The sequence below is a fragment of the Nostoc sp. genome, assembly GCF_036919575.1.
In the GTDB taxonomy this organism is placed as follows: domain Bacteria; phylum Cyanobacteriota; class Cyanobacteriia; order Cyanobacteriales; family Nostocaceae; genus Nostoc.
In genome coordinates this window covers 57,672-108,181 of sequence record NZ_JBALBY010000002.1, presented here as the reverse complement: position 1 = coordinate 108,181, position 50,510 = coordinate 57,672, and the positions used below count along the sequence as shown (strand labels likewise).

General features: G+C 42.3%; 45 protein-coding genes and 1 pseudogene (1 of these 46 only partly in view). 26 read left to right on the top strand and 20 right to left on the bottom strand.

Going from position 1 to position 50,510, the window contains the following annotated elements; all coding sequences use genetic code 11:
* Positions 1–421: hypothetical protein (locus tag V7K27_RS01020; protein ID WP_334943458.1), on the top strand; the 421-nt coding region annotated here is incomplete at its 5' end.
* Positions 422–497: 76 nt separating this feature from the next.
* Here V7K27_RS01020 and groL read toward each other — a convergent pair.
* A complete protein-coding gene (groL, locus tag V7K27_RS01015) occupies positions 498–2,165 on the bottom strand; it encodes a chaperonin GroEL (protein ID WP_334943456.1) in 1,668 nt (555 codons plus the stop codon).
* A gap of 158 nt (positions 2,166–2,323) precedes the next feature.
* Here groL and V7K27_RS01010 point away from each other — a divergent pair, with 158 nt between their 5' ends.
* The gene (locus V7K27_RS01010; RefSeq protein ID WP_334943454.1) at positions 2,324–3,406 is read left to right on the top strand and encodes an MraY family glycosyltransferase; all 1,083 of its coding nucleotides are present in this window, start codon (positions 2,324–2,326) and stop codon (positions 3,404–3,406) included.
* Positions 3,407–3,548: 142 nt separating this feature from the next.
* On the opposite strand, the gene fabG is transcribed toward V7K27_RS01010, so the two are convergent.
* The 3 genes from fabG to V7K27_RS00995 form a co-directional block, all read right to left on the bottom strand.
* Positions 3,549–4,295, bottom strand: coding sequence for a 3-oxoacyl-[acyl-carrier-protein] reductase (gene fabG / locus V7K27_RS01005; protein WP_334943452.1), 747 nt, complete (start codon positions 4,293–4,295; stop codon positions 3,549–3,551).
* A gap of 34 nt (positions 4,296–4,329) precedes the next feature.
* The gene (locus tag V7K27_RS01000; RefSeq protein WP_334943450.1) at positions 4,330–4,650 is read right to left on the bottom strand and encodes a hypothetical protein; all 321 of its coding nucleotides are present in this window, start codon (positions 4,648–4,650) and stop codon (positions 4,330–4,332) included.
* Positions 4,651–4,857: 207 nt separating this feature from the next.
* A complete protein-coding gene (locus V7K27_RS00995) occupies positions 4,858–5,397 on the bottom strand; it encodes a hypothetical protein (protein ID WP_334943448.1) in 540 nt (179 codons plus the stop codon).
* A 223-nt stretch (positions 5,398–5,620) separates the two neighbouring features.
* On the opposite strand from V7K27_RS00995, the gene V7K27_RS00990 reads away from it, so the two are divergent.
* From V7K27_RS00990 to V7K27_RS00975, 4 genes are all read left to right on the top strand, one after another.
* Complete coding sequence (locus V7K27_RS00990; protein WP_334943446.1) at positions 5,621–6,868, top strand: urease accessory protein UreH domain-containing protein; 1,248 nt, start codon at positions 5,621–5,623, stop codon at positions 6,866–6,868.
* Positions 6,869–6,935: 67 nt separating this feature from the next.
* A complete protein-coding gene (locus V7K27_RS00985) occupies positions 6,936–7,520 on the top strand; it encodes a hypothetical protein (RefSeq protein WP_334943444.1) in 585 nt (194 codons plus the stop codon).
* 267 nt (positions 7,521–7,787) lie between these two features.
* Positions 7,788–8,000, top strand: a complete 213-nt coding sequence (locus V7K27_RS00980; protein ID WP_334943442.1) for a hypothetical protein — start codon at positions 7,788–7,790, stop codon at positions 7,998–8,000.
* A complete protein-coding gene (locus V7K27_RS00975) occupies positions 7,997–8,260 on the top strand; it encodes a type II toxin-antitoxin system RelE family toxin (RefSeq protein WP_334943440.1) in 264 nt (87 codons plus the stop codon). The genes V7K27_RS00980 and V7K27_RS00975 overlap by 4 nt, the downstream gene beginning before the upstream one ends.
* Positions 8,261–8,427: 167 nt before the next feature.
* Here the strand turns inward: V7K27_RS00975 and galE are convergent, their stop codons facing one another.
* A complete protein-coding gene (gene galE, locus V7K27_RS00970) occupies positions 8,428–9,432 on the bottom strand; it encodes a UDP-glucose 4-epimerase GalE (protein ID WP_334943438.1) in 1,005 nt (334 codons plus the stop codon).
* A 462-nt stretch (positions 9,433–9,894) separates the two neighbouring features.
* On the opposite strand from galE, the gene V7K27_RS00965 reads away from it, so the two are divergent.
* A complete protein-coding gene (locus V7K27_RS00965; protein ID WP_334943436.1) occupies positions 9,895–10,548 on the top strand; it encodes a hypothetical protein in 654 nt (217 codons plus the stop codon).
* A gap of 328 nt (positions 10,549–10,876) precedes the next feature.
* Complete coding sequence (locus V7K27_RS00960; RefSeq protein WP_334943434.1) at positions 10,877–12,628, top strand: ABC transporter ATP-binding protein; 1,752 nt, start codon at positions 10,877–10,879, stop codon at positions 12,626–12,628.
* A gap of 126 nt (positions 12,629–12,754) precedes the next feature.
* Here V7K27_RS00960 and V7K27_RS00955 read toward each other — a convergent pair whose 3' ends face one another.
* Entirely contained in the window at positions 12,755–14,557 is a 1,803-nt protein-coding gene (locus tag V7K27_RS00955; RefSeq protein ID WP_334943432.1) for an endonuclease, read from the bottom strand.
* A gap of 684 nt (positions 14,558–15,241) precedes the next feature.
* Here V7K27_RS00955 and V7K27_RS00950 point away from each other — a divergent pair.
* The 9 genes from V7K27_RS00950 (at position 15,242) to V7K27_RS00910 (ending at position 26,404) form a co-directional block, all read left to right on the top strand.
* The gene (locus tag V7K27_RS00950) at positions 15,242–15,940 is read left to right on the top strand and encodes a HupE/UreJ family protein (protein WP_334943431.1); all 699 of its coding nucleotides are present in this window, start codon (positions 15,242–15,244) and stop codon (positions 15,938–15,940) included.
* A gap of 481 nt (positions 15,941–16,421) precedes the next feature.
* Positions 16,422–16,808, top strand: coding sequence for a DUF2358 domain-containing protein (locus V7K27_RS00945; RefSeq protein ID WP_334943429.1), 387 nt, complete (start codon positions 16,422–16,424; stop codon positions 16,806–16,808).
* 717 nt (positions 16,809–17,525) lie between these two features.
* Entirely contained in the window at positions 17,526–17,717 is a 192-nt protein-coding gene (locus V7K27_RS00940; protein ID WP_334943427.1) for a hypothetical protein, read from the top strand.
* A 104-nt stretch (positions 17,718–17,821) separates the two neighbouring features.
* The gene (locus V7K27_RS00935; RefSeq protein ID WP_334943425.1) at positions 17,822–18,070 is read left to right on the top strand and encodes a DUF1816 domain-containing protein; all 249 of its coding nucleotides are present in this window, start codon (positions 17,822–17,824) and stop codon (positions 18,068–18,070) included.
* Between the two features lie 490 nt (positions 18,071–18,560).
* Positions 18,561–20,873, top strand: coding sequence for an NACHT domain-containing protein (locus tag V7K27_RS00930; RefSeq protein ID WP_334943423.1), 2,313 nt, complete (start codon positions 18,561–18,563; stop codon positions 20,871–20,873).
* A 409-nt stretch (positions 20,874–21,282) separates the two neighbouring features.
* Complete coding sequence (locus V7K27_RS00925; RefSeq protein ID WP_334943421.1) at positions 21,283–21,738, top strand: response regulator; 456 nt, start codon at positions 21,283–21,285, stop codon at positions 21,736–21,738.
* Between the two features lie 749 nt (positions 21,739–22,487).
* On the top strand, positions 22,488–23,129 hold the full coding sequence (locus V7K27_RS00920) for a Uma2 family endonuclease (RefSeq protein WP_334943419.1): 642 nt from the start codon (positions 22,488–22,490) through the stop codon (positions 23,127–23,129).
* Positions 23,130–23,567: 438 nt separating this feature from the next.
* On the top strand, positions 23,568–25,031 hold the full coding sequence (locus V7K27_RS00915) for an efflux RND transporter periplasmic adaptor subunit (RefSeq protein WP_334943417.1): 1,464 nt from the start codon (positions 23,568–23,570) through the stop codon (positions 25,029–25,031).
* A 155-nt stretch (positions 25,032–25,186) separates the two neighbouring features.
* On the top strand, positions 25,187–26,404 hold the full coding sequence (locus tag V7K27_RS00910) for an ABC transporter permease (protein ID WP_334943415.1): 1,218 nt from the start codon (positions 25,187–25,189) through the stop codon (positions 26,402–26,404).
* Positions 26,405–26,540: 136 nt separating this feature from the next.
* Here the strand turns inward: V7K27_RS00910 and V7K27_RS00905 are convergent, their stop codons facing one another.
* From V7K27_RS00905 to V7K27_RS00895, 3 genes and pseudogenes are all read right to left on the bottom strand, one after another.
* Positions 26,541–27,392: a DUF4351 domain-containing protein gene (locus V7K27_RS00905; protein WP_334943413.1), complete on the bottom strand. Its 852-nt coding sequence runs from the start codon at positions 27,390–27,392 to the stop codon at positions 26,541–26,543.
* A 155-nt stretch (positions 27,393–27,547) separates the two neighbouring features.
* Positions 27,548–27,844 (bottom strand): annotated as a pseudogene (locus tag V7K27_RS00900) (hypothetical protein).
* 132 nt (positions 27,845–27,976) lie between these two features.
* Entirely contained in the window at positions 27,977–28,258 is a 282-nt protein-coding gene (locus V7K27_RS00895; protein ID WP_334943411.1) for a hypothetical protein, read from the bottom strand.
* A gap of 371 nt (positions 28,259–28,629) precedes the next feature.
* Here V7K27_RS00895 and V7K27_RS00890 point away from each other — a divergent pair, with 371 nt between their 5' ends.
* Positions 28,630–29,391 carry an ABC transporter ATP-binding protein gene (locus V7K27_RS00890; RefSeq protein ID WP_334943409.1) on the top strand — a complete coding sequence of 254 codons (762 nt, stop codon included), beginning with the start codon at positions 28,630–28,632 and terminating at the stop codon, positions 29,389–29,391.
* A gap of 330 nt (positions 29,392–29,721) precedes the next feature.
* Here the strand turns inward: V7K27_RS00890 and V7K27_RS00885 are convergent, their stop codons facing one another.
* The gene (locus V7K27_RS00885; RefSeq protein WP_334943408.1) at positions 29,722–30,252 is read right to left on the bottom strand and encodes an orange carotenoid protein N-terminal domain-containing protein; all 531 of its coding nucleotides are present in this window, start codon (positions 30,250–30,252) and stop codon (positions 29,722–29,724) included.
* A 219-nt stretch (positions 30,253–30,471) separates the two neighbouring features.
* Here V7K27_RS00885 and V7K27_RS00880 point away from each other — a divergent pair, with 219 nt between their 5' ends.
* The gene (locus V7K27_RS00880; protein ID WP_334943406.1) at positions 30,472–30,846 is read left to right on the top strand and encodes a hypothetical protein; all 375 of its coding nucleotides are present in this window, start codon (positions 30,472–30,474) and stop codon (positions 30,844–30,846) included.
* A gap of 279 nt (positions 30,847–31,125) precedes the next feature.
* On the opposite strand, the gene V7K27_RS00875 is transcribed toward V7K27_RS00880, so the two are convergent.
* Together V7K27_RS00875 and queG are read right to left on the bottom strand one after the other, a co-directional pair.
* On the bottom strand, positions 31,126–31,761 hold the full coding sequence (locus V7K27_RS00875; protein ID WP_334943404.1) for an HAD-IA family hydrolase: 636 nt from the start codon (positions 31,759–31,761) through the stop codon (positions 31,126–31,128).
* Positions 31,736–32,710: a tRNA epoxyqueuosine(34) reductase QueG gene (gene queG, locus V7K27_RS00870; RefSeq protein WP_334943402.1), complete on the bottom strand. Its 975-nt coding sequence runs from the start codon at positions 32,708–32,710 to the stop codon at positions 31,736–31,738. Before queG ends, V7K27_RS00875 begins: the two co-directional genes overlap by 26 nt.
* Before the next feature lie 864 nt (positions 32,711–33,574).
* Between queG and V7K27_RS00865 the strand changes: the two genes are divergently transcribed.
* Complete coding sequence (locus tag V7K27_RS00865; RefSeq protein ID WP_334943400.1) at positions 33,575–34,015, top strand: ketosteroid isomerase family protein; 441 nt, start codon at positions 33,575–33,577, stop codon at positions 34,013–34,015.
* Positions 34,016–34,452: 437 nt separating this feature from the next.
* On the opposite strand, the gene V7K27_RS00860 is transcribed toward V7K27_RS00865, so the two are convergent.
* The 3 genes from V7K27_RS00860 to V7K27_RS00850 form a co-directional block, all read right to left on the bottom strand.
* Positions 34,453–34,878 carry an ATP-binding protein gene (locus tag V7K27_RS00860; RefSeq protein ID WP_334943398.1) on the bottom strand — a complete coding sequence of 142 codons (426 nt, stop codon included), beginning with the start codon at positions 34,876–34,878 and terminating at the stop codon, positions 34,453–34,455.
* 3 nt (positions 34,879–34,881) lie between these two features.
* The gene (locus V7K27_RS00855) at positions 34,882–36,555 is read right to left on the bottom strand and encodes a SpoIIE family protein phosphatase (protein WP_334943397.1); all 1,674 of its coding nucleotides are present in this window, start codon (positions 36,553–36,555) and stop codon (positions 34,882–34,884) included.
* 167 nt (positions 36,556–36,722) lie between these two features.
* The gene (locus V7K27_RS00850) at positions 36,723–37,442 is read right to left on the bottom strand and encodes a response regulator transcription factor (protein WP_334943395.1); all 720 of its coding nucleotides are present in this window, start codon (positions 37,440–37,442) and stop codon (positions 36,723–36,725) included.
* Positions 37,443–37,819: 377 nt separating this feature from the next.
* On the opposite strand from V7K27_RS00850, the gene V7K27_RS00845 reads away from it, so the two are divergent.
* Positions 37,820–38,575 (top strand): WecB/TagA/CpsF family glycosyltransferase, encoded by a 756-nt coding sequence (locus tag V7K27_RS00845; protein ID WP_334943393.1) that lies wholly within the window; start codon positions 37,820–37,822, stop codon positions 38,573–38,575.
* 416 nt (positions 38,576–38,991) lie between these two features.
* Positions 38,992–39,732 carry a cell division ATP-binding protein FtsE gene (ftsE, locus tag V7K27_RS00840; RefSeq protein WP_334943391.1) on the top strand — a complete coding sequence of 247 codons (741 nt, stop codon included), beginning with the start codon at positions 38,992–38,994 and terminating at the stop codon, positions 39,730–39,732.
* A gap of 396 nt (positions 39,733–40,128) precedes the next feature.
* On the opposite strand, the gene V7K27_RS00835 is transcribed toward ftsE, so the two are convergent.
* The 3 genes from V7K27_RS00835 to V7K27_RS00825 form a co-directional block, all read right to left on the bottom strand.
* Positions 40,129–41,241 (bottom strand): acyltransferase family protein, encoded by a 1,113-nt coding sequence (locus V7K27_RS00835; RefSeq protein ID WP_334943389.1) that lies wholly within the window; start codon positions 41,239–41,241, stop codon positions 40,129–40,131.
* A 748-nt stretch (positions 41,242–41,989) separates the two neighbouring features.
* The gene (locus tag V7K27_RS00830) at positions 41,990–42,763 is read right to left on the bottom strand and encodes an armadillo-type fold-containing protein (protein ID WP_334943387.1); all 774 of its coding nucleotides are present in this window, start codon (positions 42,761–42,763) and stop codon (positions 41,990–41,992) included.
* A gap of 315 nt (positions 42,764–43,078) precedes the next feature.
* A complete protein-coding gene (locus V7K27_RS00825; RefSeq protein ID WP_334943385.1) occupies positions 43,079–43,663 on the bottom strand; it encodes a hypothetical protein in 585 nt (194 codons plus the stop codon).
* 670 nt (positions 43,664–44,333) lie between these two features.
* Between V7K27_RS00825 and V7K27_RS00820 the strand changes: the two genes are divergently transcribed.
* Complete coding sequence (locus V7K27_RS00820) at positions 44,334–45,230, top strand: alpha/beta fold hydrolase (RefSeq protein WP_334943383.1); 897 nt, start codon at positions 44,334–44,336, stop codon at positions 45,228–45,230.
* A gap of 329 nt (positions 45,231–45,559) precedes the next feature.
* On the opposite strand, the gene V7K27_RS00815 is transcribed toward V7K27_RS00820, so the two are convergent.
* Positions 45,560–46,147: a Uma2 family endonuclease gene (locus V7K27_RS00815; RefSeq protein WP_334943381.1), complete on the bottom strand. Its 588-nt coding sequence runs from the start codon at positions 46,145–46,147 to the stop codon at positions 45,560–45,562.
* Between the two features lie 359 nt (positions 46,148–46,506).
* On the opposite strand from V7K27_RS00815, the gene V7K27_RS00810 reads away from it, so the two are divergent.
* Positions 46,507–47,790: a protein kinase domain-containing protein gene (locus tag V7K27_RS00810; protein WP_334943379.1), complete on the top strand. Its 1,284-nt coding sequence runs from the start codon at positions 46,507–46,509 to the stop codon at positions 47,788–47,790.
* Positions 47,791–48,086: 296 nt separating this feature from the next.
* Here V7K27_RS00810 and V7K27_RS00805 read toward each other — a convergent pair whose 3' ends face one another.
* A complete protein-coding gene (locus V7K27_RS00805) occupies positions 48,087–48,305 on the bottom strand; it encodes a DUF4327 family protein (RefSeq protein ID WP_181930103.1) in 219 nt (72 codons plus the stop codon).
* Between the two features lie 990 nt (positions 48,306–49,295).
* Between V7K27_RS00805 and V7K27_RS00800 the strand changes: the two genes are divergently transcribed.
* Positions 49,296–49,685, top strand: a complete 390-nt coding sequence (locus V7K27_RS00800) for a tetratricopeptide repeat protein (RefSeq protein ID WP_334943377.1) — start codon at positions 49,296–49,298, stop codon at positions 49,683–49,685.
* 160 nt (positions 49,686–49,845) lie between these two features.
* Positions 49,846–50,510, top strand: the 5' portion of a protein-coding gene (locus tag V7K27_RS00795; RefSeq protein WP_334943375.1) for an SDR family oxidoreductase. It continues 247 nt past the right edge of the window; 665 of the gene's 912 nt are visible here — the first part of the coding sequence; it begins with the start codon at positions 49,846–49,848; its stop codon lies off the right edge, out of view.

Sequence of the window (50,510 nt, the reverse complement as noted above, 5' to 3'; positions counted from 1 at the left end):
AGCGGAAGTTGCTACAGACTGCGCGAAACACCGAAACGTCAAGGCGGAAGTTCTTACTCTTAAAGCGGAAGTTGCTACAGACTGCGCGAAACACCAAAACGTCAAGGCGGAAGCTGCTACAGACTGCGCGAAACACCGAAACGTCAAGGCAGAAGCTGCTACAGACTGCGCGAAACACCGAAACGTCAAGGCAGAAGTTCTTACTGTTAAGGCGGAAGTTGCTACAGACTGCGCGAAACACGGAAACGTTAAGGCGGAAGCTCTTACAGGGAAAGCAGAAGCTGCTACAGACTGCGCGAAACACCGAAACGTTAACCCTGGAGCAATATTTTTTGATGGATGCTCAATATGGGTGAGGTTAAATTTATCTATCTTAATGACGAATTACGAATTACGAATTTGTATAACATATCGGCTCTAAATCAGCAATCCGATAAAAAGCAGTTTGCCTTGGCGAGACAAACTGCTTAAAAAATATTGATCTGGGTGAGCAGAAGTTAGAACATGCCGCCCATGCCGCCCATGCCGCCCATGCCGCCCATACCACCCATACCGCCCATATCAGGGGCAGGAGCAGCAGATTTCTTCTCCGGCTTTTCAACAATGATCGCTTCGGTGGTTAAGACCAAACCAGCAATGGAACCAGCGTTTTGCAAAGCTGAACGCACGACTTTGGCAGGGTCGATAATGCCAGCAGCGATCAAGTCTTCAAATTCCCCGGTAGCAGCGTTGTAGCCAATATTGAAGTCGCTATCCCGGACTTTAGAGACGATCACAGAACCTTCAGCACCAGCGTTGTCTGCTATTTGGCGCAAGGGGGCTTCTAGCGCTCGTCCGACTATATCAGCTCCAATTTTTTCTTCTTCGTTTTCTAGGCTGTTTTTAATCGCTTCTACTGTCTTAGCTAAGTGAATTAGGGTCGTTCCACCACCAGGAACAATACCTTCTTCCACGGCGGCTTTAGTAGCGTTGAGCGCGTCTTCAATTCGCAGTTTGCGGTCTTTGAGTTCGGTTTCGGTTGCCGCACCCACTTTAATCACTGCCACACCGCCAGCGAGCTTGGCGATGCGTTCTTGCAGTTTTTCTCGATCGTAGTCAGAATCTGTTTCTTCCAACTGCCTGCGAATTTGAGCAATCCGTTTTTGTACCTCTGGCTTGGTGGTACTGCCAGCTACAATTATGGTGTTTTCTTTGTCAATGGTGATTTTGCGGGCAGTTCCCAGCGCTTCTAGAGCAGCGGTATCCAAGCTTAAGCCGATTTCTTCAGAAATCAACTGTCCGTCGGTGAGAATCGCAATATCTTCTAACAAAGCTTTGCGGCGATCGCCAAACCCAGGCGCTTTAATCGCAGCCACGGACAGTACACCCCGCGCTTTGTTCACCACCAGAGTTGCCAAAGCATCACCTTCGACATCTTCAGCAATGATTAGCAAGGGCTGACCAGAACGGGCGACTTTTTCTAAAATCGGTACTAAATCCTGGATGCTGCTGATTTTTTTATCTGTCACTAGGATACGGGCGTTTTCAAATTCCACGATTTGCCGTTCGTTGTTGGTGACAAAATAGGGGGAAATGTAACCTCTGTCAATCTGCATCCCCTCAACTACTTCTAGCTCGGTGGTTAGGGATTTGGATTCTTCAACGGTAATGACACCATCTTTGGTGACTTTTTCCATTGCTAAGGCTAACATTTGGCCAACTTCTTCATCATTGCCAGCTGAAACAGTGGCAACTTGAGCGATCGCACTTCCTTCTACTGGCTTGGCTACCCTGGCAATTTCTTTCACCAGTGCCTCAATAGTTTTGTCGATGCCGCGCTTCAAACTAACTGGGTTACTACCCGCCGCGACGTTCTTCAAACCTTCCCGAATCAGGGCTTGTGCTAAAACTGTGGCGGTGGTAGTGCCATCCCCAGCAACATCTTTAGTTTTTGAGGCTACTTCCTGAATGAGTCTTGCACCAGTATTTTCCAAAGGATCTTCTAATTCAATTTCCTTGGCAACAGTGATACCATCGTTGACAATTTGAGGTGCGCCAAATTTTTTCTCTAAAAGAACATTCCGACCTTTGGGACCCAAGGTGATTTTTACGGCATCGGCAAGGGCGTTAACACCCCTTTCTAGAGCTCGCCGCGATTCCTCGTTAAATGCAATAATTTTCGCCATGTTTTATTTCTCCAGCGCTTCCATTAGACAATTTAGCACTCACACGTCAAGAGTGCTAATTTCCCAAGCAGCTCAATTTATAAATGGTAAATAAAAAAATTGATTAATATACAGGTGATGCTCATATTAGATACTGGCAGTAATGCTTGAATTGGGAGATGAATTTAGAGAACTCCCTTAAGTCCCTTGGTATTGCCGACCCTGGCGGCACCGGCTGGTTGGCGGTAGTATTTACATTCCTCTTGGCTTGGGTTGTAACTTGGCGTTTAATTCCGACAGTACGCAAATTCGCCTTGCAGGTAGGTTGGGCTGATCAACCCAACGCCCGACGACTCAACCGAGAACCTTTACCCAATGCAGGGGGGCTAGCTATCTACGCGGGTGTAATTGCCGCGCTGGTATTAGCTAGCCTTTTGCGACCGATCGAACTCCAAAACGTATTGGCTCAAGTTCTAACTATTCTGTTGGGGGGTTCGATATTAGTCCTTGTAGGCTTTATCGACGATCAGTTCGGCTTACCGCCCTCCGTTCGATTGTGGGCGCAAATTGTCACGGCACTTTTGCTGGTAGCTAATGGCATCAGCGTCAAAGTCCTGTTTGGCACCCCCATCGACTCGTTCCTGTCCATGTTGCTAACAGTACTGTGGGTAGTAGGGATTACCAACGCCATCAACTTGATGGATGGGATGGATGGTTTGGCAGGAGGAATCAGCTTTATTACCGCCATGAGTTTGTTGGCGGTTGCAGCCCAATTTAACAACCGTGCAGCCGCAATCTTGGTACTCGCAGCCTTGGCAGGTGCTGCACTGGGCTTTTTGCGCCATAACTTCCATCCGTCACGAATTATTATGGGTGATGCCGGGGCATACTTTTTTGGCTATGTGCTGGCAGCAACTAGTATTTTAGGCAAACTGCAACAAAACACAGTTTATGCGTTAATTCCTACGGTTTTATTTCTGTTGTTACCAGTGCTAGATACCACTCAAGTATTTGTGCGGCGGCTACTAGCAGGAAATAACCCTCTGAGTACTCCTGGCAAAGACCATCTGCACCATCGCTTACTTGCTTGGGGACTCTCTCAGCGCCATGCTGCGTTCACGCTTTGGTCAATTACCTTAGTTTTCAACTTGCTGGCGATGAGAATACAAGGTATGAGTTTGGCTGTGATGCTGGCTACCGCCAGTAGCATTATTCTTCTTTTGGGCTTTACCATCTGGCAAAGGATACGCCAACAGCCCTAGTACCGCAAGGCGGAATTCGTAATTCGTAATTCGTAATTCGTAATTACGTTTGTTTTAGCAAGGTTTCAGATATTACAAATGGTGCGTTAGCCTACGGTGTAACGCACCCTACGAAAATTACTGACTCCTAACTCAGCACTCATCACGCCATTACCATACCGCCATCGACGTTAAAAACTTGTCCGGTGACGTAGGCGGCGGCGGGGTCGGCGGCGAGAAAGCGCACCATTCCAGCGACTTCTTCGGGTTGACCGAAGCGACCGAGTGGGATGTATTTGAGAATATCTTCGGGGTTGTTGAGATTGCTGGTCATGTCGGTGGTGATGAAGCCAGGGGCGACGGCGTTAACCGTTATCCCGCGAGAAGCTAGTTCTTTGGCAACGCTTTTGGTGAAGCCGATTACACCTGCTTTGGCGGCGCTGTAGTTTGATTGACCTGGGTTGCCTATTTGCCCAGCTACGGAGGTAATGTTGATAATTCGTCCCGATCGCTGCTTCAGCATGATTTTACTGATGGCGCGTGTACATAAGAAAACACCAGTTAGATTAAGGTCTATCACAGCTTGCCAATCTTCTGGCTTTAAACGCAAAAGCAAGGTGTCGCGGGTAATACCTGCGTTATTGACTAAGATATCCACACGGCTAAACTTTTCGATGACGGCGTTAACTAGTGCATCTACTTGATCAATTTTAGAAACATCAGCTTGGATAGCGATCGCCTGACCTCCAGCTGCGATAATTTCTGTAACAACTGCCTCAGCCGCTGCACTCGAACTGGCATAATTGACAACTGCGATCGCTCCTTGTGTGGCTAATTCAATTGCGATCGCTCGGCCAATTCCTCGTGATGCACCTGTAACAATTGCGACTTTATCTTGTAATAGTGTCATTTAATGTTCCTCAATCTTAGAAATACCCCGCTAATTATCTTATGGTGATTTCGGGAACATCTGAAATATTAGACTTCTTGCATAAATCAAAAAAAGAACCCCACCCCGCTTTTGACTTGGAAGTTTCTTCACCATATTGAGGAATATCTATTGCTTGTTTAGGTACTAAAGTTGTAAATTGAATTCCATCTACTTCAAGTACGTTGTTGTTATTCGATTCAAAAGATGTCATATTAGCTATCCTCTCAATTTTTATGTTTTCATTAGCCATCACAGTTCTCAATACATGGCTTAATAGCATTGCCCCAAAAAATCCTAAAATTCCCGCTAAAACTGTTGCCAATAATTTAACCATGAGACATAGTGTGAAAGAAGGTTATTGAAAACATTGAAGTCATAAAAAAGTGAATCTTGTCTAAAATAGATTTACCTTGTTTCTGACTTTCACATATCCTTATATTTACTGAATTTTTGAATAATTAAATTCTGAAATAACTGTGATATTGGCAAGTAATAAAAGGAAAGAAAAAGCAATAATTTGATATCATCCAAGCTACAATTATTATCTGAAAGTTAAAGCTGCAAAAGGTGTTTTTATATTTCCTGTCCAAAATTCATCAATTTCAGTTCTTCCTTCTTGTAATGTAAACATTTCCTTCTTTGCTAATTGATTGTCATAGGTGAACCTAACTTGATATTTCCCAGGCTGAATGTACCAGAAAATCCAAAGACCTCCATAAATGGCATTGCCTAAAAGCTGTAGGCAATTTTCGTCATACCAATTAAATTTGGCATCCATTAAAAAATCCAAACTTTCTCCAGGCATGATTAGTGGGATATCTGATTTTTTTACCTTCCTTGTTGCATTTTTATTTAAAGACCTTTGCATTGCCCTGCCATAAGGATCTAAAATTTCTGGCAAAACATAAGGCAAGTCAAAGCGATAGGATGTTGATGTTTGATTAGTAATGCGAACTCCAAATTGAACAGGGATTTCTTCCCCATATTTAGGTAGGCGCACCATTTCTTCAGGCATCAAAGTTTCAAAGCAGATTCCATCTACTTCAATGGCATTGGGATTATTTGATTCACAAGATGACATCTTGGCTATCCTCTCAGCTTTTTACACCCAGGCTTTCTTTGCTAGAGTGAACATCAAGTTTGACAGTTTGTCTTTTGACAGCGATCGCAACTTAACTTACACTGCCGCACTAGAGGAGTCCTGAGTATTGAGCAAAGAAAAAGAGAAAACAATTTCTTCTTACTTCTTCAAAATCTTTATTCTGACACTCAAAACTCATGACTCAGAACTCAGGACTTTTTTTATGGTAGATTTATTGCTGATCGCAATCCTGGGTTTTCTGGGGAGTTTTGGACATTGCTTTGGGATGTGTGGCCCCCTAACAGTGGCGTTTTCTCTGTCTCATCAGCCAAAACAGACATCACCTTTAGAAAAGTCTGACACTTGGCAACAGCAATTAAAATTTCATATCTTGCTAAATCTGGGGCGGATGTTGAGCTATGCTCTAGTCGGTGCTGGCATTGGGGCGCTAGGTTCGGTATTGCTGCAAGGTGGACAGCTAGCGGGTGTTGGCAGCGACTTCCGGCGCTGGATGGCAATTATAACTGGTGTAATGCTGATTTGGTTTGGCTTAGGACAAGTAAAACCCGATTTGCTGCCGCGCATTCCCGTGTTGCATCCCCTATTGCAAGGTAGTTTACACGATCGCCTCAGCAGAGGAATGGTTAAGCTTTCCTTAAAAGCCAAATGGTGGACACCAATGCTTTTGGGGATGACTTGGGGTTTAATGCCCTGTGGTTTCCTCTATGCTGCCCAAATTAAAGCTGCTGAAACTGGCAATTTATGGATGGGTGGGGCAACTATGCTGGCTTTTGGCTTGGGAACTCTCCCCACGATGTTAGGTGTAGGCGTTTCCACATCATTGGTAAGTAAAGACAAGCGCAGTCAGTTATTTCGATTAGGCGGTTGGGTGACACTGATCATTGGCGCGATCACCTTGTTGCGGACTGGTGACACAATGGTAGATTACACCGGACACGCCGCCTTAATTTGCTTAATCTTGGCGTTAATTGCGCGTCCGATTAGTGGCTTGTGGGCATCACCACTGCGTTACCGCCGGGGCTTGGGAGTGGGATCTTTTGTGCTTTCTGTGGTTCACACCGCCCACATGATGGAACACTCATTGCAATGGAATTTTGCTGCCTTTTCTTTCCTGCCGCCAGAATTTCAGTGGGGTATGGCTGCGGGTGCTGTAGCATTGTTATTAATGTCCCCTGTCGCTTTTACTAGTTGGGAATCATTGCAGAAATCTTTGGGCAAGCGTTGGCGACAGATTCATCTATTGGGTGTGCCAGCCTTGCTCTTGAGTGCCATTCATGCTGTGTTGATTGGTTCCCATTACCTGGGTTCCTTGGAATCAACTTGGGGAAATAAATTAGCAGCAGTACTGGTGGGAATTATTACCCTCGGTGTCTTGATGGTACGATCGCGCTTTTTTTGGTCAAAGTTAGCCGTAGAAAAGTTTTATGTTCCCCCAACCAAATCGCGCTAAATCATCTTTGTTCTCTGACTCCATCTCAACAGGTCAAGAACAGAGACATTACCTAAACAAAGGAAGAATGAAGTATTTATTATTTCTGAGTTCCTTAGTTATATCAATAACTAATCTTTACCCTGTTGCTGCTCATCAGGTTGAGGTAGCCGCAGATGTCGGCGCGACCCTCCACATTGAACCAAATGATAATCCCAGTGCTGGAGAACCCTCTCAAGCCTGGTTTGCACTTACCCGCAGAGGTGGAAAGGTGATTCCTCTGTCACAGTGTAATTGTCGGTTGGCTGTTTATGCCAAACCCTATGCAGCTGGAGAGCCACCACTCCTAGAACCAGCATTAGAACCTGTGGCAGCTGAACGCTATAAAGGCGTCCCAGGTGCGGAAGTTGTCTTTCCCAAGCCTGGTATTTATGAGTTGCAACTAAATGGTAAACCAGTTTCTGGGGCAAGATTCAAACCCTTTCAGTTGAAATTTGAAGTTACTGTGGCAGGTGGGTCTACACAAAATACACAAAACTTGCGAGATGTCAATAGCAATTTAGGAGAGGGTGGATCTCAGAAATTACCAGTTTGGGCGATCGCACTGCCAATCTTTGGATTTATCGCCATCTTATTTGTCGTCCTGCAAAGTATGAGGAGGAGTGGGGAGTAGGGAGTCGGTAGAGACGCGATTAATCGCGTCTGTAGCAAGTAGGGGAGTAGGGGGAGACAATGGAGTGATTTTTCTCCCTTGTCCCCCTTGTCCTCTGGCTCTAAAATGCCAAGGCGATCGCTTGGCTAAAGCTACAATTTAAAGAAGTCGGAAGTCGGAAGTCGGAAGTCGGAAGTACAGTTTTATAATGGGGATTTAGAAAGAGCCACAAAACTTGCGGCTTCTTTTGTAGCCGGGGACTTAAACCCACCGAATTTTGTTAAAAACATGGAAACTAAAACTAAAAGGCAAGCCTTAATCAAGACTATTAATCAACAATTAGAACTTGCTTATGACGATACATTACAAGAGATTTTAGAACTATTAAAAATCCGTAAACAGGAAGACGAGGAAGACGAAAGAGACTTTGAAGAGGGATTAAAAGATATCGCCGAAAATGGCACTTTAACTTGGGAAGAACATAAGCAAAAAATTGCATGATCTACCAAGTACAAATTTCAAAAAAGGCATCCAAACAACTCAAACAATTACCCGTAGATATTCAAGAAAGGCTAGAGAGCAAAATTCAACAATTAGCTGAAGATCCTCGCCCTGATGGTGTCGGCAAATTAAAAAATGGTGAGAACCGTTATCGCATCAGAGTAGGTGATTATCGTATTTTATATGATATTTACGATGATGTCTTAGTAGTAACCGTCGTCAGAGTAGGGCATCGGAGAGAAGTTTATCGGGACGAATAAAATCTGTAAAATTTGAGCCGAGATATGAACCAAAACGGAAATAGGGGCTGGAAGGCTTGATTTTTCGTTGCCTAAAACGGTGTTAAGTACGAAGAATTAGCAAATTACCAAACCTAACCAGGATAATCGTTAATTTCCAAATATGCAGCGATCTCGACTCAATGCCATCAAGTCAAATTATGTCGCTGTTGATGCCACTGCCACGCATGAGCGACAATATCTTTGATGAGTGGGTATTGAGGTTGCCAGCCTAAGATTGTTCTGGCTTTCTCGCTGGTGCCAATGAGAATTGGAGGATCGCCAGGACGCCGATCGCGTTCTTCTACTGGTATCGAAATTCCTGTTACCTCTTCGGCAGCTGCAATTACTTCTTTGACAGAGAAGCCACTACCATTACCCAAATTGAAAACTTCGCTATCGCCACCTTTTAATAAATATTCCAATCCCAAAATATGGGCATCTGCTAAATCGTTAACGTGAATATAATCACGAATACAAGTACCATCGGGCGTGGGGTAATCGGTGCCAAAAATTGAGATGGATTCTCGTTTCCCTAAAGCTGTCATTAGCACTAAAGGAATCAAATGGGTTTCTGGATTATGATCCTCGCCAAGTAAACCACTGGGATTAGCACCAGCAGCATTAAAATAGCGGAAACGCACTGATTGGAAACCGTAAGCAACATCAAAATCAGCCAGAATCCGCTCTACCATCAGCTTAGTAGCGCCATAGGGATTAATTGGATTTTGAGGATGGGTTTCTGGAATGGGTACAAATTCCGGTACGCCGTAGGTGGCACAGGTAGAAGAAAAGACAAATTTCTTTACAGATGCCGTCAGCATTGCTTCTAACAGAGTCAAAGTGCCAACGACGTTATTGCGGTAGTATTTAGCCGGGTCAGTCACCGATTCTCCTACGTAGGCATAGGCAGAAAAGTGCATCACAGCAGCAATATCGTGGGTTTTAAATAGGTGATCTAGCAAGGCGCGATCGCCTGTATCCCCAACTATCAATTCTACCTGTAAAACCTTTTCTACCAGGTCACGATGCCCATAGACCAGATTATCAAGGATGACAACCTTATAACCCGCTTGCTTCAAAGCAAGCACTGTATGAGAACCAATATATCCAGCTCCCCCCGTGACTAAAATAGTAGGCTTTTCAGGCGACATAGTTTTTCCTTTTGAGTGGATTACTCAATTAATTTAGTTTACCGGTGTCACATTACTCTTCAAGAAAATTATAAATATTAGACGCAGTGGCAAAAAATTGCACTAAAATCACTACGACGGTAGTCTTTGGGTGTGAGGTTTAAGGTATTTTAAGTCAAACAGTGCGATTACAATTTGACAATAAAATAAATTCATTTCCCAAAACCTCTAGATTGACCCTTACGGGTGACGCTCCTAGCGTCGCTACAGCTAAGAAGTCGCTAGTTGTTTTATACAGGGAAATCATGCACGGCAGTTCCTCTTGGGGAGGCTCTGCGTTAGTGGTTATACTACTCCCACGGAGAAAGCTTGCTAGCAAGAGTGTCTTTGACAGGAAAAGCAGTTGGCGTGAAAACCCATATAAAAGTGGACTGCTTCACCACCATACTGGCTCACCGTAACAGAAAATTTGAGAGTTAATCTATGTTTCTATTGTTAAGTCGAGTACTGCTGTGGCTGCTGATTGGCACTATCGTATATTCTCTGTTCCAGCGATTTTATCCCTCTGGAAGTTTTGTAGGGCGATTAATCTTAGTCGTTATCTTGATAATCGTAGCCCTATCATTTCTTAACCCCAATGAACCAGCTGTAGCGTCATTGTGGAGAATGCTGTCTTTTCCACTCAAGCCTCTAGGAGCCTCTGTTTTACTGATGATTTTTGCAGCTCAGAAAATCAAAGGAGGTGGGATAGAGAAACCAGGAGGATACTTAATCGGTTGGGCGCTGACGATTTTGCTGTTGGCAAGTACACCAGCAGTCGCCTATTTCCTTTATCGGGCACCTTTAGCAATGACAGGTGAAACCTACGTAGCAACTGCTGCACCAACATCTGAAACACTGGTGGCATTAGGGCAACCAACCACCACAGCAAGCATCTCAGATGTAACAGGCGATCGCATTCTTTCTTATAATTTGAGAGTGCCTCCCTACCTATTACAAGGAAATGTTCAAGATATCCGCACACGCGGTTTACGACTTGAAGACTTTGTACCGGACGCCCAAACGTTGCAATTGACAACAAGAACTTGGGAAAGTTATCTCGTTGAAATTTACAGGTTCTTGCGTGTTCAACGGTAATAAAAACCACAACAGGGTTAAACGCCAGCTAAGTCCCAAAGCCAGTTATAAAGAAGTCGGAAGTCGGAAGTCGGAAGTCGTAGAGACGCGATTAATCGCGTCTGTACTTTTGTAACGGGGATAAAGACTCATTGCCACAAAACTTAAAGCCGTCCTTTATGACGGGGTTTTAGACCCATCTTTTTGATAAACCCTGTTTTACTTCTGAATTCTGAATTCTGAATTCTGGATTCTGGATTCTGGATTCTGGATTCTCAATTCTGAATTCTCCTCTAGCTGCCTTCTTGAACTAGCAGTTAATCTAGGATAAAGTTGCAAAATTGCTTTAATGGCAAAATCTCGACGAATCGCTAAACTCACTGCTTACTTACGACCCCATTGGCGGGAGGCATCCTTAGGGATTCTCGCTTTGTTGTCTGTAAATGGACTGGGCGTTTATATCCCTTGGTTGATTCGTGATGGTGTTGATAAACTCTCGACAACCTTTAACTTGAGCCAAATACTACATTACGTAGTAATCATTGTCTTGCTCAGTTCAGCCATGTGGCTAATGCGGATGGCATCCCGAATTTGGCTATTTGGGGTGGGGCGTCAGGTGGAATTTGACCTGAAACAACGGATTTTTGAACACTTACTCAAGCTAGAACCGGCTTATTTTGCCAGTAATACTGCTGGCGATTTGATTAGTCGGGCTACCAGTGATGTGGACAATATCAAACGGTTATTGGGTTTTGCAGTTTTGAGTTTGGCAAATACGGTGTTTGCCTACGCCCTGACACTGCCAGTCATGCTGACGATTAGTGTGGATCTCACACTCGCTTCTCTGGCAGTGTACCCTTTTATGCTCGTGTTAGTGAGTCTATTTAGCGATCGCTTACGCAAACAACAAGCAGCAGTTCAAGAGCAACTCTCTGACATCAGCGAACTCATTCAAGAAGATATCAGTGGCATTGCCTTAATTAAAATCTATGCCCAAGAAGCAAACGAGCGTCGAGCCTTCGCTAAGAAAAATCAACAGCTATTAGCGGCTAACTTGGAATTAGCAAAAAGCCGAAATACACTGTTTCCTTTAATTGGTGGGCTAGCTAACATCAGTTCGCTGGTAATCATCTGGCTAGGGACGGCGCGGATGTCTTCTGGAACCCTTCAGGTTGGCGACTTTTTAGTACTGTTAATTTATGTAGAGCGTCTAGTTTTTCCCACAGCCCTTTTAGGATTCACAATTACTGCTTACCAACGGGGTGAAGTTAGTATTGATAGGCTTGAATCTATTCTCTCTGTCACACCGAAAATTCAAGACACAGCCGATGCGATACATTTACCAATAGCTGAACTTAAAGGAGAACTGTCAGCTAAAAATCTCACTTACATTTATCCTGGTTCCACTACTCCAGCTTTAGCAAATGTTAACTTTACCATTGCTCCCGGAGAAACCGTGGCGATTGTTGGGGCAATTGGTTCAGGGAAATCTACTTTGGCCAATGCTTTGCCGCGCTTGTTAGATATTGAATCAGGACAATTGTTTTTAGATGGGCTGGATATTACTAAAATTGCTTTGACTTCTTTACGAGGTGCGATCGCCTATGTTCCTCAAGATAGCTTTCTATTTAGCACTACAATCAAAAATAATATCCGCTATGGTGATCCACTTAGGGAACAAGAGCAGGTAGAATCTGTTGCTCAACTTGCCCAAATTGAATCAGAAATTAACAATTTTCCCCAGCAATATGAAACTATTGTTGGTGAACGTGGTATTAATCTTTCTGGCGGTCAACGACAACGTACAGCCTTGGCTAGGGCGATGCTAGTCAACGCTCCAGTATTAATTTTGGATGATGCCCTCTCTAGTGTAGATAATCAAACAGCCACGCAAATCCTTAAAAATCTCTCAGGTGATACTGAACGCAAAACAGTAATTTTCATTACCCATCAATTATCGGCGGCGGCGGCAGCTGACCGAATATTTGTAATGGAAAAGGGAAAAATTGTGCAGATAGGCAATCATTTAGAACTGGTGCAACAACAGGGTTTATACAGAACTTTGTGGGGTCAACATCAAGTTGAGGAATTACTGCATTAAAGTTTTGGCCGATAATTTTGTCTCTCGTTCCCAGTCTCCGACTGGGAATGCATTGCAAGAGGGCTGCCGCCTCAAGACTTGCGGCTGCTGCCCAATGAGGTTTTGACAGCTGTGCTACCCTGCTCTTTAAGAATTACAGTATGCCCGTTCTCCTAACGTGACATCTAACACAAATGGATTCTCATTACCTTGAAATTCAGCGATCGCATGACTGCGTTCTATTTCAGTAATATCAGGTAAGTCTTGTTGATTCCATTTACACAAAGTCTGACGCTGATTCTGAAAGTAATTTTCGTCTACTTTCTTAGCCTGATCTCGATAGATAGTGTAGAAGTAGAAAATTGCCCTGGCTATATCCCCTTTTACTTTCTCTCTAGGCTCAAATTCAGAAGATGTTGATTCGCTAAACTCGTCAATTGCACTACTAGGAATTGTCGATTGAACAATATCATTTCGATACCATTTCTTAGTACTTGTGTCCGCTATATCGCCAAAGGGTTTATTACCTCGCTCACTATTAATATTTTCTCGTGCAGGAAATAGATGGTGAAGGTCACTTTGGGCATTACCCTTGTTAGCTCCTTTACTTTGAGGCCAAACGTGTTCAGTATTCAGTCCTAATTTATCAGCTTCCTGACTAGGATCGCCATTGCCAATTAAACGAATTGGGTAACTAGCATAAATATCTGTCACAATACCTGCTTGGTTGTCAATAATACCAAACATTTGATCTCTTGCCCGATCATAATTCAAAGTTTTGCTAGGCGTATACTCCTTAGCTAGTTCTTTAACTAGAGCGACTTTGGATAATTGAGGCAATATAATTGCCGAATCACTTGCGGGTGTAGATTGGCTAACAAGAGGAAAAGTATCAGAGGTAGACTGGTTAGCAGGTAATGTAAACGCAGCAATCACCGGATCATGGTCGCTAACAGGCTTACTAAAGCCAACATCTACATGCACAATATCAATTTCCGGTTTAGCAAAACGGGAAAGATTTTCACTAACCAACAAATGATCAATAAGTTCAAGATTTCCCCGAAATTTGTAAGTAAACTGATCACTAAGAGGTAAACGAGCCGTCAGATTCTCAAGAATATTACCCTTCAAAGTCTTCAAAGGTAAAGAATCTGGTAAATCGTTTAAATCACCCAATACAATTACTTTGGCTTGCGGGTCAACTTGTAGTAGTTGCGCTACGAATTCATTAACGATTTCAGCTTGTTTGACTCGTTGAGCATCGCTGGGAGAACCTCCAAGCTTGGAAATAAAGTGATTAGCAATGATAAATACTTTTTGATCATTAAATATAAATTCTGCTGCAAGTGGCTTACGGCTTTGATCAAAAGCACTATTTGTAGGGTCAATCCGACCTGGGTTAAGCGAGAGATCAAAACCATTTGAACCTTCAGTAATCGCCACAGCATCTAATGAACCGCCTTTTCTGGGTAGTTTTGCGAGAGTTATCTGGCTGGGTTGAAACAATAAACCGATACGAATATTGCCTCCGGGTTCTCCACCATCTTGATCGTCATTGGGTGCAATATCTACAAAGTTATATTCTGGACTACCGATATTTTCAAGCGCTGCAATCAGTTTTTGGTAAGTCTGGTTAGCATTAACAACGTTATCATTAATTGGCCCGTTGTTATCCTGAACTTCAATTAAACTGATCACATCTGGTGCGTTCAGATTATTAACAATAATTTTAGCAATATTATCAAAACGTCGATCTTTCGGGTCTAAATTCTCAACATTAAAAGTTGCAACAGTTAATACATCCTGTGAATTTTTCAGAGATGTTGTTTCACGTTCTGCAACTAAAGGTAAAGGAGTTGACAATTGAGCTATTGCACTAGCTTGCAGTGGACTAATCCATGCAAAGAAGATCAGAGGAATACTAAATAGTAGCAATTTGATGAATTTCATTCTCTCTGCCAATGAACCTACTTTCTAGATTAGTCTTTTTGCTAATAGAGTTCAGTTAAGATAAGTTTTAAATTTGGTAAAGAGGAACATTCCACTAAAGAAGTCGGAAGTCGGAAGTCAGAAGTCGGAATTAAAAGGGCGGTTAGTTGCAAAAAAATTGCTTTGTTGGGGAGCCACTGCGTTGCGCGGGTTAAGAGCGTTGTAGCAAGTGGCGTTGGAGGCTTTGCGTAACCCAACATCCTGATAATCAGTTGGGTTGCGCTCCGCTCCACCCAACCTACGTCTACTAACTTAAATCTAGCAAACTTTTACCACCATTTTGAGAAGAAGTACGCAGCCATTGTAAAAACTCAGGAGTTAAAGTGGGAGTTTCTCGCAAGCGCCGCAAGTCTTCGCTTTGTTTTGCCCTAGTTCTCGCTCCAATATATGGAATTGACGGTACTTTAGATTCATTTTTATAATTTAGTTGTATTGTCAGCAGTTTTGGGCTGATTCTTGATTAGCGATCGCATCTTGAATCTCAATATCAATAGCCCAATCCTACTTGCTTATGAGAGAACTTTTTCTACCAATGCGGCTTTACATAACTTTATGAAGCTAGTACGATCTAGCATCATTACCACGTTAGTTTTTTGGGGTATGTGGGTAGTATAAATTACCTAAAAACTAATTTGGTATATAGCGATGTTCAAGACTAAATTATCAGAATCCCGTACTTGGGGGGAATTTAATCCCTCAAAGTTCATGGATCGCCATATTGGAGCGATCGCAGCTCTAATTTTAATTAGCTTACTGAGTTCATTGAGTGGAACACCAGTTAAGCATACCATCTCTAACTGCTGGGAAGGCTTTCTTTGGGGACTAGCAGATCCAGTAATTAGCTTGAATTGTTTAGTTGGTATTATTGCTATTGGCTTACTCTCATCTGTATTTATTCGTGGCGCTGCGACGATCGCTGGATGTTTTGTTTTAGCAGCAATCTTGGGCATTGTAATTCATTTATTCCAGCTAAATTTACCAAGTACAGAAATAGCGATGCCAACGGCGGGCGCAGCCATCGCTATTTCTACCATCCTTTTTGGTACTATGCTGATGATGCCAAATCAACCAAACTTGATACTACTTGCTCTGCTGGGTATCAGTGCAGGTTTATTTCAGGGTTACGCTAATGCTGAATCTATTATTGGGGCAGGAATGATCCCACTAATTGCCTATATACTAGGCATTACCTTAACTCTGTTTGCGATCGCCATGAGTGCCAGAGAAATTGGTATTGCAATGGGTATGAGAGAAATCAACCGAATTTTACCCTGGAAAATGAGCATTGCTGGCTTCGCTTTCTGTGCGATCGGCATCGTGTTTTTGAGCAATTTGATCATTTAAATCAAATATTTCAATTGGGTGAAATACATTCATTTGTGGGGGTGTACACTTAGCTGTACGCCCCCACTACGTGTTCAGGGTAAATGAAACTTTACCACTAGAAATTGTCTAGCAAATAGTACAGCGTTCTTGTGAATAAACTAATGCAGTTCTCGTTTGGATGCAACACATGGTAGGGGCACAGCATTGCTCATTGGTGTCAACTTAAGGTTAAAGCCAGCCTAAAACCAGCTTTTAGAGATAGTCTCGTTCCCAGTCTCTGACTGGGAATGCCCGTCGGAGAGGCTCCGCCTCCGTAACTTGCGGCAGAGCCACCAGGAACTGCATTTCTAGCCAGAGGCTAGAAACGAGGTTTTAAAGGGGTTTGAGCTTAAGTTGACACGCATGAGCATTGCTGTGCCCCTACTGTATTCCATGCAATTGAGAACCGCTATAATGCATCTCTGCGCTAACCTAGAGACTATATCTAACAAAAGTTAACATGGATATCATTGAAATTCTCAAAAAAGACTATCAAAGATTCCCACTAAATCAGACTTACAGCATTTACGCTCCAGACGTTTATTTTCAAGACCCACTGAATAAATTTCGTGGTGTTAAACGTTACAAAGAAATGATTAATTTTATCCAAACTTGGTTTTTAGATCCCAAGATGGACTTACATAATATTCAACGTTTAGGAGACACAATAAAAACTGAGTGGACACTTAGTTGGAATACTCCTCTCCCCTGGAAACCACGGATCTCCATTCCTGGTTGGAGCGAACTAGGTATTAACTCTGATGGTTTGATTGTCTCCCATGTCGATTATTGGAATTGTTCACGCTTAGATGTGGTGAAGCAGCATTTCTTTGCTGCAAAAATGTAACCAATTAAGGTTTGTTCTAATTCCCTCGTTAAAAAAGAGAGCTAAGGAGGATCAAGCTTTAACCCAAGGGACATTCATCATCAGAGACTTCCAAATAAAAAAATATCCAATTATTTATTGTGGGGTAGTCCGAAAAGCCATTGGTGTCAAGTTAGGGACTTCCAACAAATAAATTATCCAATTTTGTGGGGTGGGCATCTTGCCCGCCTTGGGCTACGGGCAAACTAAGTTGATGTGCAGCTAAATTGTATAGCACGAAAACCCAAAAATATTGTAGTGCGGGCCGAAAAGCCCGCGTCCAATATACAAATTAAATACGCAACAGCTTATTGGTCTTTTAAATGTCTAGCGTAGGCGTAGCCCGCCTTCGGCATCGCACGCCCAAAAATTCTGTTGATTAGCCCAATTTTTCACCTAATTTTAAGTACTACTACTTATTGACAAAAGTTCTATAGTCTTAACCTCTCACCGATGCCCCACAAGATGGATAATTTCTTTCTTGGAAGTCCCTAATACCGTTTAACTTTAATAATGATACAAATACGTTGGTAGGGGCACAGCAATGTTCCCTACGAGAAATCTATATGTTTAATTTTTTAAGCTCATATCATACAACTTATACGCTACTTAATCGCTTCGTCAAACATGATTTATAACACTAGGATGTCATACTAAAAATAATTAGCAAATTATCATTTAAGAATTTAGGCTAGGAAAATGAAACATTTATTAACGAGTCAAAATAATTTGATTGCTGGTTACAGCCAAGCTGATATATCTACAAAAATCAGTCAATCTATGAAGGGAAAATCTACTTGTCTTTACTGTTCAAATGCTTTACTCCGTCACGTCAGTTCAAAAGGAGTTTACTGGCGTTGTAACTACTGCTATCAGGAAATGCCATTTTAGAAAACGACACGAGGAAAAATGAAGAATGTCTTGATATCGGACTGTACTTTAATCTGTGATCCAAAATTTCTTTAATCAAGTTTAATTAATCATTGGTATCCTTCATGAATTTATTTCAATTTAATCAGTCAGAGTTTGCCTGGTGGGTAGAAATTAACACTACTGTTCCGCGCTGTACTTATTACTTTGGGCCTTTTGATAGTGAAAAAGAGGCACAACTTTCTAGAAGTGGCTACGTCGAAGACTTATATCAGGAAGGAGCCAGAGACATCATTGCACTAGTTAAGCAATGTCAGCCTGATGTCCTAACGATTTTTCAGGAGGAAGCACAAGTCGAAATATTTAGTTTTTGAAGCCCGTCTCGCAGATATTTTCCTAAAAGGGGTTTTTCGATAATGAAGTCGGAAGTCGGAAGTCGGAAGTCGGAAGTACAGTTTTGTAACGGGGATAAAGACTCATTGCCACAAAACTTAAAGCATTGCGTGAAGCACGGGGTTTTAAACCCAGTTTTTCGATAATATAACTTGTTGCATAATTTAGAGATATAAGCTCTAAATTATACAACTATAATTTCTGAGCAAGTAAGTATTCATAAGTAAGCCCTCAATCTCTACTTAAGCATTACAGATCAATGTTTAAGTTCAAGTCTTGCCAAAGCTTGAGATGTATAAGATAAACGTATAACGTTTGAGTTTGTTATAAAACTTTAAGAAAATAAGAGTATACTCTGGGATTTTGTATAAGATTAATCGAGTAGAATAGTGGTATCACATAAAAAGCGATAAAATCGCAGAGATTAATAAAAGTTTAAGTTCATGATTTGAGGAGCAGGGTTTTTGTCCTATGGTCAAGCGATCGCTCCAAGCATCACTGACTGGCATTCAAGAGGCTAAAAGAGCATTCGCTCGCAAGGGCTGGACACAAGACAATTTGGCAGGAGAAGTTAACCTCAAGACTAGACAACCAATTTGGCGGTTTTTCAGTGGTCGTCCGGTTGAGCGTCATAGCTTTATTGAAATTTGTTCGGTGTTGTCACTGAATTGGCGGGAGATTGCTACCAATCCTCCCGCAGAATTCGGTGAACGAGAAGAATTCACCCAGCCCTCTGTCGTGGATATTGATACATTAGTGCAAAAAGTGCGATCGCAACGCTTCGACAAAATTCAAGACCAGTGTGGGATTTTGCAGTTATTGGATATTAACCGTCCCGTTGCGATCGATGATATATATATAGATGTGAATATTTTGGAATCAATTGCAAGTCAACAGTACTTAGAAATCACTAAGCTGCAAAGCATTGATCCCAAAGAATTTGACCGTTTTGGCTTAGGTGAGGCTGACCAGAACCAGATACCTGGTACACACGCGGTTGAAAAATACTCCAAGCTCAGAGTGCTAGGCAAACCAGGAGTAGGTAAAACCACCTTTTTGCAATATCTCGCCATTCAGTGTAACCAAGGCGCATTTGCAGCGAATCAAGTTCCGATCTTCATCACACTCAGAAACTTTGCCCAAGAGTCTAAAATCACCAGCGAATTCAGCCTATTAAAGTACATCCGCCAGGAGTTTCACACATCTAGAATATCAGATCCCTCAGTCATCGAAACCTTGCTTAGTACAGGCAGAGTGTTACTCTTGCTTGATGGCATGGATGAAGTTCTTAACCAACAAAGCAATGCTGTCTTAAGCGAAATTCGCCTATTTTCAGAGAAGTATCACAAAAATCAGTTTGTGGCCACCTGTCGAACAGCAGTTCAAAAGCTCAGACTTCGAGGCTTTACCGATGTTGAGATTGCCCCATTTACCTCAGAACAAATTCGAGCCTTCGCTCAAAAATGGTTTGTGGCCTTTCCCAACATCAACACTCAAGATGGTCTGGCGCAGTCGATTCAGTTTATTCAGAAATTGGAGTTAGATGAAAACTGGGAATTTCGCCAACTCGTCGTCACACCCCTATTTCTGCATCTTGCCTGCTGGCTGTTTCACGGTCAAGAAAAATTTCCGACTAAGCGGACTGACTTTTATAAACAAGGTCTAGACCTGGTGTTGGGTAAATGGGATGAAGCCAGAGGCATTGAACGGGATGACGTTTACCGAGGGTTTTTATTACCACAAAAGCTTAAGTTATTGAGTCAGATTGCAGCAGCGACATTTGAGCAAGGTCAGTACTTTTTTGAGCAACGCATCGTTGAGCAATACATTGGTGAGTATATTCAGAATCTGACCAACGCACCAATGGATGCAGAGGAGCTGCAAATAGAAAGCGAAGCGGCGCTGAAGGCAATTGAAGCTCAACATGGGCTACTCGCAGAACGGGCGCGGGGAATATTCTCCTTCTCCTATCTGGCGTTTCAAGAATATTTAACTGCAAGAAAAATCGTTGCCAGCCATAACCTACAGGCATTTGAGCAAGCTCTGGGAGGATTGGTCAGTCATATCACTGACCCGCACTGGCGCGAAATCTTCTTGTTAACGGCTACCATGCTTCGGAGTGCGGACGAGCTGGTACTGTTGATGAAACAACAGATTGATACACTGGTTGCTCAAGACCCTTATTTACAAGAATTTTTGACGTGGGCCAGCCAAAAATCTCGCACGATTCCCACCCAAACAAAAGATGCGACAGTTCGAGCATTTTACCTTGCCTTGAGTCGGACTCCTCATATAGCTTCTCACTTTGCCCTAGCCAGCAGCCTCGACCAGGGGATGTTTCTCGATGTCGCATTAGATGACCTGCTGCTGGAATGTGCAATTGATGGGAGCCAGGACTTTGCCCACATCCACATCTGTGGAGAAGCTCTCTCGAATATTCTGGGCATTGTTTTGGATGTTGGACTGCATAAATCGTTGCAAAAACTCTCTGAACAATTGCCAAATTCTCGTCAAAGTCAAGAACGGTTTGGGCTATGGGGGCAGACGAACTATTCAGCCTGGGCTGAACAATTAAAGATAACGGTGATTAATTATCGCAATATTAACCATGAGTGGCAGTTTAGCCCAGAACAACAGCAAGTGCTGCAACGCTACTATGATGCCAATCAGTTACTACTCGATTGCCTACATAGCAATTCGGAAGTGACGGCTGCTATCAGGCAAGAAATTGAAGCCACCTTATTGTTGCCGATAAAGGAACTTGAGGATAGAGAATGGCAATAATTCTTTTTGTAAAAATAATTTTGACTACATTTTGTGTCGTAGTTAATCAACTCATTCACCAAATCAAACAACACCAAGTTTATAGTACAAAGAATAGAACCATTCCAGTGATTCTCTCCTACTTTTGATTCTACAACTTGGTTATTTAATTTCTTTGAAATCAACTTATGTACTCTATCTAAGGGCAATCCGACAACGTAGTGTCAAAAATCTGGATTTTCGCTATTAGGATAATTAAATCACAGGAGCCAGTGACTTGATTGCTGAGGTCAATCTAAAATCATTCGACTGAACGCTCACGACAAGTCTAAAATCCAAAATTGTGTGACCTATCAGATTATCTTGTCTCTTTAAGACTACGTATTTTTTAGCCCACTTTACACTTAAAGCCCTAATCGCAGGTCTTATTATGAATTTAATCAATGACTTTTGCTTGAGAGCTGGGATACTCAAAGGTGTACAAGTACTCGTTGTAGACAACGATCGCGATAGTAGAGATTTGTACGCGTTATTACTCAAAGACTTGGGCGCAAATGTGATCGCTGCTGGTTCTATAAAAGAAGCTTTAGAAATCCTGAGTTGTTTCACGCCCAACATCCTGGTGTGTGAAATTAGGTTCTTAGGTGAAAGTATTTATACATTGCTAAATACATTGAGTGCTATGGAAGCAAACAATGGTAATCATATTCCAATCATTGTGACTTCAACATCTACCACAGGTACTCATGACCAAATTCCAGAGGTAGAGTTTGAAGAATATTTACTTAAACCATTCGACCTTGACAAATTTGTTTCCCTGATTACGAATCAAGTACAGTCAGATGTGGTGGAAAGTTTTCGCCAGGATGTACTAGTTTTACATTAGTAGATAATAGGACTTACGCATTGACAGAGATAACTAAATGTGCATCACCTCTCGTTACAAGGCAGAGCCTTGTAATGCTCTTGTGTCCGGCTCTGCCTCCTGTCAAACTACGAGGCAGAGCCTCCCCGTGACCACATTCCCAGGCTCTGCCTGCGAACGAGGCAATGTGCATCACCTCTCGTTACAAGGCAGAGCCTTGTAATGCTCTTGTGTCCGGCTCTGCCTCCTGTCAAACTACGAGGCAGAGCCTCCCAGTGACCACATTCCCAGGCAGAGCCTGGGAACGAGGCAGGGCAAGACTTTTATCTTAATAAGCTTGATATCCAGATGATGCTCAATTTGTAAAGTGCGTAAGTCCTAGATAAGTTTAACAAGTTCCGTGGGTTTAACAAAGTATGTTCAGTTTAATTCACCTGCCTAACGACGGCAGAAAGTTTTGTGGCGGGGTCTAAATCCTCTATACATTACTGTACCCTTCTCTTCGAGACGCTGCGCGAACGGCGTAGCTCAGGGCATCGCTTCCGACTTCCGACTTCCGACCTCCGACTTCTTTAAGCATCTCCGTTGTTTGCCCGCACTGAATTGAAGAAGAATTCAGAATTCTGAATCAAGAGGCTCTCTACGAGATGCTGCGCGGATGCGGACTCGCTCTTTGTGGCACTATCCGCTTTTTCGGTCAGAATAGACAGCTGAATTCTGTTTCGATAAAACTTGTATGATCGTTGTTAAAGTTCCCCTTTAGCAATATTATGAGCGAATTACAGATCCAACTAGTAACTGATACCTGGATAGCAGCAACTTGGGATGAATATATTCAAGTAATTGAAAATCCTGCCTACCAGAAAGCCAAAGGCTACTACCACAATGGACATATAAGAATTGAAATGGCACCACTCGGACATGACCACGCCTGCGACAACACAATTATTGCCTTTGCTGTTAACCTTTTTTGCACAATCAAAGGTATCCTCGCCAAAGGCTTAACTAACTGTACATATCGGAAAACAGGCTTTAATGAAGCTCAACCTGATGTATCTTACTATATTGGCGAGAATGCTGATGTCATTCCTTATGGAACTTCAATCATTAATCTAGATATCTATCCACCACCAGATTTAGTTATTGAAGTTGCTAATACTTCACTTGCTGATGATCAAGGCGAAAAACGACTTTTGTACGAAGATTTAGGAGTGAAAGAATACTGGATTTTAAATGTCCAGAATGTGCAAGTTATGGCTTTTGCTATTGAAAACCAAGGTAGTAGGCGGATTACAGAATCTCAGGTATTACCAGGATTAGCAATTTCTTTATTAAACGAAGCATTACGGCGAACTCGTCAAATAAATCAAAGTCAAGTTGGTGCTTGGTTATTAACCCAATTTCAGCAATAATTATTTGAACCATTCTCAATAACCGTAGGGGAGCCAGTACCGCAAGGCGGAAGTCACTCATTCAAAAGTCAAAAGTCAAAATCAATCCAGCGTATGTGTTTCATGGTGACACAGCAGTTCGGCAGAGCTACCTGTAAGACTTACCGAACTATTGATTTGGAATGGGTGGTTTATTTACGCCGTGTTGTATTATTTATTAAAGCGAGGCAAACTCCCGCTACAGTACACCAGTGGCTAAAGTCACCCATTTAGGTGAAGACATCTAGGTATGTAATGTCTACTATCAAGGAAGATTAAGCAACTATGAAGCTAATTATGCGTCTAGTTGTGAGTTTACTAATAAAAATTTAATCCAAAAGTTTGAAAAAATCCGTATTTCTGCACTTGCCTTCTAACTGAGGACTACTCGCACAAAGTAATATTCATAGGCTTATATATATGGCTTACATAGAAATTCCAGTTATAGGCAAAGTTAAGTATCCATTACGCTGGCTGATGGGGCTGATAGCTGGGGGTGCCTTGGTTGTTGGTACAGTCACAGCCTACACGCTGATAAATCAAGGGACAAAAGAAGATATTGCTAAATTAACTGTGCCAGTGGCAGCGCAAAACGTGACTTTGCGGATTACAGCTAGTGGCAAAGTTGTGCCAGTTCAGAGCGTAAACATTAGTCCGAAGAATCCCGGTGTGCTGTCGCAATTATATGTGGAACAAGGCGATCGCATTCAACAAGGGCAAATTCTCGCGCGGATGGATAGTGCCAGCATTGAAGCCCAAAGAAGCCAGTATCGTGCTAACTTAGCCCAAAGTCAAGCACAACTAGCCGAAGCCGTTGCTGGTAGTCGTCCTCAAGAAATTGCTCAAGCTAAGGCGCGATTAGCACAATCTCAAGCCCAGTTAGCCGCAGCCCGTGCTGGTAATCGTCCCCAAGAGGTTGCTCAATCTCAATCCCAAGTGGATGCGGCTCAAGCAAAGGTGAATTACGCAAGTCAACAGGTAAAGCGTTACCAATACCTATATAAAGAGGGAGCAGAGACAAAACAATTACTCGATCAAGCCATCAGCGACGACAAAAGTGCTAGAGCCAATTTAGAAGAAGCTAAAAAACGCTTTTCGTTAGTCCAAAGTGGCACTCGGACTGAGGAAATTGACCAACGCCAAGCGGCTGTGAATGAAGCACGGGCAGCATTAGTTCTGTTGGAAGATGGTACTCGTTCTGAAGAAATTGTCCAGCGTCAAGCAGCTGTTGCCTCTGCTGAGGCTCAATTGAAGGGTGTGCAAGTGCAGTTGGAAGATACAATTATTCGCGCTCCTCTTTCGGGAATTGTGACGCAAAAGTATGCCGAACCAGGCGCGTTTGTCACACCCACAACCTCTGCTTCTACTAGTGCGTCGGCAACTTCCAGTTCAATTGTGGCTGTAGCACGCGGTTTAGAAATATTAGCTCAAGTTCCCGAAGCCGATCTTAGCAGAATAAAACCGGGACAGCAGGTGGAAATTGTCGCCGATGCCTATCCCGATCAAGTTTTTAAAAGTCATGTGCGCCTGATTGCTCCAGAAGCTGTGGTGGAACAAGGTGTAACATCCTTCCAGGTGCGGGTTGCTCTTGATACTGGCACAGATAAACTGCGTTCTGGCTTAAATGTGGATCTGACTTTTTTAGGCGATCGCGTCAATAATGCCTTAGTATTACCAACGGTGTCAATCGTCACCGAAAAGGGTAAAACTGGCGTACTTGTACCAGATGCAAACAATAAACCCCAATTCCGCGAAGTTACAGTTGGGGCGCAAATCCAAGAGCAAACTCAGATTTTAGAGGGAGTTAAAGCAGGCGATCGCATTTTTGTGAATCCACCCAAAGACTACAAAATTGAGAAGGCAAAAGAACAAAAGAATAAATAAGTCGGAAGTCGGAAGTCGGAAGTCGGAAGCGATGCCCTGAGCTACGCCGTTCGCGCAGCGTCTCGAAGAGAAGGGTACAGTTTTGTATAGGGGATTTAGACCCATCTTTTTGATAACAAGATTTTTGAAATTTTAATTACGAATTACGAATTAGTATGAACTTTTTAGAAAGTGTCCAAATGGCGGGAAAAACCCTGCTGTCAAATAAGCTGCGTAGCGCTCTCACCATGCTGGGTATAGTTATTGGTAACGCCTCAGTTATTGGCATGATTGGTATTGGCGAAAGTGGCCAAAAGTACGTGAATAAACAGCTGGAGTCATTAGGGCCAAATGTGCTGTTTGTGATTCCAGGTAATCGAGAAACTCAGCGTATCTCCTTTGAAGTGCCAAAAACTCTGGTGTTGCAAGATGCCGATGCGATCGCTTCTCAGGTACCAACAGTAGTAGGAGTTGCTCCCGAATTAAACAGAAGACAGGTAATTACATACCGCAACAAAAATACCGATGTCAACATCATTGGCACAGCTCCCAGTTTCCTATCAGTGCGGGATTTTGAAACTGCTAAAGGCAGGTTTTTCTCTGAGGTAGACATCAAGCGAAGTAACCAAGTTGTTGTGTTAGGTGCAGACTTGGCAGAAAAACTATTCGGTAATAGTAACGCTGTCGGTCAGCAATTGCGAATCGGAAATACTAGCTTTCAAGTGATTGGGACGTTAACAGCTAAAGGTTCTAGCGTCGGTGCAGATTATGATGAAGCTGCCTTAATACCGATTACGACTTCCGCAAACCGACTTGTGGGAAAGAATTCTCCCTATGGTATCGCCTTAGATTATCTCGTTGCTGCCGCTCGTGATTCAGAGAGCGTGGATGCAGCAGAATTTCAAATTACTAATTTGTTGCGTCTACGACACAAAATCAATGGTGAAGATGACTTTACTCTTCGCTCTCAAAAGGATGCTTTGCAAACTGTCGGTCAAATTACAGGTGCATTGACAATTATGTTAGCAGCGATCGCAGGGATATCGCTGTTTGTTGGTGGCATTGGCATCATGAATATTATGCTAGTCTCCGTCACCGAACGCACCCAAGAAATCGGATTGAGAAAAGCGATCGGGGCAACTGAGCAAGATATTTTGCTACAGTTCATCATTGAGGCAGTGATAGTTTCCGCAGCTGGTGGTTTAGTTGGGACTGCGGTTGGTATCAGTGGCATTCTATTAGTGGGAGCCTTGACTCCTTTAGAAGCGACTCTTTCTCCCGTAGCGATTACTATGGCAGTTAGTGTCTCTGCTGGTATTGGTTTATTCTTTGGTGTCGTTCCCGCACGTCGCGCAGCTAAACTTGACCCGATTGTGGCTTTGAGAAGTGCTTAGTACACAACACCACAAAAAGGGTATGGAATTTAATCATTCGTAGGTTGGGTAGAACGAAGTGGAACCCAACATCAAGTCTCAATATTTCCGAACCCCTTTTACAGTGACGTGTACTTAGTGATGGCAATGGCGAAACTTAATCTTCCTGATGAGGTTGAGCTAAGTAATTCACTAAATCACTTTGACTGGAGAAATCTAACAGCGCTTCAGCTAACTCTTCTAGTTGAGCGATCGATAAAGTGCGAATCTGCTGTTCTATCTCCGGCTCAATTGCACCAAACCGACGTGTCAAAAGACGCATAATCAGTTGTAGCGCCTCCTGTTTCTTTCCTCGTTCTTCTCCCTGTTGCAATCCTTTTTGCAGAATGTCTTGGTAAATCACAGATTCTTGCATAATTTCCTCTCTAAAAAGCTGTTTAATCACATTTTTGTCAAACCGCAAACCAGCCAAAACCTGTACGCAAGCTGATATATTTTGTCGCTCGTCTGCTTCTTCAATCATATCGACACTAGCAGCAACTTGCTCTAATAAGTCTGCGGGTGAGTCGGTTCTCGCCAATGTCGCCAGTGGTAAGAGTGCAGGGTTAGCTAGCAGTGGTGTGGGATCTTCCTCCCATAAACGAATCACTCTATACGAGTGTCTGGTGTTCGTGTCTATATACTGGGTTTGAAATGCACCTTCAGAAGATGTGGCTTGTAAGAAAATCACCACCTGTTTAATCTCACACCAGTATTCTCGCTTTAATCTGGTGTAGTAATCCAGCATCCGAAAGTCAAGTGGAGTTTTGGATTTGGGTGTAGTTTGAAACTCTAAATGTAAGATTTGGTTGGCGATTTGCAGGAATGTCACCGAATCAGCGCGAATTGGTTCGAGGTTAAGTTCGGTTTTGAGTACTTGGATATCTGAGGTGTCAATTGAGAGTAACCAGCTAGCAAACTCAGCAGGGTAGTTTTCAGCAAGGTATTTGCAGGTGTTATCGTAGGCCAATGCGATCGCTAATTAAGTGACTGGATTTATATATTGTGGTCTAATATACCATTTCCATATTTGAGTATGGAATTTTCAACTGTGCTGATATCACGCCAGACTGTCAGCGAAACAGAACCCCGACTTTTTAGAAAAGTCGGGGTTCTTGTTTAAAGTTATAAAACTAAAATCTGACGGCTTAAAATACTCATAACCTCGTCAGGGTTAGCGGTTGGTAGTAGTTGACTCTAGTCTCCAACATTTGCATAACCAATTACCTGCAAATAGTGAATTGTACTAGTGACGGCTTTTGGAGAACCAATCAATAAATGTTTAATTGGTTCTCTGTTAGGCGCTCGCTTTTGAGCAGATTCCTTGAGGGTGGGTGTATTGAAGTCTTCACTACTCAAATACTCTTCCAACTGTACTTGAGCGAATTTTTGATTTTCTACGAACTTTTGTACTTGTGTCATTATGATAGTTGACTCCTAGAGTAGGGGTTAAAGAAAGGCGATCGCGGACTCTTCCCGGAGGGCGATCGCCTTTCTCATGCTTATATATTAATGTATAAATTTATACAAGTCAACTACTAATGCAAAAAATGTTTACGACAAATCAAGAAATGCGCTCGCCAAATCAAGAAATGCGCTCGCTAAATCAAGAAATGCGCTCGCTAAATCAAGAAATACGAACGCTAAATCAAGAAATACGAACGCTAAATCAAGAAATGCGAACGCCAAATCGATAAATGCGAACGCCAAATCGATAAATGCGAACGCCAAATCGATAAATGCGATCGCCAAATCAACAAATGCGATCGCCAAATCAAGAAATACGAACGCCAAATCAAGAAATGCGATCGCCAAATCGATAAATGCGATCGCCAAATCAACAAATGCGATCGCTAAAATAACATTAGAAAGGGGAAACTAGAACATCTAATTCCCTCCCCTTTATAAGCTAGGGTGTACACACAAGTCCAATTACCCCCCTTAATCCCCCGTTTATTGGGGGGAAAAAAGAAATCTAGTTCCCTCCCCTTTATAAGGGGAGGGTTAGGGTGGGGTAAAATAAGACCCCTTTACACAAATAATTATGAGGAAACATTACAGAAAGTTCATGCTATAATACGCGAGAATATCACCTTTTTAGAAACCTTCAGTCAGAAGAATTGCCCTTTCTTCCAACAACAAATCAACGCGGACAAGGGAGACAAGGAAGAAAGAATTAATGACTAATAACTATTAACTAAATCTTTATGGCAAAAACTATTTCAATTACCGATTCTCTAGTTGCTAATCCTGTACCGAAACCAGCAATCATTCGACTAGAAAACATTTTCAAGATTTATGGTAGTGGCGAAACAGAAGTCCGAGCGCTGAATGATGTCAACCTAATTGTGGAACAGGGTGAATATTGTGCAATCATGGGGCCTTCTGGTTCAGGTAAATCCACAGCCATGAATATTATCGGTTGTCTAGACCGCCCCACCACTGGACATTATTACTTAGATAACCTCGATGTAGCCCAAATGGACGATCGCTCATTGGCACACATCCGTAACAAAAAGCTAGGGTTTGTCTTCCAACAATTCCACCTATTGCCCCAACTAACAGCATTAGAAAATGTGATACTGCCGATGCTGTATGCTGATGTCAATCCCAAAGAAAGAAGCGATCGCGCCACAGTTGCACTGACGCGAGTCGGTTTAGCAAATCGCCTCAACAACAAACCAACTCAACTATCTGGCGGACAACAACAACGAGTAGCGATCGCCCGTGCGATCGTTAATCGTCCCGTAGTACTCCTAGCCGATGAACCCACAGGCGCACTTGATTCCCACACAACCCAAGAAGTCTTAGATATTTTTGGCGAACTCAATGCCAGTGGAATCACCGTTGTCATGGTAACTCATGAACCAGAAGTTGCTCGTCAAACCCAGCGCATCGTTTGGTTCCGTGATGGTGAAGTAGTACACTCCAACCTCACCCCAGCCGACTTAAATCAGCTTGCTGTGTAGCCGCAACTTCTAGTGATTGAGACAAACAGAGGTTATGTATCTAAATTTAGTCCGCGTTCGCGTAGCGTCTCGAAGAGAAGGCGGACTTTGTTTGTGTAGCCGCGACTTCTAGTCGCCAGGGCTTCTAGTCATTGGGCTAAAAACAGGTTATGTATGTAGATTTAGTCCGCGTTGGCGGACTTTGTTTGTGTAGCCGCGACTTTAGTCGCCAGGGCTTCTAGTCATTGGGCTAAAGACAGGTTATGTATGTAGATTTAGTCCGCGTTGGCGGACTTTGTTTGTGTAGCCGCGACTTCCAGTCGCCAGGGCTGATATGCGATTTTGATATGATTACAAACTCGGCGTTTTCCCAGTTTCTGCTTGGGTTGCGATCGGCTTAACATCGGTGTAACCCAATTCACCAGCTATTGTCCGAAACACTGAAATTTGCTCCTCAAAATCTAGTCCTTCAATTTGGGAAACCAGATCATTAATTGCTTCACTTACCTGATAGCTAGCTGGTAAGTCAACCACCGTTTCTCCCATAGCTACTGCCCAAGCATACCAAACTAACAGCTGGTTGTTTTCTTTTATCGCCCCATAAGCACGCGAATATTCTGTATCTTTGCGGTTAACAATATCCCGCATAATATCTAGTTGCTGCTCATCGGATAATTCAAAATAATCTCCAAGTAGAATTGGTGCTAACTCTGGTTCGGCCGCAGCTGGAGCAGCTGGGGTGATCGAATCACCCATTTTTTCATAAACAAAATAGAACCAAGCTAGTTTGGCATCAGTATCTAAGCCATTAAAAGCGTCCACCAATTTTTGAGTTTCATTGCTCTGAGCTTGAGAAATATTTTTGTCGTAACTTGCAGTCATTATTGTTTGTCTCCAAGGTAATTTAACAGTCCCAACTATTTTTTACCAGAGTTCGAGAATCAGATTCTACTATCGATAGAAAGAATTAAAATAATTGGAAATTGTAGCTTTAATCTACCTTTTAATAGAGGTAAAAGTCTCTCTTAAGGAAGCAAGAAAGCAGTAGATTACTTTGCTATAATCGCCCCAGCAATAAAAAATTTACCAAAGGTTTTAGTTATGCCGGATGAAGTAAAGCCCAATTTAAATGAAGCTTCCACCCAGGATGCACAATTAGCTGCCGAAAGCATCGCCAGTGGTGAAGAAAAAGCGCCAACAGTGGATTTTGATGCTGATTATGCAGCTGCACAGAAATTCAGTGTTAGTGAAGTTGATCGCACAGGTGAAGGTGCAGCAGCAGCCCAAGCAGCGACTGCACCTAAATATCAAACCTCTAAACCAGAAGAGACAAAAACCCAAACGCAGTCAACTGGTAATCCTGATGATTTTGTAGAGTTAGCAAAGGAAGTTGGGAATACTCAGACTGAGGGTGTAACTAATGTCAGTGATGATCTAATACAACAAGCTTTGGAAAAGGGTGAACGGAAAAATTGAATTCAGAAGTCAGAATTCAGAATTCAGAATTCAGAATTCAGGAGTCAGAATCAAAGAGTGGGGAATTCAGACCCGCACTTCTCTACGAGACGCTGCGCGTAGCTTGCTTCCCCGTAGGGGTACGGCAAAGTGACACAGTGAGCGTGTCGAACTGCTCTGTTACCACCACTTATTGAAAACCACCAAATCATAGATTTGGTGGTCAACTTTCGTTGTGGCGGGTCTGAATCCCCGGCTGAATTGATTCTGAATTCTGAATTCTGGATTCTGCATTCTTCTTCAACGACCATTCATCACTTCTAGTAGTTCGCTAGGTCGCTGAATTAAATAATCTGGATTTTGCTTCGCTAGTGCTTCCGGTGAGTTAAAGCCCCAAGTCACAGCAATCACTTGGATATTTGCTTTCCTTGATGCTTCTATATCTCTGGTTTCATCACCGACATAAATAACTTCTTGAGGTTTGAGTTGATTTTGCCTTAATACATTATTAATGATCGTTGTTTTACCAAAAATTGTAATTCCTGAGTAGATAAAATCAAATAGGTGATTTAAATCATTGATTGTCAGGAATTGCGTCACATTTTCTTTAGAATTAGAAGTGATAATGCCCAGCTTATATCCTTTAGCTTGGAGTTCCATTAATGCTTCTTTAATTCCCGGAATTGGCTTTAATTCTGGGATTTTGTTTTTTAATTCCCCTTTAACTTTTTTAACTAGAAAAGGTATCTTAAATAGAGAAACTCCTGAGTACTTAATAATTTCCCTAGATGTTAAGTTTTTAAGAAAGGCTAATTGCTCTGGGCTTATTTGTCTATAACCAAAGTCTACAGCTAGACGATTAGCAATACTTACAAGGGCATCTACTGTATCAGCAATTGTGCCATCAAAATCAAAAATAATTACTTTCGGGGTCATTCTTTCGCCTGGATGCGTCAAGATTAGCTAGGGCGTTGCGTCGTAACATTTCTGGCTTAATCCGCCGCAAGGCAGATGCTGGAAATCGGTTATCCCACTCCTGATCTGAGATTTGGGCTAATTCTAGCAGTTGGGGAGCAATATTCCCAGGATAAGGCTGAAACTCTGCAATATCAGTTGTGCTGGCAAAACGTTGATTCCAAGGACAAACATCTTGGCAAATATCGCAACCAGCAACCCAGCCTTGCAAATGAGGTGTGATTGTCTCTGGTAATTCCTCGGCTCGATTTTCAATGGTATGATAAGCAATGCAGCGATTAGCATCCACGACAAAAGGCTGAGTAATTGCACCCGTAGGACAGGCTTGAAGACAACGAGTACAGCTACCGCAGTGTTCTGTATGCGGGCGATCGCTCTCTAATTGCAAATTGGTCAACACTTCTCCCAAAAATACCCAAGAGCCATATTCTCGTGTAATCACATTACCATTTTTGGCAATCCAACCAATTCCGGCAAGTTGAGCTAACACTTTTTCTTGCAGCGGGCCAGTGTCTGCATAATAACGAGCTAGTACGCCTTGATCAAGTGATTTTAGCCATGTAGATAGCTGCTTGAGTTTTTTATGCATCACCTTGTGATAATCCCTTCCCCAACCATAACGGGAAATTTTGGCATATTCCTCGCCTTGGGGACGTTGATCTGGTGTGTAGTAATTTAGCGCCACACACACTAGCGATCGCGCCTCTGGCATCACTAAGCTGATATCCTGACGCTTGGGATTAGCCATCCATTCCATATCGGCGTGATAACCCAGTTCAATCCATGCTTGTAACCTATGCGCTTCTGTGGCATCTACCCTATCTACACCAGCAATTCCAACTTTGTGAAAGCCCAACTCCTTAGCTTTTTCTTTCACTACACTGCTGCTTGTTACAGAATACTGATTCATTTTTTTATTGGGATTTTGCCTTACCTAAAGGCATTGTAATTATACATTACGTAATCAATACCTTTAATTAAGATTTGTTGCTTCTCATCCATATAAATTTTATAAAAACACTCGTTGAAAACCCAAGATTCAAGGCGCTACGCGCCGTATTACGTACTTTAGGCAAGGAATGAAAACGGTTTGAGGTGTTTACGCTTTACTTCACGTTCTGATAAAATTATGTTTAACAGGAACGGTAATCAACCTGTATAAAAACCTAAATGCCTAATGGCAATCTGTACCTTGACTCTTGTTGATATGGGGTTCTATTCCATAGTTCTAGTTCCTGCCCAGGAATAGGTAAAATCTTCATGGGGACTAGACGATCAGAATTTCAATCAAACAAATTTTGGAATCCTCCAACTACCGAGGGGCACTCGGAAAGTTAACGCTTGAAGAGAGAACCACAAGGAGGGTTAGATACCGCAAGGGGTCTAATCTAAGTGGACTCGTTGAATCAAGAATCCCCGCACCTTGAGGTCGGGGAGTGTCAAAGCCCATACAAATAAGTCAAAAAAAACCTCACCCTGTCCTAACGGAAATCCCTCTCCTTACCAAGGAGAGGGACAGGTTTTGCGTAGCAGAACCTTTCTTGAGGTATCTCAGAGGCTATTCGATAAACCGTAAATTGCGTCAAGAAAGACTTTGTGTGTAAACGGCAGCCTTTTTCAGAAGGGTTAAGGCTGCCTCCTCCTAAGTTCTGCTGTAAAACTTCCATCGTGAGGAAGATTTACCAATATGTGGTAATCTATCTCAACAGCAGCTTTCTTTTTACCTATTTTTGTATTGAAATTAATATTCAGCTAGCATAATACAGGTAATTTTATGACCTCTGCTGAATTTATATCGCCAGCGCAGTTGAAAGAAGAATTCCAGATTGAGGGAATTACAGAACTAAGTATACTGCGTTATTTTGAAACCTTAAATACAGGAGAATTTGAGGCAACTGCTGCCTTGTTTGCGGTAGATGGTGTGATGCGTCCACCATTTGAATCTGATATTGTGGGGACAGATGCGATCGCAGCCTACTTAAAACAAGAAGGCCAAAACATTAAAGCTTACCCCAACACCGGAATAGCCGAGACTTTAGAAAACGGTGATATCCAAGTGCAGGTAACAGGCAAAGCCCAAACTGACTGGTGTAGTGTAAATGTCTTGTGGCTATTTATCCTCAACCAACAACGGCAAATTTCCTATACTAGAATCAAACTTTTAGCTTCTCCCCAAGAGTTACTTTCTTTAACGTCAGTTCGACGGGGTACATAATGTCCCCCTAATTAGTCGAATCAAAAGACCTATCCCTCTCCGAGTCGGAGGGCTACGGTGTACACACAAGTCTGAAATAGCTGATTAACCAAGGTTTTACCCCACCCTAACCCTCCCCTTATAAAGGGGAGGGAACTAGATTTCCGGTTTCCCCCTTTTCTAAGGGGGAACTAAATTTCCAGTTTCCCCCCTTTCTAAGGGGGAACTAAATTTCCAGTTTCCCCCCAATATATCGGGGGGATTAAGGGGGGTAATTCGACTTGGGTATACACCGTAGGAGTCAAAGAGGGATAGTTTTATCCAACTCACATTTCTTTACGTCGTCAAAAGTAGCAAATAAGTATAATGACTTAGGCAAGGTCTAATAATACCCAAAACAAAATCTAGTCATCTTAAATTCGGATAAATCACATGACTTGAAAAATAGGAACTATTATCTATCGGACTAATTCGGGTAAAGTCGCTTCTAACTTGAGACAGTTGGCACCATTAACCTGCAACTGATACTCTACCTTATCCATAAGACGATTCATAATCAGCCAACCATAACCACCTTCTTGTTTTTCCATCGGGTCTGGAGCATAGTAGGTTGACATATCAAAGCCTTCGCCGTAGTCCCAAATTTCTAGGGAAAGCTCCCGGCCTTTGAGTTCCAAACGCAGTAAAATCGGTAAATTTGGTTTCTCCTTGTGAGCATGACGGACTGCATTTGAGTAGGCTTCTACCAAAGCCAGTCTCAAACGACTTGATTGCCGTGACCAATCTACAGAATCTCCTAACTGGATTTTCAAACATCCCAGCAACCAGTTTTCGACAATATTAAGAAAATTCAAGTCACTTGGTACATGAAGCTCACTTTTCATGACTTACAAAATCTCCAGTGAAAGTATAGTTTGATCATCTTCTTGAACCTGGTTATCTGCCTGGATGCGAGCTAGTAAATGCTTAAGAGAAAGCGGTTGTTCCTCTTGTTGTAAGAGATGCCAAAGACCATCTTGATTCAGCATAGAACGCTTAACTGGCTCAACGTCAGACTCGGTTTTGACTGCTGAATAAAAATTATTTGATATCATTGCTTCTGTAATTCCATCGCTGGCTAGTAACAATGTGTCTCCAGCAGCGAGAACCAAACGACCAGACTGTGCCTGCCACTTAGGCAAGATCCCCAAAGGAATGCTGCGGACTTTGAGGTAATTGGGATTGTCAGCTAAAGCGGCTTGGCGTGACCATAATAGTGGATAGATATGACCAGCATTAGTGTAGACGAGTTCCTTGGTGGTAGGGGTATAACAAACTAACACAAGGGTGATAAAATAATTGTTGCTAATCAAGTCTTCACTGAGAGCGTGGTTGAGGTTCTGCATGACCACATTTGGCTCGGCTGGTGTTTCTTGAGATAATTCCCGGCGTAAAACTGAAATAATACTAGCCATAAATAAAGCAGCTGGGACACCCTTGCCAGAAACGTCACCCACTGCTAACCACAAGTCGCCTTTGGGATGAACAAAAACTTCAAAAAAATCGCCTCCGACTTCTCGCGCGGGATAGCAGCAGGCTTGCACCTTGACACCTTTGATGTCAGGTAAAGTTTGGCGTAGCAAGTTGTATTGAATTTGGCGAGCCACTTCCAACTCATTGTGAATCTGCTCTTGCTTTTCTTGGAGGCGCTGGTAGAGTTTTGCTTGAGAGAGGGCTAAGGCTGCTTGTTCGGCAACACCTGCAATCAGTTGGATGTCTTCGTCTTGCCAAGGGCGATCGCGTCCCCATTGATTGAGGGCCAGCACAGCCAACATATGCTGCTGGTAGCTAAGTGGTACAACCAAGTGGTGAGAAGGATTACCGTTATATACATCTTCAGCAAGTTGATAATGACGAGTTTCCAGCACCTTTTCAATTAAAAGACTGGGGTCGAAGAAGTAATCTGATACATCGGCTTCCGCATCGGTGTAAAAAAATTGGTCTGGTGTGAGGCGATCGTCCTCAACTGGTCTGAGCAAGCAACTGGTAGCTTCAAATGTTTGTCCAATAGTTGCGACAATCTTTTGCAGCATACTGTCATAGTCTAAAGATTCCCGAATTGCTGTTGTTACCGCATTAAACAAAGATTCTCGCCGTAGGGCTCGACGTAATTCTTGCGTGCGCTTCTTAACTAGGCGATATGTATCAGTGGCTTGCTCAACTAACGCTCTCAGCCGATCCGGATTCCAGGGTTTAGTAATGTACTTGAATACCTGACCGGAGTTAATCGCATCCACCAAATCTTCGACATCAGTAAAACCAGTTAACAAAATCCGAATCGTGTCTGGAAAGCGCTCTACAGTACGACTCAAAAATTCAGTGCCATTCATTTCTGGCATTCTTTGGTCAGAAATAATCACCGCCATTTCGCCAAATTTCTCCAAGATTTCCAGAGCAGCAAAGGCATGATTGGCTTTATATACTTGAAAATCTCGCCTAAAAGTGCGGTAGAGTAGATCTAAGTTATCTGGCTCATCATCTACCACCATGAGCTTAAGTTTGTCCAACCCGATCTCAGGCATATTTAACTTCAGTTTTCACATATTTGAATAGTGAGATAGTGTGATCTTTATCCCACCTGATAAATAACAGAAAATTAGAGAAGCCATTCACTTTGAAAATATAACTTTCTCAAAGTTGTGAGTTTCTCTTCTTCATCCTCAATAATTGCTCCACACCAAAATTAACTTTATCCAACCAACCCAGAACGCAAGGCGCGGACTGCTGCTTGGGTACGGTCATCGGCACATAGCTTATTCAAAATATTGCGAACGTGAGTTTTAACAGTCCCAACAGTGATGTAAAGTCTTTCCGCAATTAGTGCATTACTACAACCTTCGACAATCAACTGTAACACTTCTAATTCCCTTTCTGTCAGGGTGTAAGGTTGAATTCCTTCCAGAGTGTCAACAGAATCAGGGTTAGAGGCAATAGCCTTGATATCGACAAAAGCCGATTCCGACTTTTGGGGATTTTGTTGGGCTTGTTGTAATACAATCCGAGCGATCGCTGGATCGATCCAGGCGTTGCCATTGTAAGTTACTCGCACTGCTTCCAGCAAATTATCAAATTTGATATCCTTCATACAGTAAGAGTCTGCCCCAGCCGCAAAAGCTGCCAACACCGCTTCTTTGTTATCCCGCAGCGTCAAAATTAACACCTTTGTGACTAGCTGCTGCCCATTAGTAGTAGATTTTACCTCCCGTGTCAGTTCAATGCCATCCTTATCTGGTAAACCAATATCTACAATCGCAATATCTGGTTGTAGCATTTTTAACATTTTTAGTCCTTCAGCAGCATTAGCAGCTTCACCTACAACTTCAATTTCATCCTTTTGCTGTAGTGCTGTGCGAATACCCACACGAGTTAGGTCATGATCTTCAATCAGAGCGATACGAATTTTACTCATAGCCAACTTCAGCCCGTTACACTACCTTAACTATAAAGTCGAGTTTCGTGACATACTCCCACACTAACCGCAAGTAGTATAGTGGGGGTTAATCAGCAGCAGTCAATAAGCTCACAATTATTCAATGAATAATCATCTTGATTTACAGCAGAAATCATGTATTTGAACCACATCCGTCGTAGGGGCACAGCAGTGCTGTGCCCCTACCCGCGTGGTCTATTTACCTGAAAATAGCTGTAACTTAATTTGTGCTAAAATCGACCGAATAACAACGATTTTACCCTTACCGTCAGAGAATACATCCGTAAGCATTCACTGGCGTTTGATAAACTTAACATTCAAGGAAATCTGGTGTGATCGTTAATCAAGAATAGGCTATGTCTAACGGCAATCAAGCATTTTCAGTGTTGGGAATACCAGTTCATGTGATGGCTAACTATCCAGGCTGGTTGTTAGAATGCCTGCACGCAGGCAAAGGAACTCATGTAGTAACCCTGAATGCAGAAATGACTATGCAGGCAGAGCGAAATCAATTCTTAGCTCAGGTAATTAAAAATGCTGAACTAGTGATTCCAGATGGAGCCGGGGTTGTTCTGTATTTGCGCTGGCTGTTATGGCAAAAAGTGCAGCGTTTTCCGGGGATTGAATTAGCAGAAAAACTTTTGCAAGAACTTGGGCAACAGAAGACAGGGGCAAAGGTATTTTTCTATGGAGGAGCGCCTGGAGTGGCCTCAATTGCGGCAGATTTTTGGCAGCAGCAAATTCCAGATTTGAATATCGTAGGCACTCACTCAGGCTACCATTCGCCAGAAGAAGAAGCACAATTGCGACAAACTCTCGCTCAATTGCAGCCACAAGTGATTTTTGTCGGTTTGGGAGTGCCACGTCAAGAGTTATGGATTGCCGAAAACCGCCATTTGTGTCCTCAAGCAATTTGGATTGGCGTTGGTGGCAGTTTTGATATTTGGTCGGGAACTAAAACTCGCGCTCCCGCCTGGTTAGGAAATAATAATTTGGAATGGTTGTATCGGCTTTATCAAGAACCTTGGCGTTGGCGGCGGATGTTGGCTTTGCCAGCCTTTGCTGTGAAAGCGTTTGTTTATCGTTTGACAGCAAGGGGTGCTATTAGTTAAGGGTGGGGAGTGGAGAGTGGGGAGTGGGGAGTGGGGAGTGGGGAGTGGGGAGTTAGGAGTGTTATTACTTGTACTATTTTACACAAACTTTTCGAGATGTAGATTTCTCGTAGGGAAGATTGCTCATGGGTGTAAACTTAACGTGAAACTTAGTCTCGAAGCAGCATTTAGAGATTGTCTCGTTCCCAGTCTCCGACTGGGAATGCATTCCGGGAGGGCTGCTGCCTCTTGACTTGCGCCAGAGTCGCAATGAGGTGCATTTCCAGCCAGAGGCTGGAAACGAGGTTTTAAAAATTTGAAATTTTATTTGTTGCATTTTAAATTCCCAGGCGAAACCTGGGAATCATTATTTTTGAGAGGAATGTGGGATATAATCCGGCAAACTATTTGGTTGTGGGTATGAGGAAAATTTAATAATGCCAGTATTAACAACTCAAGTTAAGACAGACAAATCAGTTCATAGAGAGGACAGTAAAACTCAACACCACGGTAGCAATACGACTGTAAAGGTGCAGTTGCAATCTGTAACCAAGACCTATACTAATGGCTGTCATGCCTTGTTGAATGCGAACCTTGAGGTAAAAAAGGGGGAATTTCTGTTTATCACAGGGCCAAGTGGTTCTGGTAAATCAACGCTCTTGAAACTGCTGTATGGCCAGGAGTTGGCTACACAAGGAGAAGTAATTGTTGATGGATGTAATGTAGCGGGTTTACGGGGCGATCGCTTATCATTATTGCGGCGACGCATTGGCATTGTGTTTCAAGACTACAAACTGATTAGCCAACGAACAGTAGCGGAAAATGTGACTTTTGTGCTGCAAGCTCAAGGGTATACCCGTAAAGAAATTCAACGACGTTTACAACCAACCTTGAAACTGGTAGGTTTGCTGAATAAAGCTGACTGCTTTCCAGATCAACTGTCTGGGGGAGAGCAACAACGGGTGAGTATTGCACGAGCGATCGTTGGTACACCACCCCTGCTGTTGGCGGATGAGCCAACTGGAAATCTCGATCCAGATAATTCCTGGCAAGTCATCCAGATTCTCCAGAAGTTAAATTCCTTTGGAGCTACGGTAATTGTTACCACTCACGATGAACAATTGGTGCGGCGATGCAATCATCGGGTAGTGCAAGTTCGCAATGGACGGCTGTCTTGAAAATAAGTATTGGTCATTTGTCATTTGCAGGACTTACGCATAAGAGATCCCCCAACCCCCTTAAAAAGGGGGCTTTTGAGATCCCCCCTTTTTAAGGGGGGTTAGGCAGGGTGGTTTCATACAAGCAGAGAAAAACCAAAACAGGGTTTCAAAGCCTCTCTCTGCTTCGGGGAGAGGTTTGGAGAGGGGTCAAAATCGATGGTTCTACATGAGAAATTAAGACTTATGTATTTTTCTTTTTTCGTATGAAACCACCCTGCCTTTTTAAGGGGGGTTAGGGGGGATCAAGGTTTCAGGTTTTGAGTGCGTAAGTCCTGATTTACAAATGACAAATCACCAATATAGGGATAAGCTAATCGGCATTCAAGTTGCATAATCTGTTTTACTGAGTAAAAATTATTTTAACAACAGCATAGAAAGTAAATTCGAGTAATTTTGACCAAATGTGGTTTTCCTAATTATTCCAGAAACGATTTTTTTCTGTAGATAAGTGACTGCGATCGCTCCTACAGTTACTACTGAAAAGGCAATCAAAAAGTGACTGGCAAATTTTGGTAAATATACTACCAGGGTTTGCCAATAATAAATAAAGAATATATGCCATAAATATATCCATAAAGAGGATGAACTAATAAAAATAATTCCCCTGATTAAGATATGATTATTGTTAGATAAATTATACTTAGAACAAATTCTATCTACTGCACAAAAAGCAAACAAAGACATAAAAATCCCATAGGAAACAAAGTACATTGTGGGTGGATATTTAAAATCTGCGGTAGATGCAAAATGTCCTAGAGTCCGATAATAGAACCCAGTTAATAATAAGAAGATAGTCAAAAACAATCCCGAAATAAATAATATTTTTTTAAATCTAAGTTGGAGTAATACTATGCCCAAGCCAAATAAACATCCATAGGGAATAAGATAAAATAAGTAATCATCGATCAATTGTATAATGATTTGATTGTGTAAGTGAAAATGGCCAATTTTAAGAAATAATATTTCGTATCCCACATATATTAAAAAGAGCAAAGCTAAAAATTTATTTTCTGACTTACAGAATTTGTATAACTTCAATAAAGGATTCGCAAAAATAGCAACGAGAGTAAATACACGAATAATCCAGACATATCCAATCCCTTTTATGAAGAAAAAAGTTTCAATTATTTCTGAAGACGAAAATGGATAAGGTTTAGCCAGCAAAAGAAATATCAGATTAGCCGAAATGAAGAAAAAACTCAAAAATAACCATACCGGGGCAATCAGACGAGGCAATCTTTTTTGCAAATAATTCCAAAAAGATATATTTTTATTGTTAGCTGAATAGTAATATAATGTTCCTGATGCAATAACCATCAGAGGTACATCAAAACGTCTGATATCAAAGAAAATATTATTTTCAGGTCCTACATGGGCAAAAATAATACAAATCAGCGCGATGGTTTTTAAGATATCAAATCTAATATCTCGCTGTTTATCTAGAGTTTTTTCTATCCTATTTATCATTGGTTACACAAAAGTAATTTAATGTTTATCAAACAGAATTCAGGAGTCAGGAGTCAGAATTCAGAATGAATTCTGTATGACTGGCGGATGAATAAGCGGGTTTGATACCCCCACCAAATCTACGATTTGGTGGTCTTCAATCAGTCGCGGGTCTGAATCCGCGACTGATTGATTCTGACTTCTGAATTCTTCTTCAAGGCTTTTCAATAATTCTGCGAAGTTGCTTCGCCAAAACTATGGAAATTTTGCCAGACAATAAAAAATAACATTATTATCTAACATTGGAAGATTTTCTAGCAGTTGGGGCGTTCTATCTTGATTTTTAAGTAAAATTTGGATTTTGATATTTAATTTAACTAATATAGGAATTATTTCGGGAGCATCTCAATGAGTGTAAAAAGCCTTGTAAAACCTCACCCCAACCCTCTCCTTGGTAAGGAGAGGGAGCAAGAATCTTGTTTATGTTCCCCTTACCACGCAAGTAAATTCAGGAATCAAATCGGATTGCTATAGTTTGGCATACTATATATTGAATAACCACATTTACAGCAGAATTCAGAATCCAGAATCCAGAATTCAGAAGTAAAACAGGGTTCATACCTCGCTTTGGGACGAATCGTTGTGTACTTCACTTTCCTTGGAATCTGCTTTATTTACACATATCTTGCCTGGTTGACTGACAAAATTCAAGCAGCATAGCAGTATGACTTGACCCGAAACTCTCTTTCATACTGCTTTTGAGCCATAATTAATAAACGTGGTGCTTGACTTTTGTCGATAGGGGTACGAAAGTTGCTGCTGTTTTGGGTGGTAGAAGTTGTAGGCGATCGCAAGCTTGTAAACTCTTAAAAGCTGCCTCTCGAATCACAACTTCCTCCTCTCGACTAATTAGCATTTGCAAGCATTCCACAACATCTTGCTGCACTGAAGAATCAACTCGCTTATGGCTGATGAATTTAGTTAGTTGACGTAGGGCAATCAACCGCTTCAATGGATCTTTTTCTGTTAAATTGACCAACAACTGATCGAGGTGGTCTTCTTCTCGATTTTCATAGAAGTTGACAATTTGCCAAACCAATAAAATTAAAGTTAACAGGGTTCCCAGACCTTGCACAATAGCACCAGCGCCAATCCAAGGACTGTGAGAGTCAATCCAAATTGCAGCGGCCATGTAAGTGCTGACAGTCGCAAGACCACCACTGACGACTGCTAAGGCTAACCGACGATTTGAACTGTTTAAGAACTTATGTATCTTAGACCAGTGCAATTGCCAGTCCCACTCCTGCATTGAGTAAACCAATACCATTATCCCAACGCCGATTAAGAGAGCCAATAGCAGTATCCAGTTCCACAACAACATGGCAACGACGATTGTCAGGAACCCAAGAAAGCCCCCAGGCCCAGAGAAGCGCTTAAATGTTTGCTGCTTTGTGGCTCCCTTTGTCTTGAATTTTGTCAGCGACCAGTTCCATTTTGAAATCTGGTTGATCAATTGCTGCCAATAAGACGAAGCCTGTGCCACAGTGTTTACCTACTTGATTACAAAATTACCTATTGTAGGTGAAGACCCAAACCACAAGATACCCCTTACGGCATTGGTAGTCAAGATGCAAAATTTTACCAGAAAAAGAGTTCGCGCGATGTGCAACTTATTCTTAAAACCCCTCTCCAAACCTCTCCCCGAAGCGGAGAGAGGCTTTAAGTCTTGCTCCCCTTCCCTCGTAGGGAAGGGGTTGGGGGTTAGGTTTGAGAGAAAGTTGCACACGCCACGTGAGTTCGTTTCCTCGATGTCCTCTGATCGGAGTGCGGGAGCAAGTTGGTGAGGCATAGAGGCTTTTTAAAGACAAAAACGAAAGCGATCGAGGGTGAATTGACCATCAAAAGCACAGAAGGTAACGCTGTAGATGTTATTCACAGCTATAGATAATAAGGTATTGGGGGAAATTGCCGAGTCGGAATTAGCAAGATTAGCACTTGGTAGTGTAGTTTGACCGAGCAGTTGCCGATCGCGATCGTAGGCACAAAGCACTAGCCGTTGCGAACTAGTGACAAAGGCGCTAACTGAGTTAACCGGACGTAAGAAAGTAGCTTCTAAAAATCCGCTTTTAGGCGCCCCCATTAAGACTGTTAGCCCTGAATAGGTTGGAAATGCTGGATTTGATGGCTGTATTGCTAGAGAATTGTCAAAAATTACTCCCCAGCGTTCATACTGGCGCTCTACTGTTTCAAAACACTTTAAGTCTTCTAAGTCTAAACAAATACAAGTAGGTACAGTCACTCTGGCAGCGTCAAGAACAGGTTCCACCTGACCCCGCCAAACTGAAGCTGTAATTTCATTTTGGATATCAAAGTTGTCAAGCGCAAATTTAGCGTCTTCAATCGTTGGTAGTTTATTTGATTGAAGAGTAGCCTGCTTTACCATGACATTCCGCCTTACCATTACCTAGAGAATAATCAGATTAGTTATACATTAAAAGCTATTGTTTCTACATATAAAAGTAGAATTAATAGTTTATTAAAATGAGCGTTTTAACTATTCTTGACGCTCAAAATTATTTATTAGTTTTTTGATAGACTACCATAAAAACTTATGTTTAATTCCGGCTTTGGTGATACTCGCTACCACGAGAAACCCTTATAAAACAGTAATTACAACGATAAATTATTTTTTATAATCAAAAAATAATCACCAAATCTTCACAAGTAATCCAGTAATTTTATATCTACTTAATCTAGCGGGAGTAAGAAGTCCTAAAGTGATTGGTTCGCCGATAATAACAATGAGTGGGGAGTTTGAACTAAACAGGTAGGTATTCTGGGATGACTAAAAAACACACCGTGACACGGAGAAAGAAATTATCAAAAAGATGGGTCTAAAACCCCGTCATAAAGAACGGCTTTAAGTTTTGTGGCAATGAGTCTTTATCCCCGTTACAAAACTGTACTTCCGACTTCCGACTTCCGACTTCTTTAACAAATACTCTCTCTGTGTCGCAAAATCGCCAGAAGCGGATGCTAAAACTTCTCTTTGCGTCCCCAGGTTTCTTTTGTCACTTGTGCCAACTAATTACTACAGTCAATAAAAAATACTTATGTTTCAACCAGTAGGATTTGAACAACGCTCCATAAATACCTCACTAGGTAGAATGGCATACTATACTGCTGCTGGGGCACCTTGGCTCCCCAGTGTAACTGCCAAAGATGATCGGGAAACTTTGGTGTTCCTGCACGGCTTTGGTGGTGGTTCTTCTGCTTATGAGTGGTCGAAAGTTTATCCAGCTTTTGCGGCCGAATATCGGGTGATTGCGCCAGATTTGATCGGTTGGGGTAGGTCTGAGCATCCAGCGCGGAGTTATAATATTGAGGATTATTTGACTACAATTCGGGAATTTTTCGAGCAGACTTGTACTGGGCCAGTAATAGCGATCGCTTCTTCTTTAACCGCAGCATTTACAATTCGAGTCGCAGCAGATCATCCTGATTTATTCAAGTCTTTAATTCTGACGACCCCCGCCGGACTTTCCGATTTTGGCGAAGACTATTCCCGTAGTTTTTTTGCCCAGTTAGTTAGCGTTCCCCTTGTTGACCGTTTACTTTACAGCACTGGAATTGCTACGAGTGGGGGTATTCGCAGCTTCCTAGACCAACGGCAATTTGCCCGGTCTAATCGAGTGTATCAAGAAATTGTCGATGCTTATTTACAATCCGCCCAACAGCCTAATGCTGAGTATGCAGCGCTATCTTTTGTACGCGGTGATTTGTCCTTTGATTTATCTCTTTATATTCAACAACTAACAACTCCCACCGCCATTATTTGGGGACAAAGGTCGGAATTTACCGGGCCATCAATTGGTCGCCGCCTAGCCGAAATTAATCCCCAAGCGATCCGATTTTTTCAACAGTTGGAAGATGTGGGGTTAACACCGCAGTTAGAATTGCCAGCAGTCACAATTGGGTTAATTCGCCACTTTTTGCCTTTGCTTAATTAGTGGTTTGCTCAGTTGTCAGGAATCAGAATTCAGAATTCAGGAGTTATATCATGTCCGGGTGCTTACCCATAATAAAAGAACCCCACCCCCAACCCCTCCCCGCCTGCGGGGAGGGGAGCTAAAGCGTAGCTTTGGCGGGGTGGGGTTCTGAGTATTATGCTTAATTACCCGGACATGATATCAGACCCGCACTTCGGCATAGTGATACAGTGAGCGTGTCGAACTGCTCTGTTAGCACCACTGATAGCGCAGCGTTAGCGAGTTGTACAGAATTCTGAATTCTGTATTCTGTATTCTGTATTCTGTATTCTGAATTCTGTTCGATAAAGCTACATAATCGGCCGTAAATCTAACACAAATCCAGGTAGTACATTTTCTCCTGATAAACTAGCAGGATTGTCTAATGTCTCTACATTTTTTCCTGGACGATAAATTTCTACTCGCTTGTTTTTTCGGTCAATTAACCAGCCTAATTGAGTGCCATTTTCGATATATTCCCGCATTTTCTCCTGCAAATCCTTTAGAGAATCAGAACGAGAACGCAACTCTACTACAAAATCAGGACAAATCGGGGCAAATTTTTCTTGTTGTTCTGGGGTTAAAGCATTCCATCGCTCAATTTTCACCCAAGAAGCATCAGGAGAACGTTCTGCACCATTGGGTAGGGTGAAACCAGTTGAAGAGTCAAAACCTTTGCCTAATTTAGTCTGTTTATTCCAGATTCCTAATTCAACAACGATATCAAAGTTACGGTTGCCAGTATCACTACCTGTAGGTGGCATAATTAATAATTCCCCTGATGCTGTACGCTCAAATCGATAATCGCGGTTTTTCTGACACATCTGGAAAAATTGCTCATCAGTCAAGTCAATTTTCAATTTGAGTGTAGAAGCTAAAGTGGTTATTGTGGCATCCATAGGCTATTCTGAGCATCTTAGTTTTTAGTTTAGTATTTTGTGGCAAGCGATCGCTTGATCAGATGATGGAGATAGCACACCACACAACTTGCAACAAAACGACAGGTACCAACACATTCTGTTTCGATAAATCGTTGATTAAGATGGAAAGTCTATGTAATAGTGGTAACATCGTAACTTTTCTCACATTCTTGGCATCAAATTATGGTCTTTGATATAGGCACAAGCTTGGCTCTAATTACCATTAAAGAAAATGGCGGCAATCAATGCCGCGAAGCGATCGCTATTCATCTATAACCCGCAACTGGGGTTAATACCTAATCTCCACTTCCTGTTCCTCTTAGCTTTTAGGTTGTATTGTGGTTAGTCTGACTCTGTTAGAACCGCAACAGAAAACGCCCCTCCAGCAGTGGTGCTTTGAGAACTCCTCCATAATTCGGATTGGTCGAGCGGCAGATAATCAGGTTGTTTTAACTGATAGTTTAGTTTCCCGGCATCATCTAGAACTGAGACAAGTCGGTTCCCCTAGCAATGGCGATGCTTGGCAGCTGATTAGTCAGGGTACAAATGGGACTTTTCTCAACGGTATCCTTGTAATTCAGAGTCCGTTACCAGATAATTCCCTTTTGCAATTGGCACAGGGAGGCCCAATACTGCAATTCCAAATTCAGGAGGTAACAGTACTGGAAACTGGTTTGCGATCGCCACAAATCCAAGGGACAGAAGAAAACGCCGCCGAGATCCTTTACTCAGCAAAAAATCCGGCAAATTTGTCCTCCACTTGCACGCACGAAGGGAACTCGCCGAATAATCTGTTTTGCATCCACTGCGGTCTACCCCTCTCTGTGCAACAGAGGATTCGCCATTATCAGGTATTGCGAATTCTCGGACAAGGAGGTATGGGTACTACTTATCTCGCGTGGGATGCGGCTGGTCTGATTGCGGGTATGCCACAACTGCTGGTGTTGAAGCAAATGAATGCTGATATGGTGAAAATTGCCAAAGCTCAAGAGTTATTTGAGCGAGAGGCGTACACTCTCAAATCCCTTAACCATCCTGGAATTCCCAAGTATTATGACTTCTTTGTAGAAGACGGAAAAAAATACTTGGCAATGGAACTAATCCACGGACAAGATTTAGAGAAACGTGTGTATACCACTGGGCCAGTGACTCCAAACCAAGCGATCGCTTGGATGATCCAAACCTGCGATATCTTAGACTATCTTCATAGCCAAAGCCCTCCACTGATTCACCGCGATATTAAACCCGCGAATCTAATGGTGCGAAGTTCAGGTAATCGCATAGTGGTGCTGGATTTTGGCGCAGTTAAGGAAATTGGCACCGCGCCCGGTACTCGAATTGGTGCAGAAGGTTATTGCGCTCCTGAACAAGAACGAGGACAACCTTTGACTCAATCTGATTTGTATGCAATTGGGCCAACGCTGATTTTTCTGCTCACAGGGGAAAACCCGTTTAAGTATTACCACCAACGAGGGCGAAACTTCAGGTTTGATGTGGCAAAAGTTCCTACCATTAGTTCCCAATTAAGGGATGTGATTGACCGCGTTACAGAACCATTGCCACGCGATCGCTACCAAACTGCAAAGGAATTGGCTGCGGCTTTAGCGACTTGCAAAGTTTAGGGAGTGGGGAGCGGGGAGTGGGGAGTGGGGAGTGCATGCGTGTCAACTTAAGCCTTGGCGAATGGAATTCGCGGCTACACAAACAAAGTCCACCTCCGTGGACTAAGAGAAAATCAAGCTTTTATAACCCACGGAGGTGGGTAAAGTCTCGTGTAGACGCGGTTTCTAACCGCCCTTTTATCTTAAGTTGACACCAATGGTGGGGAGTGGGGAGTGGGGAGTGGAGAGTGGAGAATATTGAAAATCCCTATTCCCTATTCCCTATTCCCTATTCCCTATTCCCTATTCCCTATTCCCTATTCTTCATCCCAAGTTTCGACAGCTAGCAATTCACTAACTGGGTCTTGCATACTAAAGCCAAAGTCGAGCAGTTCCTGTTTCCAGTGCTGCCATTCATTACCGTAGAGCAAAGCGATTTTCCAGATGCTATCGCTTGGCTTGATAATATTCGATTCTATGAGTGATTGCACGTTGCGCTGCAATTTCACCATTGGGTGAATCACTTTCTGAGTCATAACTCTCGATTGAATTCAGGTTTTGTTGGTAAATACTTAATCAAAACTGCTTGCCATTCTGCAATTGTTGCCGGGTCGTAGAGTGGTGTAATTGGGTAAAGCTAGTCTTAACTTTCTAACTATACCATAACAAACTCTACTAAGTTACTGGTAAATTCGGTTTTGTACGGTAATTACCACCACAAAACTCCAATTCCACCAAGCAGTACTTAAACTTTTTGCAGAAATGAGGCAAAGGTTCAGGGCGAAGGGTTAAGGGATGCTTATATTTCCCCGTCTTCTTTGTCCTCTTATAGCGGTTCCCAGGTGCATGAAGTATATATCAAAACCTCACCCCAACCCCTCTGCGTGAGTTCAAAGAGGGGAGATAAAGCACAGCTTTATCGGGGTGAGGTTAAGCTGTATATAACCTTTACCCTTTCTCCACTAGAGTGCAACAGTACCTTTTGTAAGATATCTATTGTGGACGTCAAGCAGAATAACTAGTCCTTTGGGAAGTTGCACTAATGAGGACGACTGGGAAAATTCTATTTGTTTGAATCACGAAAAATATGTGTGGTTGTTGAAGAACCCATAGGACACGGGCTAGTTTGAAAGTTTTTGACTGACTAGGAAATTTGTAATTGAGTAGAAATATCTACTGTTTCTGTTTCTTTAAACGTTATTTAGAATATCGCAAACATCTGGCATTAGGCAAATTAATTGCAAATCTTTATATAACTTTAATGTTTTGCCTAGAGAATAAGAACTGGAGGTTGCCCTGTTTAGGTGCAGGTGAGGGTTTTGCTTTGAAGTATAGAAGCGGTTCACATGGCAAAATTGTCGGTGCAGCATGGGTTTACCATAAAGTTCTCTCGTCTTCAGAGTCAGCATTTGAATTTTGTGTAAAAAATTTTTAGCCAAGATGTTAGTTTCTGTTGAGCAGATGGGCATCCTCATAGTAGGAGGCTTGCTGATATCTAAGTATTTACCACAGCAAGTATATGATGCATGGCTAGTTCGGGGGAAGAATACCTAAATACCCGCAAAAAGCAGATTCAGCGGCGACAAAAGATTGTCACGATAGTGTCGATGTTCTCCTTTTTTGGTTCTACGGTGTTTGCAATCATTCCGGTAATACAAAAGGCTAGTCAACCTCAGCCAGCAATTGCGTCTACTTCTGCTGAGTCAGGATTACAGCAACAGGCGCGGGGCTACGAGTTGGTTTTACAACGGGAACCAGAAAACCAACTTGCTTTAGAGAAACTGTCTGTGCTGCGGTTGCAATTGAAGGATGCTAAAGGTGCGATCGCACCTTTGGAGAAGCTGGTAAAGTTGCACCCTGATCGGCAGGATTATAAGACTGTGTTGGAGCAAGTGAAGAAGAGAGTAGGAGAGTAAGAGCGATCGCTAGATCAGTAGCCCAAAAAACTTAATTTATATTGTCTGATTAGACAATCATAAAACAGTAAACATTTATTTAAAAAAGTTGTCATGAATACAAAGATTCTAGATAAGTATAGAAAAATTGAATACTTTTAAATATCAAGGAGAAGAAAATGTGAGTGATCTGATGATAACAGGAGGAAGCGGTTTCGTTGGCTCAAATCTTGCCCGCTATTTTACAAGTAAAAAAAAGACAACCATCTCATATTTTCAGTCATCCATACCAAAAAATTTACTAGGAATGACGGATTCAGTGTATTTAGATATTAGAGATGCTGATGAAGTCCTTAAAGTCATAGAGAAGAAAATGCCAAAGGTAGTAATTCATGTAGCAGGCAATAAGAATGTTAGTTTTTGTGAGAAGTATCCTGAAGAAGCCTACCAAACAAATGCTTTAGGTACTAAAAATGTAGCAACCGCGTGTAAAAAATTTGATGCACGTATGATCTACATTTCCACTGATCTCGTGTTCAGTTGTACTGATGGTTTTTATAAAGAAAATGATCAACCTAATCCCAGCTTAGTTTATGGCAAAACTAAGCTACAAGGTGAAGAATTTATTTTGAATGAACTAGATAATGCAGCTATTTGTCGTAGTGGTGGAATCTACGGCACAGGTTCTCCTTTATTAGACTGGTTATCATCAGAACTAACTCAAGGTCGTACTGTACAATGCTTCACTGATGTATTTAATACACCAACATATACAGATAATCTAGCAGAAATGATAGAGGTAATTATAGAAAATAACTTAAGTGGGATATTTCACACAGTAGGACG

Coding starts and splice junctions, on each gene's coding strand:
- groL (WP_334943456.1), bottom strand. CDS start 2,165: ATGGCGAAAATTATTGCATTTAACGAGGAATCGCGGCGAGCTCTAGAA.
- V7K27_RS01010 (WP_334943454.1), top strand. CDS start 2,324: ATGAATTTAGAGAACTCCCTTAAGTCCCTTGGTATTGCCGACCCTGGC.
- fabG (WP_334943452.1), bottom strand. CDS start 4,295: ATGACACTATTACAAGATAAAGTCGCAATTGTTACAGGTGCATCACGA.
- V7K27_RS01000 (WP_334943450.1), bottom strand. CDS start 4,650: ATGGTTAAATTATTGGCAACAGTTTTAGCGGGAATTTTAGGATTTTTT.
- V7K27_RS00995 (WP_334943448.1), bottom strand. CDS start 5,397: ATGTCATCTTGTGAATCAAATAATCCCAATGCCATTGAAGTAGATGGA.
- V7K27_RS00990 (WP_334943446.1), top strand. CDS start 5,621: ATGGTAGATTTATTGCTGATCGCAATCCTGGGTTTTCTGGGGAGTTTT.
- V7K27_RS00985 (WP_334943444.1), top strand. CDS start 6,936: ATGAAGTATTTATTATTTCTGAGTTCCTTAGTTATATCAATAACTAAT.
- V7K27_RS00980 (WP_334943442.1), top strand. CDS start 7,788: ATGGAAACTAAAACTAAAAGGCAAGCCTTAATCAAGACTATTAATCAA.
- V7K27_RS00975 (WP_334943440.1), top strand. CDS start 7,997: ATGATCTACCAAGTACAAATTTCAAAAAAGGCATCCAAACAACTCAAA.
- galE (WP_334943438.1), bottom strand. CDS start 9,432: ATGTCGCCTGAAAAGCCTACTATTTTAGTCACGGGGGGAGCTGGATAT.
- V7K27_RS00965 (WP_334943436.1), top strand. CDS start 9,895: ATGTTTCTATTGTTAAGTCGAGTACTGCTGTGGCTGCTGATTGGCACT.
- V7K27_RS00960 (WP_334943434.1), top strand. CDS start 10,877: ATGGCAAAATCTCGACGAATCGCTAAACTCACTGCTTACTTACGACCC.
- V7K27_RS00955 (WP_334943432.1), bottom strand. CDS start 14,557: ATGAAATTCATCAAATTGCTACTATTTAGTATTCCTCTGATCTTCTTT.
- V7K27_RS00950 (WP_334943431.1), top strand. CDS start 15,242: ATGTTCAAGACTAAATTATCAGAATCCCGTACTTGGGGGGAATTTAAT.
- V7K27_RS00945 (WP_334943429.1), top strand. CDS start 16,422: ATGGATATCATTGAAATTCTCAAAAAAGACTATCAAAGATTCCCACTA.
- V7K27_RS00940 (WP_334943427.1), top strand. CDS start 17,526: ATGAAACATTTATTAACGAGTCAAAATAATTTGATTGCTGGTTACAGC.
- V7K27_RS00935 (WP_334943425.1), top strand. CDS start 17,822: ATGAATTTATTTCAATTTAATCAGTCAGAGTTTGCCTGGTGGGTAGAA.
- V7K27_RS00930 (WP_334943423.1), top strand. CDS start 18,561: ATGGTCAAGCGATCGCTCCAAGCATCACTGACTGGCATTCAAGAGGCT.
- V7K27_RS00925 (WP_334943421.1), top strand. CDS start 21,283: ATGAATTTAATCAATGACTTTTGCTTGAGAGCTGGGATACTCAAAGGT.
- V7K27_RS00920 (WP_334943419.1), top strand. CDS start 22,488: ATGAGCGAATTACAGATCCAACTAGTAACTGATACCTGGATAGCAGCA.
- V7K27_RS00915 (WP_334943417.1), top strand. CDS start 23,568: ATGGCTTACATAGAAATTCCAGTTATAGGCAAAGTTAAGTATCCATTA.
- V7K27_RS00910 (WP_334943415.1), top strand. CDS start 25,187: ATGAACTTTTTAGAAAGTGTCCAAATGGCGGGAAAAACCCTGCTGTCA.
- V7K27_RS00890 (WP_334943409.1), top strand. CDS start 28,630: ATGGCAAAAACTATTTCAATTACCGATTCTCTAGTTGCTAATCCTGTA.
- V7K27_RS00885 (WP_334943408.1), bottom strand. CDS start 30,252: ATGACTGCAAGTTACGACAAAAATATTTCTCAAGCTCAGAGCAATGAA.
- V7K27_RS00880 (WP_334943406.1), top strand. CDS start 30,472: ATGCCGGATGAAGTAAAGCCCAATTTAAATGAAGCTTCCACCCAGGAT.
- V7K27_RS00875 (WP_334943404.1), bottom strand. CDS start 31,761: ATGACCCCGAAAGTAATTATTTTTGATTTTGATGGCACAATTGCTGAT.
- queG (WP_334943402.1), bottom strand. CDS start 32,710: ATGAATCAGTATTCTGTAACAAGCAGCAGTGTAGTGAAAGAAAAAGCT.
- V7K27_RS00865 (WP_334943400.1), top strand. CDS start 33,575: ATGACCTCTGCTGAATTTATATCGCCAGCGCAGTTGAAAGAAGAATTC.
- V7K27_RS00860 (WP_334943398.1), bottom strand. CDS start 34,878: ATGAAAAGTGAGCTTCATGTACCAAGTGACTTGAATTTTCTTAATATT.
- V7K27_RS00855 (WP_334943397.1), bottom strand. CDS start 36,555: ATGCCTGAGATCGGGTTGGACAAACTTAAGCTCATGGTGGTAGATGAT.
- V7K27_RS00850 (WP_334943395.1), bottom strand. CDS start 37,442: ATGAGTAAAATTCGTATCGCTCTGATTGAAGATCATGACCTAACTCGT.
- V7K27_RS00845 (WP_334943393.1), top strand. CDS start 37,820: ATGTCTAACGGCAATCAAGCATTTTCAGTGTTGGGAATACCAGTTCAT.
- ftsE (WP_334943391.1), top strand. CDS start 38,992: ATGCCAGTATTAACAACTCAAGTTAAGACAGACAAATCAGTTCATAGA.
- V7K27_RS00835 (WP_334943389.1), bottom strand. CDS start 41,241: ATGATAAATAGGATAGAAAAAACTCTAGATAAACAGCGAGATATTAGA.
- V7K27_RS00825 (WP_334943385.1), bottom strand. CDS start 43,663: ATGGTAAAGCAGGCTACTCTTCAATCAAATAAACTACCAACGATTGAA.
- V7K27_RS00820 (WP_334943383.1), top strand. CDS start 44,334: ATGTTTCAACCAGTAGGATTTGAACAACGCTCCATAAATACCTCACTA.
- V7K27_RS00815 (WP_334943381.1), bottom strand. CDS start 46,147: ATGGATGCCACAATAACCACTTTAGCTTCTACACTCAAATTGAAAATT.
- V7K27_RS00805 (WP_181930103.1), bottom strand. CDS start 48,305: ATGACTCAGAAAGTGATTCACCCAATGGTGAAATTGCAGCGCAACGTG.
- V7K27_RS00800 (WP_334943377.1), top strand. CDS start 49,296: ATGGCTAGTTCGGGGGAAGAATACCTAAATACCCGCAAAAAGCAGATT.